At 68.6% G+C, this 40,585-nt stretch carries 39 protein-coding genes, 1 other RNA gene and 1 pseudogene; 15 read left to right on the top strand and 26 right to left on the bottom strand.

The genetic code is table 11. The features are described from left to right. From AC1DFC_RS28075 to AC1DFC_RS28025, 11 genes are all read right to left on the bottom strand, one after another. On the bottom strand, nucleotides 1–296 hold a 296-nt coding region (locus AC1DFC_RS28075; protein WP_478180430.1), incomplete at its 3' end, for an adenine nucleotide alpha hydrolase family protein. Between the two features lie 2 nt (nucleotides 297–298). Then, the gene (locus AC1DFC_RS28070) at nucleotides 299–1,048 is read right to left on the bottom strand and encodes an electron transfer flavoprotein subunit beta/FixA family protein (RefSeq protein WP_478180429.1); all 750 of its coding nucleotides are present in this window, start codon (nucleotides 1,046–1,048) and stop codon (nucleotides 299–301) included. A gap of 31 nt (nucleotides 1,049–1,079) precedes the next feature. Beyond that, a complete protein-coding gene (locus AC1DFC_RS28065; RefSeq protein ID WP_478180428.1) occupies nucleotides 1,080–2,075 on the bottom strand; it encodes a Bug family tripartite tricarboxylate transporter substrate binding protein in 996 nt (331 codons plus the stop codon). A 32-nt stretch (nucleotides 2,076–2,107) separates the two neighbouring features. Then, on the bottom strand, nucleotides 2,108–4,006 hold the full coding sequence (locus tag AC1DFC_RS28060) for an acyl-CoA synthetase (RefSeq protein WP_478180431.1): 1,899 nt from the start codon (nucleotides 4,004–4,006) through the stop codon (nucleotides 2,108–2,110). Between the two features lie 123 nt (nucleotides 4,007–4,129). Beyond that, nucleotides 4,130–5,122: a Bug family tripartite tricarboxylate transporter substrate binding protein gene (locus tag AC1DFC_RS28055; protein WP_478180427.1), complete on the bottom strand. Its 993-nt coding sequence runs from the start codon at nucleotides 5,120–5,122 to the stop codon at nucleotides 4,130–4,132. 40 nt (nucleotides 5,123–5,162) lie between these two features. Further along, nucleotides 5,163–6,371 carry a CaiB/BaiF CoA transferase family protein gene (locus AC1DFC_RS28050; RefSeq protein WP_007837556.1) on the bottom strand — a complete coding sequence of 403 codons (1,209 nt, stop codon included), beginning with the start codon at nucleotides 6,369–6,371 and terminating at the stop codon, nucleotides 5,163–5,165. A gap of 70 nt (nucleotides 6,372–6,441) precedes the next feature. Beyond that, nucleotides 6,442–7,254 (bottom strand): oxepin-CoA hydrolase, alternative type, encoded by an 813-nt coding sequence (locus AC1DFC_RS28045; protein ID WP_478180426.1) that lies wholly within the window; start codon nucleotides 7,252–7,254, stop codon nucleotides 6,442–6,444. Further along, a complete protein-coding gene (locus AC1DFC_RS28040; protein WP_007837544.1) occupies nucleotides 7,251–8,393 on the bottom strand; it encodes an acyl-CoA dehydrogenase family protein in 1,143 nt (380 codons plus the stop codon). The genes AC1DFC_RS28045 and AC1DFC_RS28040 overlap by 4 nt, the downstream gene beginning before the upstream one ends. Nucleotides 8,394–8,406: 13 nt before the next feature. Beyond that, nucleotides 8,407–9,615: an acyl-CoA dehydrogenase family protein gene (locus tag AC1DFC_RS28035; RefSeq protein WP_007837542.1), complete on the bottom strand. Its 1,209-nt coding sequence runs from the start codon at nucleotides 9,613–9,615 to the stop codon at nucleotides 8,407–8,409. A gap of 10 nt (nucleotides 9,616–9,625) precedes the next feature. Beyond that, nucleotides 9,626–10,816 (bottom strand): acetyl-CoA C-acyltransferase, encoded by a 1,191-nt coding sequence (locus tag AC1DFC_RS28030; RefSeq protein ID WP_007837540.1) that lies wholly within the window; start codon nucleotides 10,814–10,816, stop codon nucleotides 9,626–9,628. Between the two features lie 32 nt (nucleotides 10,817–10,848). Continuing rightward, complete coding sequence (locus tag AC1DFC_RS28025) at nucleotides 10,849–12,984, bottom strand: 3-hydroxyacyl-CoA dehydrogenase NAD-binding domain-containing protein (RefSeq protein ID WP_478180425.1); 2,136 nt, start codon at nucleotides 12,982–12,984, stop codon at nucleotides 10,849–10,851. A gap of 142 nt (nucleotides 12,985–13,126) precedes the next feature. Between AC1DFC_RS28025 and AC1DFC_RS28020 the strand changes: the two genes are divergently transcribed. Continuing rightward, nucleotides 13,127–14,041, top strand: a complete 915-nt coding sequence (locus AC1DFC_RS28020) for a LysR family transcriptional regulator (RefSeq protein WP_413335459.1) — start codon at nucleotides 13,127–13,129, stop codon at nucleotides 14,039–14,041. Nucleotides 14,042–14,048: 7 nt separating this feature from the next. Here the strand turns inward: AC1DFC_RS28020 and AC1DFC_RS28015 are convergent, their stop codons facing one another. From AC1DFC_RS28015 to AC1DFC_RS28000, 4 genes are all read right to left on the bottom strand, one after another. Next, nucleotides 14,049–15,548, bottom strand: a complete 1,500-nt coding sequence (locus AC1DFC_RS28015; RefSeq protein ID WP_413335457.1) for a sensor domain-containing diguanylate cyclase — start codon at nucleotides 15,546–15,548, stop codon at nucleotides 14,049–14,051. 75 nt (nucleotides 15,549–15,623) lie between these two features. Next, the gene (locus tag AC1DFC_RS28010) at nucleotides 15,624–16,205 is read right to left on the bottom strand and encodes a YbhB/YbcL family Raf kinase inhibitor-like protein (protein WP_007837532.1); all 582 of its coding nucleotides are present in this window, start codon (nucleotides 16,203–16,205) and stop codon (nucleotides 15,624–15,626) included. 24 nt (nucleotides 16,206–16,229) lie between these two features. Then, the gene (locus AC1DFC_RS28005) at nucleotides 16,230–16,571 is read right to left on the bottom strand and encodes a Rieske (2Fe-2S) protein (RefSeq protein ID WP_413335455.1); all 342 of its coding nucleotides are present in this window, start codon (nucleotides 16,569–16,571) and stop codon (nucleotides 16,230–16,232) included. Nucleotides 16,572–16,714: 143 nt separating this feature from the next. Then, the gene (locus tag AC1DFC_RS28000; RefSeq protein ID WP_007837528.1) at nucleotides 16,715–17,071 is read right to left on the bottom strand and encodes a TfoX/Sxy family protein; all 357 of its coding nucleotides are present in this window, start codon (nucleotides 17,069–17,071) and stop codon (nucleotides 16,715–16,717) included. Between AC1DFC_RS28000 and AC1DFC_RS27995 the strand changes: the two genes are divergently transcribed. The 6 genes from AC1DFC_RS27995 to htpX all read left to right on the top strand — a co-directional run bounded on the left by AC1DFC_RS27995 (nucleotide 17,037) and on the right by htpX (nucleotide 21,803). Beyond that, entirely contained in the window at nucleotides 17,037–17,462 is a 426-nt protein-coding gene (locus AC1DFC_RS27995) for a YgaP family membrane protein (protein ID WP_413335454.1), read from the top strand. The genes AC1DFC_RS28000 and AC1DFC_RS27995 overlap by 35 nt on opposite strands. A gap of 3 nt (nucleotides 17,463–17,465) precedes the next feature. After that, the gene (locus AC1DFC_RS27990) at nucleotides 17,466–18,008 is read left to right on the top strand and encodes an RNA polymerase sigma factor (RefSeq protein ID WP_413335452.1); all 543 of its coding nucleotides are present in this window, start codon (nucleotides 17,466–17,468) and stop codon (nucleotides 18,006–18,008) included. Beyond that, a complete protein-coding gene (gene pyrC / locus AC1DFC_RS27985) occupies nucleotides 18,005–19,036 on the top strand; it encodes a dihydroorotase (RefSeq protein ID WP_007837523.1) in 1,032 nt (343 codons plus the stop codon). The genes AC1DFC_RS27990 and pyrC overlap by 4 nt, the downstream gene beginning before the upstream one ends. Nucleotides 19,037–19,196: 160 nt before the next feature. Next, complete coding sequence (locus AC1DFC_RS27980; RefSeq protein WP_007838182.1) at nucleotides 19,197–20,030, top strand: NYN domain-containing protein; 834 nt, start codon at nucleotides 19,197–19,199, stop codon at nucleotides 20,028–20,030. Continuing rightward, complete coding sequence (locus AC1DFC_RS27975; protein WP_478180424.1) at nucleotides 20,027–20,779, top strand: DUF3025 domain-containing protein; 753 nt, start codon at nucleotides 20,027–20,029, stop codon at nucleotides 20,777–20,779. Before AC1DFC_RS27980 ends, AC1DFC_RS27975 begins: the two co-directional genes overlap by 4 nt. 151 nt (nucleotides 20,780–20,930) lie before the next feature. Next, nucleotides 20,931–21,803 (top strand): protease HtpX, encoded by an 873-nt coding sequence (gene htpX / locus AC1DFC_RS27970; RefSeq protein ID WP_007838192.1) that lies wholly within the window; start codon nucleotides 20,931–20,933, stop codon nucleotides 21,801–21,803. A 71-nt stretch (nucleotides 21,804–21,874) separates the two neighbouring features. On the opposite strand, the gene AC1DFC_RS27965 is transcribed toward htpX, so the two are convergent. From AC1DFC_RS27965 to hmpA, 7 genes are all read right to left on the bottom strand, one after another. Then, the gene (locus tag AC1DFC_RS27965) at nucleotides 21,875–22,417 is read right to left on the bottom strand and encodes a hypothetical protein (RefSeq protein WP_007838199.1); all 543 of its coding nucleotides are present in this window, start codon (nucleotides 22,415–22,417) and stop codon (nucleotides 21,875–21,877) included. Continuing rightward, the gene (locus tag AC1DFC_RS27960; protein ID WP_007838200.1) at nucleotides 22,414–22,857 is read right to left on the bottom strand and encodes a hypothetical protein; all 444 of its coding nucleotides are present in this window, start codon (nucleotides 22,855–22,857) and stop codon (nucleotides 22,414–22,416) included. Before AC1DFC_RS27960 ends, AC1DFC_RS27965 begins: the two co-directional genes overlap by 4 nt. Nucleotides 22,858–23,002: 145 nt before the next feature. Next, entirely contained in the window at nucleotides 23,003–23,956 is a 954-nt protein-coding gene (locus AC1DFC_RS27955; protein ID WP_007838203.1) for a ProQ/FinO family protein, read from the bottom strand. Between the two features lie 50 nt (nucleotides 23,957–24,006). Then, a complete protein-coding gene (locus AC1DFC_RS27950) occupies nucleotides 24,007–24,630 on the bottom strand; it encodes a flavin reductase family protein (RefSeq protein WP_478180423.1) in 624 nt (207 codons plus the stop codon). Between the two features lie 25 nt (nucleotides 24,631–24,655). After that, nucleotides 24,656–26,293: an NAD(P)/FAD-dependent oxidoreductase gene (locus AC1DFC_RS27945; protein WP_007838206.1), complete on the bottom strand. Its 1,638-nt coding sequence runs from the start codon at nucleotides 26,291–26,293 to the stop codon at nucleotides 24,656–24,658. Nucleotides 26,294–26,435: 142 nt separating this feature from the next. Next, nucleotides 26,436–27,356, bottom strand: coding sequence for a cysteine synthase A (gene cysK / locus AC1DFC_RS27940; RefSeq protein WP_007838209.1), 921 nt, complete (start codon nucleotides 27,354–27,356; stop codon nucleotides 26,436–26,438). A gap of 115 nt (nucleotides 27,357–27,471) precedes the next feature. Then, nucleotides 27,472–28,656, bottom strand: a complete 1,185-nt coding sequence (gene hmpA, locus AC1DFC_RS27935; protein ID WP_478180422.1) for an NO-inducible flavohemoprotein — start codon at nucleotides 28,654–28,656, stop codon at nucleotides 27,472–27,474. Nucleotides 28,657–28,791: 135 nt separating this feature from the next. On the opposite strand from hmpA, the gene norR reads away from it, so the two are divergent. The 7 genes from norR (at nucleotide 28,792) to AC1DFC_RS27900 (ending at nucleotide 36,174) form a co-directional block, all read left to right on the top strand. Then, nucleotides 28,792–30,378, top strand: coding sequence for a nitric oxide reductase transcriptional regulator NorR (norR, locus tag AC1DFC_RS27930; protein WP_478180421.1), 1,587 nt, complete (start codon nucleotides 28,792–28,794; stop codon nucleotides 30,376–30,378). Nucleotides 30,379–30,437: 59 nt separating this feature from the next. Next, an RNA gene (gene rnpB, locus AC1DFC_RS27925) (RNase P RNA component class A) lies at nucleotides 30,438–30,806 on the top strand. A gap of 164 nt (nucleotides 30,807–30,970) precedes the next feature. Further along, a complete protein-coding gene (locus AC1DFC_RS27920) occupies nucleotides 30,971–31,432 on the top strand; it encodes a MarR family winged helix-turn-helix transcriptional regulator (protein WP_042674313.1) in 462 nt (153 codons plus the stop codon). A gap of 3 nt (nucleotides 31,433–31,435) precedes the next feature. Further along, nucleotides 31,436–33,547: an FUSC family protein gene (locus AC1DFC_RS27915; protein ID WP_478180420.1), complete on the top strand. Its 2,112-nt coding sequence runs from the start codon at nucleotides 31,436–31,438 to the stop codon at nucleotides 33,545–33,547. Continuing rightward, nucleotides 33,544–33,750, top strand: coding sequence for a DUF1656 domain-containing protein (locus AC1DFC_RS27910; protein ID WP_007838217.1), 207 nt, complete (start codon nucleotides 33,544–33,546; stop codon nucleotides 33,748–33,750). Before AC1DFC_RS27915 ends, AC1DFC_RS27910 begins: the two co-directional genes overlap by 4 nt. 13 nt (nucleotides 33,751–33,763) lie before the next feature. Continuing rightward, entirely contained in the window at nucleotides 33,764–34,702 is a 939-nt protein-coding gene (locus AC1DFC_RS27905) for an efflux RND transporter periplasmic adaptor subunit (RefSeq protein WP_007838218.1), read from the top strand. A gap of 5 nt (nucleotides 34,703–34,707) precedes the next feature. Then, the gene (locus AC1DFC_RS27900) at nucleotides 34,708–36,174 is read left to right on the top strand and encodes an efflux transporter outer membrane subunit (RefSeq protein ID WP_237726173.1); all 1,467 of its coding nucleotides are present in this window, start codon (nucleotides 34,708–34,710) and stop codon (nucleotides 36,172–36,174) included. A 9-nt stretch (nucleotides 36,175–36,183) separates the two neighbouring features. Here AC1DFC_RS27900 and AC1DFC_RS27895 read toward each other — a convergent pair whose 3' ends face one another. The 3 genes from AC1DFC_RS27895 to AC1DFC_RS27885 all read right to left on the bottom strand — a co-directional run bounded on the left by AC1DFC_RS27895 (nucleotide 36,184) and on the right by AC1DFC_RS27885 (nucleotide 39,194). Then, nucleotides 36,184–36,726 carry a hypothetical protein gene (locus AC1DFC_RS27895; RefSeq protein ID WP_007838220.1) on the bottom strand — a complete coding sequence of 181 codons (543 nt, stop codon included), beginning with the start codon at nucleotides 36,724–36,726 and terminating at the stop codon, nucleotides 36,184–36,186. A 78-nt stretch (nucleotides 36,727–36,804) separates the two neighbouring features. After that, a complete protein-coding gene (locus AC1DFC_RS27890; RefSeq protein ID WP_413333831.1) occupies nucleotides 36,805–37,533 on the bottom strand; it encodes an RNA pseudouridine synthase in 729 nt (242 codons plus the stop codon). Then, complete coding sequence (locus AC1DFC_RS27885; RefSeq protein ID WP_478180419.1) at nucleotides 37,530–39,194, bottom strand: MBL fold metallo-hydrolase; 1,665 nt, start codon at nucleotides 39,192–39,194, stop codon at nucleotides 37,530–37,532. Before AC1DFC_RS27885 ends, AC1DFC_RS27890 begins: the two co-directional genes overlap by 4 nt. A gap of 119 nt (nucleotides 39,195–39,313) precedes the next feature. Between AC1DFC_RS27885 and AC1DFC_RS27880 the strand changes: the two genes are divergently transcribed. Then, entirely contained in the window at nucleotides 39,314–40,315 is a 1,002-nt protein-coding gene (locus AC1DFC_RS27880; RefSeq protein WP_413333828.1) for a Bug family tripartite tricarboxylate transporter substrate binding protein, read from the top strand. Between the two features lie 9 nt (nucleotides 40,316–40,324). Here AC1DFC_RS27880 and AC1DFC_RS27875 read toward each other — a convergent pair. Then, nucleotides 40,325–40,585 (bottom strand): annotated as a pseudogene (locus tag AC1DFC_RS27875) (TorF family putative porin); the annotation flags it as partial.

Below are 40,585 nucleotides of genomic sequence, written 5' to 3'. Positions count from 1 at the left end.
GCGACGTTCTTGCCGTTGGCGGTCGAGGGGAACAGGATGTGGCTGTAGTTGCCGGCAATGGTCAGCACCTGGGCGGCGACGTTCTCGGCCAGGTTCTCGGCCAGGCTGGGGCTGTCGGCCACGATGACCTTGGCCACGCCCGCGATCTGCGCGGCGGCCTTGCCGGCTTCGGCAGCGTTGGCGCCGGCCACGAGTACGTGGACGTCGCCGCCGCAGGCCAGCGCCGCGGTCACGGTGTTGAGGGTCGCGGGCTTGACGCTCGCGTGGTCGTGTTCGGCAATAACAAGTGCGGTCATGTTCAGATCACCTTCGCTTCGTTCTTCAGTTTGTCCACCAGCGTTGCAACATCGGGCACCTTGATGCCGGCGCCGCGCTTCGGAGGTTCCGAGACCTTCAGGGTCTTCAGGCGCGGCTTGACATCCACGCCCAGGTCCTCGGGCTTGAAGGTGTCCAGCGGCTTCTTCTTGGCCTTCATGATGTTGGGCAGCGTCACGTAGCGCGGCTCGTTCAGGCGCAGGTCGGTGGTGATGACAGCCGGCAGCGTGAGAGCAACAGTCTCCAGGCCGCCGTCGACTTCGCGCGTCACGGTCGCCTTGTCGCCAGCGACTTCGACCTTGGAGGCGAAGGTGGCTTGGGGAAGATCAGCCAGGGCTGCCAGCATCTGGCCGGTCTGGTTGGCGTCGTCGTCGATGGCCTGCTTGCCGAGGATGATGAGAGACGGTTGTTCCTTGTCGACCAGCGCCTTGAGCAGCTTGGCCACGGCCAGGGGCTGCAGTTCTTCAGTCGTCTCCACCAGGATGCCGCGGTCGGCGCCGATGGCCATGGCGGTGCGCAGGGTTTCCTGGCACTTGGCGTCACCGCAGGAGACGGCGATGACTTCGGTGACCACGCCCTTTTCCTTCAGGCGAACCGCTTCTTCCACCGCGATCTCGTCGAAGGGGTTCATGCTCATCTTGACGTTGGCAATGTCCACTCCGGTGCCGTCGCTCTTCACGCGCACCTTGACGTTGTAATCGACGACCCGTTTGACAGGTACGAGAACCTTCATGGCTGTTCCTCTTGAATGACAAAGAAATGGATTACTCGAGCTTGGCGCCCGACTGCTTGATCAGCCGCTCCCACACCGGGCGTTCCTGCTTCCAGGCTGCGGCGAAGAGCTCGGGCGAGCTGTCCTTGATCTCGAAGCCCATGGCCGCCACGCGCTCGCGCACGTCGGGTTGCTGCGTGGCCTTGCGCACTTCCTGCGCGATGCGTTCGACGATGGGCTTGGGCGTCTTCGCGGGCACTGCGATGGCGAGCCAGCCGGTCACGCGGTAGGCCTCGTCCTTCAGGCCCTGCTCGGCGAGCGTGGGCACGTCGGGCAGGGTGCTCATGCGGCGTTCGCCGCTCACGCCGATGGCGCGGATCTTCCCGGAATCGATGTGCGGCTTGGCCACCAGCGCGCTGGCGTAGGCCATCTGGATCTGGCCGCCGATCAGGTCCTGCATCATCGGCGCCTCGCCCTTGTAGGCGACGTGGCTCATGTCCGACTGCGTCGCCAGGCTCATGTGCGCGCCGGCCAGGTGCGGATAAGCGCCCACGCCGTACGAGCCGTAGGCCACCTTGCCCTTGTTGGCGACGACGTACTTCAGCAGCTCCGGCCCGGTCTTCGCCGGCACGCTGGGGTGCACCACCAGCACCAGCGGCGCCATCGCGATCTGGTAGACCAGCGTGAGGTCGCGCTGCGTGTCGTAGGGCAGCTTCTCGTAGAGGAACTCGTTGGTCATGAGCGAATTGCTCAGGCCCAGCACGATGGTGTAGCCGTCGGGCGCCGACTTGGCGACCGCGTCGGTGCCGATGATGCCGGCCGCGCCGGGCTTGTTGTCGATGATGATGGGCTGGCCCAGGCCGGCCGACATCTTCTGGCCCAGCACGCGCGCCAGCACGTCGGTGGCGCCACCCGCGGCGAAGGGCACGACCATGCGGATCGGCTTGTTCGGGTAGGCGTTTTGCGCCTGTGCCTGCATGCACAGCGCGGCGACGGAAGCAGTGGCGCACAGCAGCAGCGCGCGCTGGGTCGGAAGGCGGAAGGTCATGGCTTGTCTCTGTCTATGGTTTCTGAAAAAGATCATTGCGCCGCGATGCGCGTCTTGAAGGGCAGCGGCTCCAGCGCCTTCTGCAGCCGTTCCTGCAGCGGCGCGGCGAGCGAGCCTGCCGCGGCGCTGTCGATCTGCACGCGTACGAGGCTCTCGCCTTCAGTCTTCACGACGGGCAGCGCGGCCTCTGGCACGCCGAGTTCGGCGCAGGCTTCGGCGACGGCCGCGTTCACCACCTGCAGCGCGGCCATCGCGCGCAATTCGGGCTTGTAGATCTTGCCGACGTTGGTCATCGGCATGGCCCCGATCACCGACACCCACTTGGGCCGCGCCGGCGCCTCGTCGACGCGCGCGGTGGTGAAGGCCAGCAGCTCTTCTTCCGTTGCCGATGCACCCGGCACCAGGGTCGCGAAGATCACGGGCAGTTCGCCCGCATAGGCATCAGGCGCGCCCACCGCGGCGCACAGCTGCACAGCCGGGTGCGCACCCAGCGCGTCTTCGATGGTCTTGGGGTCGATGTTGTGGCCGCTGCGGATGATCAGGTCCTTCGAGCGGCCCGTGAGGTTGAGCCGCTCCTGGCTGTCGATCCAGCCCAGGTCGCCGGTGGCGAGCCAGCCGTCGGTCGTGAAGGCCTTGGCATTGTCGGCCGGGTCCACGAAGCCCGAGAACAGGTTCGGCGACTTGAACAGCACCATGCCGATTTCGCCCGGCGCCACCTCGTGGTCGCTGGCATTGCCGTTCTCGTCGAGCGCCACCACGCGCATCTGCATGTACGGCAGCCGAAAGCCCACGCAGCCCGCGGGCCCGTCCACACCCGGCGGCGTGATGGTCGAGATGCCGGCCATCTCCGTCATGCCCAGGCTCTCGTGCACGTGCAGGCCGAACAGGCGCTCGAAGCGCGCGGCCAGCTCGGGCGCAAGCACTGCGGCGCCGGTGCGGCAGTAGGTGATGGATGAAATGTCCGCGCCGTCCAGCGGCACGTTGGCCAGCGCCGCGAGCACGGTGGGCACGGCCGACAGCGAGGTCGGGCGGTACTTCTCCACCAGCTTCCAGTAGTTGGCCAGCACCTCCTTGTTGCGCAGCAGCGAGGGCGTGGGAATGATCACCTCCACGCCCGCCGACAGCGCCGACAGCGAGGCCGGCAGCACGCCCGCCACATGGAACAGCGGATAGCCGTTGATGGAGATGCCGTTCTCGTTCATGCCCGCGACCTGCACGCTGGCCCAGGCGGTGAACACCTGCGCGCCGTGGCTGTGGCGCGCGAGCTTCGGCGCGCCCGTGGTGCCGCCGGTGTGGAAGTACGCAGCGATGTCGGTGGGTGCGATGTCGCGCCCGCTCACGAGCCGATCAGATGGTTGTGCCGCACGCAGCACATCGAACTCTGCCACGCTCGGCAGCGCGGTCGCGCTGTCCGATCCTGCTCCAGGCAGCGTGCCGGCCGTGCCCGGCACCTCGTCGTGCGGCGCCACGCGCAGCACGGTGGTCAGCGTGGGCACCTGGCCGCGCAGGCGCATGGCCTTCGACCACATGCCCGATTCGGCGTCCGAGCCGTAGGCGATCAGCACCTTGGCGCGGCCGGCGGTCATCAGCGCGACCAGCTTCTCGTCGGTCAGCAGCGGGTTCAGCGGCTGCACGATGCCGGCCGCCTCTCCGCCCCACAGCGCGAGGTGGTACTCAAGGCAACCGGGCAAAAGCACCGCGACCGCGTCGTCGGGCCCGACGCCCAGCGCGTGCAGCATGTTCGCGGTCTGGTGGATGCGCGCGAGCAGTTCGGCGTACGACCAGCGGATCGGCTCGTCGGCCGGGTTGCCGGTGCGCAGGAAGGTCAGCGCGGTCTTGCCGCCGAAGGCAAGGCCCGCGTTGCGGAAGATCTCGTAGGTGCTGCGCACCGTGAGCGCCTGTTCCAGCGGTGTCTCTTCGAGCCGGTGGATGTCCGCCAGGCTGCGGACGGGAAATGCGGGGCGGAACGGCGCGCCGACCGGCGTCTTGTGGTTCTTGTTTTCGTTGTTTGTCATGTCTGTCTCCTTGATGCCGGTCGTCGGCCGCCTGCCGTTTTACTGGGCCGTGATGTGGTTGTCGCGAATGACCTTGCCCCAGCGTTCGAAATCCTCGCGCATGCGCGCGCCGGTCTGCTCGGGCGTGCGGTAGGCCGCGAAGGAGCCGACGCCCTGGAGCCTGTCCTGCACTTCCTTGTCGGCCAGCGCCGCCTTCAGTTCGGCACTCATGCGGTCAACCACGTCCTTGGGCGTGCCGGCGGGCGCCAGCAGGCCGCCCCACGAGGTCGCATCGAAGCCCGGGAAGCCCTGCTCGGCCACCGTCTTCACGTCGGGCAGCAGGCTCACGCGCTGCCCGGAGCCGACCGCGATGGCGCGCAGCTTGCCGGATCGGATGTGCGGCAGCACGCCCACGAGATCCGAGAACATCGCGGGCACCTGGCCGCCGATCAGGTCGGTCACGGCCGGTGCGCTGCCGCGGTAGGGCACGTGCTGCATGTCGAACTTGCCGATGGTCTTGACCTGTTCGGTCGTCAGGTGGCCGAAGCTGCCGGCACCGGCCGTCGTGTAGTTGAGCTTGCCGCCTTCGGCCTTGGCCTTCGCGATCAGGCTCTGCAGGCTGTTCACCTCGGGCAGCGACTTGGGGTTGACCACCAGCACGATCGGCAGGTCGTACACCGAGCCCACGGGCGTGAAGTTCTTGAAGATGTCGTAGCCGGTCGGGCCGTACAGGTGCGCGGCCAGCAGCGTGGGCGTGGCCAGCATCACGAAGGTGTAGCCGTCGGGCGCGGCGCGGGCCGCGGCGGCGGCGCCCACGGTGCCCGAGGCGCCGCTGCGGTTGTCGATCACGATGTTCTGCTTGAGCGCGGCCGACATCTTCTGCGCCACGATGCGCGAGGCCACGTCGGTCGGGCCACCGGGCGGGAAGGGCACGATCAGCGTGATCGGCTTGGCTGGCCAGGCCTGTGCGAAGGCGCTGCCAGCGATGAGCGGCAGGGCGAGTGCGAGAAGGGCGCGGCGAACGGGACTGCGAAGGGAAGAAAGGGATGCCATTGGGTCTTGTCTACTTTGGAAATTCGGACACCTGTCTTCTTCAGACGACGCCACTCGTTTTCAGCGCCGCCAGCTTGTCATCCGACAGGCCGAGCAGCGACTGCAGCACGTCGTGCGTGCCTTCGCCCAGGGTGGGCGGCGCGCTGCGCACGGGCAGGCGCTCGCCGTCGAAACGGTAGGGCGGCGCCAGCACGTTGACCGTGCCGGCCACCGGATGCGGCTGCGTGGTGACGAGGCCGGCGTCGGTGGCGCGCTTCGATTGCAGCGCCTCCAGCAGGCCCAGCACCTCGCCGCATGGAATGCCCGAGGCCGTGAGCCTGGCGAGCAGGTCGGCGCGCTGGCGCTTCGCCAGTTCGGCATGCAACTCGGGCAGCAATACCGCGCGGTTCGCGGAGCGCAGGATGTTGGTCTTGAAGCGCTCGTCGGCCGCGAGGTCGGGCCGCTCGATCACCTCGGTGCAGAAGCGGGCGAACTGCGCGTTGTTGCCCACGGTGATGACGAGCGGGCCGTCGGCTGCATCGAACACGCCGTACGGCACGATCGACGGATGCGAGTTGCCGTAGCGCGGCGGGTCTTCGCCCATCAGCAGCGCTTCGAGGCCGTAGTAGGCGGTGATCATCAGGCCGCAGTCGAACAGCGCCATCTCGACGTGCCGCCCCTTGCCGGTCTTCTCGCGCTGGTAGAGCGCGGCCAGGATGGCCTGCGCCGAGTACATGCCGGTGAACAGGTCGACCGCGGCCACGCCGAACTTCAGCGGCGGTTGGTTCGCTTCGCCATTGAGCGCCATCAGCCCGGCCTCGCCTTGAACGACGAGGTCGTAGCCCGGCCGCGCGGCCTCGGGCCCGGTGCGGTCGTAGCCCGAGATCGAGCAGTAGATGAGACCCGGCTGCTCCTTGCTCAACTGCTCGTAGCCGAGGCCCAGCTTGTCGATGCCGCCGAACTTGAAGTTCTGGATCACCACGTCGCACTGCTTCGCGAGATCGCGCGCGAGCTGCTGGCCTTCGGGCGTCTGCAGGTCGAGCGTGACCGAGCGCTTGTTGCGGTTCACGCTGTTGAAGTAGGCCGTCTCGGTCTTGCCGACGCGCAGGCCCCAGTCGCGCGTGTCGTCGCCGCGGCCCGGGTGCTCGACCTTGATGACCTCGGCGCCCATGTCGGCCAGCACCATGCCGCACCAGGGCCCCGCGAGGATGCGGGACAGATCGAGGACGCGCACGCCGGCCAGCGGCAGCGAGGAATTCAGCGAGGACATGGCAACTCCGGAAAGATTGAAAACCCCTGCACCCGCGCGCGAGGGCCTGGAGGAATGGGCACGGCGCGCGTCAGGACGCGGCCTGCTTGCGGCGGCGCAGCGCGACGAAATCGGCGCTGCGCTTGCCGAGGAACGCACCGATGCCTTCGGCCGATTCGGCATCGCCTTGCGACTCGACCATGAAAACGGCCTCGGCGTCGAGCTGCTCTTCGAGCGTGGCGTGGTGCGCCTGGCGGCACAGCGTCTTGATGCGTGCGCTCGCGCGCTGCGGACCGGTCGCGACCTTGGCCGCGAGCGCGATGGCCTCGGCCAGCGCGGCGCCCTTGTCGGTGAGGCGGTTGACCGCGCCCAGCGCATGCAGGCGCTCGGCCGGCATGCGCTCGCCGGTCAGGCACATCTCGGTCAGCACCTGGCGCGAGACGAACTCGGCCAGGAAGGCCGTGGCCCCACCGTCCGGCGTGAGGCCGACCTTCACGTAGGCGACTGTGTAGAACGCATCGCGCGCCGATACCAGCATGTCGCAGGCCAGCGCCATCGACAGGCCCGCGCCGGCCGCGCCGCCTTCCACGGCCGCGATCACTGGCTTGCTGCAGTCGCGCAGTGCGCGGATCAGGTTGTTGAGGCCTTCGAGAATCTCGCGGCGCTCGGCCGTCGGCAGCTCGCGCCGCTTGGCCAGCAGGTTCAGGTCACCGCCGGAGCAGAAGAAATCGCCCGCGCCGGTGAAGACGATGGCGCCGACCTCGGGGTCGTCCTGCGCATCGGCGAGCGCGGCCGAGAGTTCGGCATACAGCGTCGGCGTGATCGCGTTGCGCGCGGCGGGGTTGCTGTTGGTCAGGATGCGGACGGCGCCTTCCTGCGAGATCAACACGGTCTTGCCGCTCATGCCGCCAGCTCCTTGCCGAGCGCGATGTAGCGCTGCAAGTGGTGATCTTCGTCGCCCAGTTGGTGGTCGATCATCACGAGGCGCTTGGCGTAGTGGGGCAGCGGCAGCTCCCACGTCATGCCGATGCCGCCATGCATCTGGATGCTTTCTTCCGCCACCAGCGCACCGATGCGGCCGATGCTGAACTTGGCGGCCGAGAGCGCGCGCTCGCGCGCCACGCGGTCCGTGCCGTCGATGGCGGCCGCGGCGTTGATCACGGCCGAGCGGGCCTGTTCGATCTCGAGCAGCAGGTCGGCCATGCGGTGCTGCAGCGCCTGGAAGCTGCCGATGAGTGTGCCGAACTGCTTGCGCGTGCGCAGGTATTCCAGCGTGGCGGCCTTGGCGGCTTCCATCGCGCCCAGCGCTTCGGCGCACAGCGCGAGCACGCCGCGGCCGATGGCGCGTTCCAGCGTGGCGTGGCCCTGGCCTTCGGCGCCGAGCAGCGCGTCGGCGCCCAGCTTGACGCCGTCGAACGCGAGCTCGGCGACCCGGCCGCCGTCGATCGAGGGGCAGCCGCGCACCGCGAGGCCCGCGGTCTTGGCGGGCACGAGGAACAGCGAGATGCCGGTTTCGTCGTCCACGTTGCCCGAGGTGCGCGCGGAAACCAGGAACAGGTCGGCCTCCTCGCCCTGCGGCACCACGGCCTTGGCGCCGTGCAGCACCCAGCTATCGCCGCTGCGTTCGGCCCTGGTCTGCACGCGCGTGCGCTCGTAGTGCGTATCGGCTTCGTCGTGCGCGAAGGCCGCGACGGTCACGCCGTTGATGATGTCGCCGAGCTTCTTTTTCTGCGCGTCGCTGCCGGCGGCGCTGATCGCCTCGCCGACCATCACCGCGCCCAGCAGCGGCTCGACCACGAGGCCGCGGCCCAGCGCCTCGAAGACCACCGCGATGTCGAAGCCGCCGCCACCGAAGCCGCCATCGGCCTCGCCGAACAGCGCGCCGATCACGCCGAGCTCGGCGAACTGCTGGAAGATTTCCTTGCTGAACCCGTGCTGCGACTTCGCGATGCGGTCGCGCGCATCGAAGGCGTACTGCTCGGCGATGAAGCGGTTCAGGCTGTCGGCGAGCATGCGCCGGTCTTCGGTGTGTTCGAAGTTCATGTGCGTCTCTCCTTTACAGCCCGAGGATCATCTTGGAGATGATGTTCTTCTGGATTTCATTCGAGCCGCCGAAGATCGACAGCTTGCGGTTGTTGAAGTAGCGCGATGCGGCTGCCTTCGCATAGGCCGGGCCGAAGGTCTCGCCGTCGAAGCCGTCGTGCAGCGCTTCCTCGATGAAGGGCCGGCCGTAGACGCCCATCGCGCGGCGCGCGAGCGACGAGATCTCCTGGCGGATCTCGGTGCCGCGGATCTTGAGCATCGAGCTTTCCGCACCCGGCACACCGCCGCCGGCCACCGCCGCGATCACGCGCAGGTTGGTGGTCTTCATGTTCTCCAGGTCGATCTCGACGCGTGCCATGCGTGCCGCGAACGCAGGGTCTTCGTTCAATGGCTTGCCGTTCTTCGTTTGCGTCGCGGCGATGCCCTTGAGCTGCTCCAGCGCGGCCACCGAGAAGCCCACGCCCGCGATGTTGGTGCGCTCGTACGTCAGCAGGTACTTGGCGCAGGTCCAGCCCTTGTTCTCTTCGCCGACCAGGTTCTCGGCCGGCACGCGCACGTCGGAGAAGAACACCTCGTTCACTTCATGCTCGCCGTCGAGCGTGATGATCGGGCGCATTTCCACGCCGGGCGAAGTCATGTCGATCAGCAGGAAGCTGATGCCTTCCTGCTTCTTCGCCTCGCGGTTCGTGCGCACCAGGCAGAAGATCATGTTGGCGTGCTGGCCCAGCGTGGTCCAGGTCTTCTGGCCGTTCACGATGAAGTGGTCGCCCTGCGCGTCGATGCCGCGCACGGCCGAGGTCTTCACGGCGGCGAGGTCGGAGCCCGCGCCGGGTTCCGAGTAGCCCTGGCACCACCAGTCGTCGCCGTTCAGGATGCGCGGCAGCCAGCGGCGCTTCTGCGCCTCGTTGCCGTACTTGATGAGCACCGGACCCAGCATGTTCACGCCGAAGGGCACGATGCGCGGCGCAAAAGCCAGCGCGCATTCGTGCTCGAAGATGAATTTCTCGACCGCCGTCCAGCCGGGGCCGCCGTACTGCTCGGGCCAGTGGTTGGCGAGCCAGCCGCGCGCGTTGAGGATGGCGTGCCATTCCTCCATGTCGGCCTTCTCGAGGATCTTGCCGCTGCGCACTTTCTCGGACAGCCGCACCGGCAGCTTGGCGGCCAGGAAGGCGTGCACTTCGGTGCGGAAGGCTTCTTCTTCGGAGGTGAAGTTCAGGTCCATCGCGGGCTCCTCAATAAATCTCGAACAGGCCGGCAGCGCCCATGCCACCGGCGATGCACATCGTGACCACGGCGTATTTGGCGCCGCGGCGCTTGCCTTCGATGAGCACATGGCCCGTGAGGCGGGCGCCGGTCATGCCGAAAGGATGGCCGATGGAGATCGCGCCGCCGTTCACGTTCAGGCGCTCCGACGGAATGCCCAGCCTGTCCTGGCAGTAGATCGACTGCGAGGCGAAGGCTTCGTTGAGTTCCCACAGGCCGATGTCCTCGACCTTCAGGCCGTGGCGCGCGAGCAGCTTGGGCACCGCGAAGACCGGGCCGATGCCCATCTCGTCGGGCTCGCAGCCCGCCAGCGCGAGGCCGCGGAAGGCGCCCAGCGGCTTGATGTTGGCGCGCTCCGCGTCCCTGGCCTCCATCAGCACGCAGGCCGATGCGCCGTCGGACAGCTGCGAGGCGTTGCCGGCGGTGATGAACTTGTCCTCGCCCATCACCGGCTTCAGCTTGGCGAGCGCTTCGTAGGTGGTGCCGCGGCGGTTGCAGTTGTCCTCGGTGGCGGTGACTTCGCGATAAGTGACTTCCTTGGTCTCCTTGTCGGTCACGGCCATCGTGGTGGTGCAGGCCACGATCTCGTCCTTGTAGCGGCCGGCCAGTTGCGCCTCTTCGGTCTTGCGCTGGCTCTCGGCGGAGAAGCGGTCCTGCGCTTCGCGGCTGATGTTGTAGCGCTTGGCGACGATGTCGGCCGTGTCGATCATGGCCATGTAGAGATCGGGCTTGTGCTCGACGATCCACGGGTCCAGGCTGAGGTCGCCACCGTCGCCGGGGCTGCGGCCGCGGATCTGCGAGATGCTCTCCACGCCGCCCGCGATCATGGCCGGCGCGCCGTCCACGACGATGCGGCCGGCGGCCATCGCGATGGCCTGAAGGCCCGAGGCGCAGAAGCGGTTCACCGTGGTGCCGGCGATGCTGATGGGCAGGCCCGAGCGGATGATGCTCTGGCGCGCGATGTTGCGGCCGGTGGTGCCCTCGGGATAGCCGCAGCCGAGGATCGCGTCCTCGATCAGCGCCGGGTCCAGGCCCGAGCGCTCGACCGCGGCCTTCACCGCGAAGGAGGCCAGCGTGGCGCCGGGGGTGATGTTGAATTCGCCGCGATGCGCCTTGGTGAGAGGGGTGCGGGCGGTGGAAACGATGACGGCTTCACGCATGGAAATGGCTCCTGTACGGCGGACGGTGTGGATTACTCGGATTGATTGAGGCTCGCGAAATCGGCACCGCGTTCGACCAGCTCCACCAGCAGTGGCGACGGCTTCCAGAAGAGCGGGTCATCCTTCGCGAACTCGCGGATGTCGGCCAGCACCTTCGGCAGGCCCACGGTGTCGGCGTACTTCATCGGGCCGCCGCGATGGCGCGGGAAGCCGTAGCCGTAGAGGAAGGTCACGTCCACGTCGAGCGGGCGCAGCGCGATGCGCTGGAGCACGACGTTGGCGCCTTCGTTGATCATCGCGGCCATGTAGCGGCGCATGATTTCTTCCTCGGTGAACTGGCGCGGCGTGATGCCCGCGCGCACGCGTTCGGCGTCGATGATGGCCAGCACCTCCGGATCGGGCACGCCGGTGCGCGCGCCTTCGGGGTACAGGTAGTAGCCGCGCTGCGTCTTCTGGCCGAACCAGCCGCGCTCGCAGATGCGGTCGGCCACCTGCACGTAGCGCGCCTGCGGGTCGCGCGTGGCGGCCTTGCGCTTGCGCGTGGCCCAGCCAATGTCGCCGCCCGCGAGGTCGGACACCTGGAACGGGCCCATCGGGTAGCCGAAGTTGCGAACGGCCGCGTCGATCTCGTAGGGCGAGGCGCCGTCTTCCATCATGTGGTCGGCGGCCTGGCGGTACACCGCAAGAATGCGGTTGCCGATGAAGCCATCGCACACGCCCGCGCGCACGGGCACTTTCTTCAGCTTCTTCGCAAGCTCGAAACCGGTGGCGACCACGTCGGCGCTCACTTTGGCAGGCACCACGATCTCGAGCAGCTTCATGATGTTGGCGGGCGAGAAGAAGTGCAGGCCCACCACGTCCTGCGGCCGCGAGATGCTGTCGGCGATTTCGTCGATGTCGAGGTACGAGGTGTTGGTGGCGAGTACGGCGCCGCGCTTGCACACGCGGTCGAGCTCGGCGAACACTGCCTTCTTGACGCCCATCTCTTCGAACACGGCCTCGACCACGATGTCGACGTTGGCGAGTGCGTCATAGGAGGTCGAACCGTTGAAGCGCGCCATCACGGCGGCCTTGCTTTCGGGCGTCATGCGGCCCTTGGCGATGAGGCCGTCGTACACCTTCTCCACATGCTGGCGGCCGCGCGCGAGGCTGGGCTCGTCGCGCTCGATCATGGTCACGGGCAGCCCCGCGTCCAGCATCGCTACCGCGATGCCCGCGCCCATGGTGCCCCCGCCGACGATGCCGGCCGACTCCAGCGCGCGCGGCTTGGCGGCCTTGGTCTCGGGCGCCTTCAGCACTTCGCGCTCGGCGAAGAAGGCGTGGATCAGGCCGGCGCGCTGCGGGCTGTCGATGCACTGCAGGAACAGCTTGCGCTCCAGCGCCATGCCTTCGTCGAACGGCAGCGTGAGTGCGCCTTCGACGGCTTCGATGATCTTCATCGGCGAGAACAGGCCGCGGCTCTTCTTGGCGGTGTCGGCGCGCGCGGCTTCGAGGGCGGCGCGGCTGGCTTCGGTGTCGGCGAGGCCGGCGGCTTCGCGCGTGCGGCGCACCGGGGCCTTGGCGGCAACCAGTTCCTGCGCGTAGGCGAGGCCTTCGGCCAGCGCGTCGGCGTCGTTGCCGAGCCGGTCGACGAGGCCGAGCGACAGCGCTTCCTTGGCGCCGGCATGGCGGCCGCTGAGCATCAGCTCGAGCGCGGGCTTCGCGCCGATCAGGCGCGGCGCGCGCTGTGTGCCGCCCGAGCCGGGTAGCAGGCCCAGCGCCACTTCGGGCAGGCCGAGCTTGGCGGTGGGCGAGGCGATGCGGTAGTGCGCCGACAGCGCCACTTCGAGCCCGCCGCCGAGCGCGGCACCGTGGATGGCGGCGACGACCGGTTTCGTGCAGTTCTCGATCTTCAGGCAGGCCTCGGGCAGCGACGGCGGCTGCGGCGTCTTGCCGAATTCGCGGATGTCGGCGCCCGCGATGAAGTTGCGGCCCGCGCCGACGATCAGCACCGCCCTGGCGGCGCTGTCGGCCTCGGCCGCATCGATGGCGGCCACGAGGCCGCGGCGCACATCCACGCCCAGGGCATTGACGGGCGGGTTGTCGATGGTCACCACGAACACGTCGCCTCGACGCTCGAAGGTGACGGGACCGGTGGACGTGGAGGGGCTGGGAGTGCTGGTGGCCATGTGCGTGTCGCTTGTCTCTTGCGTTGCGGGCCGGCGGGCCCGAGGCTCTGGGGTGAACCCCGCATTCTTGGACCGCGCCGCCTCTTTGACAATTGCATAGACGGTTGACAGACTGTCAAAGAATTTTTGACACAATCGCCGCATGGACCTCCAATCGCTCACCCTGCTGGTGGAAATCCTCGACGCCGGCAACCTGAGCGCCGCCGCCCGCCGGCTCAAGATGAGCCGTGCCAACGTCAGCTATCACCTGAACCAGCTGGAGCGCTCGGTGGGTGCGCAACTGGTGCGGCGCACCACGCGGCGTGCCGAGCCGACCGAAATCGGCCTGCGGCTCTACCAGCACGGCATCGCCATCCAGGGCGAGCTGCTGGCCGCGCGCGAATCGGTCACCACGCTGGGCCAGGAGCTGCAGGGCCGCGTGCGGCTGAGCGTGCCCAGCGGCTACGGCCAGCTCGTGATGGCCGGCTGGCTGATCGACTTCAAGCGCCAGTACCCCGGCATCGTGCTCGACGTGGTGTTCGAGAACCGCATCGAGGACCTGCTGCGCGACGAAGTCGACATCGCGATCCGCGTGATTCCCGAGCCGCCGCAGAACCTCGTGGCGCGCGAGATGGGGCCGGTGCGCTACGTGGCCTGTGCCTCGACCGACTATGCGGCGAAGCATCCGCTGCCCGTGCAGCTCGACGCGCTGCAGGGCGCGCCGGTGGTCACGGCTGCCGTCATCGGCCGCCAACTGCGCGTGTCGGCCTACCAGGGCGAGACACGGCGCGAGGTGATCCTGGAGCCGACGCTGATCTCGGAAAACTTCCTGTTCCTGCGCCAGGCCATCCTCGCCGGCCTGGGCATCGGCCTCGTGCCCGACTATGTGGTGCAGGAAGACGTGCGCAAGGGCGACGTCGTGACCACGCTCGACGACTGGCGCCTGAGCATCTTCGGCACGCAGATGTTCATGCTCTACATGCCGAACCGCCAGCACACGCGCGCGATCCGGACCTTCATCGATTTCATTCTGCAGCGGGTGCGGCCGGTGCCCGGTCAGACGCCGGAGGCGCGATAGCCGGCGGCTACGCCTGCCGCCGCTCCACCCCGGCGCCCTCGTAGTGCCGCGCCTTGTCCGCGTACATCGCCCGGTCCGCCCGCTGCAGCGCAGTTTCCAGCGACTCCTCCCCGTGGCAGGTCGCCAGCCCGATGGCCAGGCTCAGCGCATGGCCGCTCTGGCCCGCATGGAACTGGTTGTTCATTTCGAGCAGCGTAAGAATGCGCTCGCGCATCGCCTCGGCGCCGCGCTCGTCGGTCATGGGCAGCAGCACCGCGAACTCGTCGCCGCCGATGCGCGCGGGCCAGGCCGGCGGGTCGACGGCCTTGTCGAGCACTTCGCCCATGCGGCGCAGCAGCGAGTCGCCGGCGGCATGGCCTTCGTGGTCGTTGATCTGCTTCAGCCCGTTGAGGTCGATCGCCACGATCGACACCGGCCAAGGCCCCTTGCGCGACAGGCGGTTGAGCTCCTCGGTGTAGTAGGTGCGGTTGCACAGCTGCGTGAGCACGTCGTGCTTGCCGAGGTATTCGAGGTAGGCCTCGGCCTTCTTGCGCGCGGTGATGTCGACCAGCGACACCAGCACCAGGTCCCAGGTGTCGAGCCGGTCGTCCTGCACCGCGAACTGCATGTGGATGTTCAGCGCCTCGCCCGACAGCGAATAGTTGAGCACCTCGCGCTGCTGCACCGTCTTGCCGTTCCACAGGTCCTGCAGCTGCTCGGCGAAGGACTCGCGCATCTCGTCGCGGAAGACGCGCGAGATATTGCCCAGCAGGGTCTGCAGGTCGGGCGCGCCGAACATGCGCAGCGTTTCGTGGTTCACGTCGATGACGCGGATCTCCTGCATGCAGCGCGTGACGAATTCGGGGTGCACCTTGATGAAGGTGGCGAAGTCGGTGATGCCGCGCGTGCGGATGCTCTCGAGCAGCGAGCGCACCGCGCTGAAGTCTTCCACCCACAGCGACACGGGCGAGCGGTCGAACAGGCTGCGCGCGTGCTTCGCGCTCTCGTCGCGCAGGCGCTGCGCGGCCACGCGCTCGGTCACGTCGTCGAGCGACACCAGCACGCGGCTCCAGGAGTCTTCGTGGCCGGGCAGCACGCGGGCGCGAACGCGCACGTCGAGCCGCCGGCCGTCGAGCGCGTAGTTGACGGTTTCGCTCTCGAAGGTGAGCTGGCCGCGCCACAGCTGGTCGAGCTCGTGCACCACGGTGGCCGACATGTCGCCGCGGAACACGCGGTCCAGCGCGCCCAGCAGGGTCTGCTGGCTGTCGGCGGCAAAGAGCCGCAGCGTGTGCTGGTTGACCCGCAGCACCTTCAGCAGCGCCATGCAGTCGCTCACCCGCTGCGGGTCCGCCGACAGGTGCGCCACCAGGTCGGTGACGCCCTCGGCGCGCCAGCCGTCGAGCTTGCGCTTCAGGTCGCCGTAGTCCTCGATCCAGAGCGAGACGGGCGCCAGGTCGAACATGCCGTCGAGGTCGTCGCTGGTCGACGAAACCGAAGAGGGGGCGAACGCGGCTGCGGGCAGGGCCATCGATGAAGCTTTCGAGGAAGCGGCTGTGGATGTCGGCGAAATGAAGACTTAATTATTACATTTATTAACGTGAGATCAGCGGCTGTAGAGGCCCACCACGCTCTGGCCGCCCAGCGCATGGCCCTTGAGCGCGGCCAGCAGTGCGTCGCGCGCGAGGCCGGCCGGCAGGCTGCCCGGTGCGAGGTCGGTGGCAATCACGGTCAGCACGTAGTGGTGCGGCCGGTCGCCCACCGGCGGGCACACGCCGCGGTAGGCGGGCGCGCCGGCCACGTTCGGGCCCATGGTGAAGTTGAAGTTCGAGCCCGCCTGTCCTTCGCCCGCCTTGAGTTCGCCGCGCTCGGCCGCGATGTTGTAGGCCACCCAATGCGACACGCCGAGGCCGGCCGCGCCGTCTGGATCGAGCACCAGCACGGCGACCGATTTCGTCTTGGCCGGCAGGTTGCTCCACGCCACGGGCAGCGAGACGTTCCTGCCGCCGCAGTCGCCCGCGCCGGCGTGGTCGGACGGAATGACGCCGTTGTCGCCGAAAGCGCTCGACGTGACTCTCATGCCCGTGAAGGCCTTGCCGGTGCCGGGCGACATGCCCGTGCAGCCCGCCACGAGGCCGGTGAACGCGAGGGCCGCGATCGACAGTGCAAGAGGATTGTTGTTGCGCATTTCTTTTCTCCTGGAGGGTTGTCTTCACCCGGCCTGGCCGAGCCACACGCTGCCGTCCGCTCTTTCGTGCACCGCCAGCGGCGTGAGCCGCGCACCGCGGCAGGGACCGCCGACGCACTTGCCGGTGTCGGGCTCGAAGATGGCGCCGTGCCGCGCGCACATCAGAAAGCGGCCTGAACTCTCCAGCACCTGGCCCTCGAAATCAAGCGGGCCGCCCGCGTGAGGGCATTGGTTGAGATAGCCGTGCACGCTGCCTTGCCAGCGCACGGCGAAGGCCTGGGTGCCGCCGGGCGCGGTGAACAGGGCGGCGGGGCCGTTGTCGGCGAGTACCGGGGAGATCAGCTGGGGCTCTGTCGTGCTCATCATTCTTTTGACTGCATTTCGCAAGGAAGCCTGGGCCTGAGCGAAGGAAACAGTATCTCCTGCGAGGTGGGGCGAGGCAAAGCAGTCTGCATGGCCGATCTCGCGTAGGAGCGCATGAACGATGCCGCTCCCGTCGACCCGCAAGGCTAGGTGCCCTTGCCGGCCGGCTTCTTCAGGCTTTGCGCCACCAGGACAGCTTCCCTTGCCAGGGCCGCCAACGCTTCATGGTCTTCGATGATCTCGATGGGGACCTCGAAGTACTTCTTGACTTGCACCCGCCGCGCCTTCGTGTCGTAGGCAAAGCACTTGCTGCCCAGCTTCTCGTACTTCGGCCGGGTGTTCTTGTCCACGACGAAGTACACGGTGCTGCCCATGATCATCGCGAACTGCGTGGCGTCGGCCGACAGCCCCGTGCCGCCGAAGAATCGGGTCTTGGCGATGCGCGGGATTCCGCGGAGACGGTCAACGATGAAGTCGACGAACTGCGACGAGGCTTCCGACATGATGCTGCTGGCGTCTGGCGCGCGATGGAAAGAGCGCAGTGTCGCCGAGTCCGGCCACGCTGCGTCGGCTCCCGGCAGTGGAAAATTTGTGGAATCCCGCGAACCGTTCGGCGGGTTCGACGCCTCCTTGTTTCCGAGGGTCTTCCTCATGCACCCAAGGATCGAAGGAGTCACCATGGTCTACGTCAAGAATGTCCCCGGTTGGGAACGCGCGCTGCGCATCGTCATGGGCCTCGCCGGCCTGCTTTTCGCCGCCATGAGCTGGGGCACGGCCGGCTTCGGGCTCGCCGCGATCGCCGGGCTCACGGGCGCGACGCTCGCGCTGACGGGCCTGTTCGGCTTCTGCCCGATGTGCGCCATGGTCGGGCGCAAACCTGGCAAGGGGCGCTGAGCCATGGGCGTGGGCATCGACCGCACCGGCCTGATCCAGGCCGCGCAGACCGGCGACCCCGCCGCCATTGCGGGCCTGCTCGCGGTCTGCCAGGCCGATGCGCGCCGCTACGCCTGGCGGCACTGCCAGGCCAGCGACATCGACGACGCCGTGCAGGAGTCGCTGTTGGTGATCGCCCGCAAGGTCCGGGCGCTGAAGGCGGCCGCGGCCTTCTCGTCGTGGCTCTTCACCGTCATCCGGCGCGAATGCCTCAGGCTGCAGCGCGCGATGTTCCGGCATGAACCGCTCGGCGACGAGGTGGCCGAGCGGCAACTGGCCAGCCGCAGCGACGGCGCTTTGCGCATCGACCTCACGCACGCGCTGGAGTCGCTTCCCGCGCACTACCTCGAAGTGGTGCTGCTGCGCGACTTCGAGGAGCTGACCATCGCCGAGATCGCCGAACGCCTCGGCGAACCGCCGGGCGCCGTGAAGAGCCGGCTGCACCGCGCGCGGGCGCTGGTGCGCGAGTATTTGCTGGGGGGCGATGCGACAATTGCCGGGCCATGACAGACACCCTCACGATCACCCGCCCCGACGACTGGCACCTGCACGTGCGCGACGGCGCCGCCCTCGAAGCCGTCGTTCCCCACAGCGCGCGCCAGTTCGGCCGCGCGCTGATCATGCCGAACCTGCGTCCCCCCGTGACCACCGCCGCGCAGGCCATGGCCTACCGCGACCGCATCCGCGCCGCCGTGCCCGCAGGCACCGCCTTCGAGCCCGTGATGTCGCTCTACCTCACCGACAAGCTGCCGCCCGAGGAAATCGCGCTGGCCGCGGAGGCCGGCGTGCGCGCGCTCAAGCTCTACCCGGCCGGCGCCACCACCAACAGCGATGCCGGCGTGACCGACATCCGCAAGACCTACAAGACGCTTGAAGCCATGCAGAAGCACGGCCTGCTGCTGCTGGTGCACGGCGAGGTGACCGACCCGGCCATCGACCTGTTCGACCGCGAGGCCGTGTTCGTCGACCGCGTGATGATTCCGCTGCGCCGCGACTTCCCCGAGCTCAAGGTGGTGTTCGAGCACCTCACCACCAAGGAAGGCGCCCATTACGTGCGCGACGCCGGCCGCTTCACGGCCGCCACCATCACGGCGCACCACCTGCTCTACAACCGCAATGCGATCTTCACCGGCGGCATCCGCCCGCACTACTACTGCCTGCCCGTGCTCAAGCGCGAGACGCACCGCGTGGCGCTGGTCGAGGCGGCCACCAGCGGCAGCGACCGCTTCTTCCTGGGCACCGACAGCGCGCCGCACCCGGCGCACCTGAAGGAACATGCGCTGGGCTGTGCCGGCTGCTACACCGCGCTCACCGCCATCGAGTTGTACGCCGAAGCCTTCGACAGCGTGAACGCGCTCGACAAGCTCGAGGGCTTTGCGAGCTTCCACGGCCCCGACTTCTACAGCCTGCCGCGCCACACCGACACCATCACGCTCAAGCGTGAAAGCTGGACCGTGCCGGAGACCGTGCCCTATGGCGATGCCACGCTGAAGCCGCTGCGCGGCGGCGAAACCGTGAACTGGAAGCTCTTGTGAGTACTTCATCACGCGATCAGTCGCTCAAAGCGCGGCATCTGAGGTTGGCAAGATCCCGTCGAGAAACACCACGGAGCCGGCTTTGCCGGGCCGTTGGTGTTGCCCCCGGTGAGGGGGTGGGAGAAGCGACACGAAGTGCGCGCAGCCTGGGGGTGAGCCAATGACTCGCGTGATGCTGCTGATCGACGCCGACAACGTCTCGGCCGACGTGATCGAGCAGGCCGTGCAGCGCACGATGGACGAGTACGGCGCCATCCACGTGCGCCGCGCCTACTGCAATGCCGAGATGGCGGTGAACCGCCAGGCCCTGTTCAAGCGGCTGTCGGTGCGGCCGATGGTGAACCTGTCGACCGGCAAGAACAGTACCGACATCGCGCTGGCCGTCGACGCCATCGACCTCGTGATCGACGAGCGTCCCGACGTGGTGGTGCTGGTCTCGTCCGACTCCGACTTCGCGCCGCTGGTGATCCGCCTTCGCGAGAAGGGCTGCCGCGTCTGCGGCATAGGCCAGCAGGGCAAGACGGGCGAGGAAACGGTCGGCATCTACGACACCTTCATGGACCTCGCGCACCACGGCGCGGGCTACGCGGCGCCAGCGGTGCGCACCGCGCCAGCGAAGAAGACGGCCTCCGCCAAATCGGCCGGCACCAAGACATCGCGGGCGAAGAGCGCCGGCACGACGACCGCAGCCGCACCCGCCCCTGCAGCGAAGAAGGCCGCGGCGAAGAAGACGGCACGCAAGACGGCCGCCAAGGCGCCCACCGCGCCGCAACCGCAACCTCCGTCCGAAGCCGCCGAGTTCATCCTGCAGGCCGCGCCCGCATTGCGCGGCGGCAAGGACGTGCCGCTCAACGACGTGGCGAAAGCCTTGCGCACCGCCGGCCTGCTCGGCAAGCACGGCAGCTCGCTCAAGCTGTTCGACAAGCTCACCGGGGAGTTCGCGGTGATGCAGCACCCCGACCGCATCCGCTGGACGGGCGCGCCCGCGCCTTGATCCTGCCGGCGGTCGACTGGGCGCGGCCCTGGCTTGCGCCCTATCGTTCGAGCGGCGAAGCGGTGGCGCGGGCCGCGCCGCATGGCGGAGTCGCCGCCGCGCTGCAGGGCATCAAGCCCGCGCCGGTGCCCGACTTCGTGCACCAGGACGCACTGCCTCCAGGCCAGGCCTACGAGGCGCACATCTTCCAGACCCGCAGCGTGCCCACGCGCGACAACCTGCACGACTTCTTCAACGGGCTCGTGTGGCTCGCGTTCCCGCACACCAAGCGCCGCCTCAACGAACTGCAGGCGAGCGAGATCGCGCGCAGCGGCGTCGCGGCCGTGCGCGGTCCGCTGCGCGACGCGCTCACACTGTTCGACGAGAACGGTGCGCTGCTCGATGCGCCACCCGCACTGTGGCGTGCGCTGGCCGCGCGCGACTGGCATGCGCTGTTCGTCACGCAACGCGGCCTGTGGAGCGAAGCGCGCCTGCTGCTGTTCGGGCACGCGCTGCTCGAAAAGCTGGTGACGCCGCGCAAGCCGATCACGGCGCACGTGCTGCTGACGCACGGCGCGACCGGCCCGGAGGCCTTCGACGATGCGCACATCGCACGGGGGCTCGACCCCCTGCAGCTCCAGCGCAAGCCCTTCGTGCCCTTGCCGGTGCTCGGCGTGCCTGGCTGGTGCGCGGGCAACGAGACCGCGGCGTTCTATGCCGACGCGCAGGTCTTCAGGCCCTTGCCGGGCCAGGAAATACGGCGAGCCTAGAACTTTTCCTCCTATCATGGTTCTATTGGCTGCCGCCGTCCGGAGCGCCCGACAACGCACAACAACACCCAGGACCTCCATGCCGCGCACGGCTTGAAGAGGGCCGCGAGGCCCTTATCTGGGTGGCAGATTTCCCCACGGAGAATTCAACTTGAAACGTATCCTTCTGTTCGTCCTGACCAATGTGATGGTCGTCGCGGTGCTCGGCGTCGTCGCCAGCCTGCTCGGCGTCAACCGCTTCCTCACGGCCAACGGGCTCAACCTGACCGCGCTGCTCGGCTTCGCGCTGGTGATGGGCTTCGGCGGCGCGATCATCTCGCTGCTCATCAGCAAGCCCATGGCCAAGTGGACCACCGGCCTGCACATGATCGACAACCCCCAGTCGCCCGACGAGGCCTGGATCGTCGGCACAGTGCGCAAGTTCGCCGACAAGGCCGGCATCGGCATGCCCGAGGTCGGCATCTTCGAAGGCGAGCCCAATGCCTTCGCGACCGGCGCGTTCAAGAATTCGTCGCTGGTGGCGGTGTCCACCGGCCTGCTGCAGAACATGACGCGCGAAGAGGTCGAGGCCGTCATCGGCCACGAGGTGGCGCACATCGCCAACGGCGACATGGTCACCATGACGCTCATCCAGGGCGTGATGAATACCTTCGTCGTGTTCCTGTCGCGCGTGATCGGCTATGCGGTCGACAGCTTCCTGCGCCGCGGCGACGACCGTTCGTCGGGCCCCGGCATCGGCTACTACGTGAGCACCATCGTGCTCGACATCGTGCTGGGCTTTGCCGCCGCGATGGTGGTGGCCTGGTTCTCGCGCCACCGCGAGTTCCGCGCTGACGCCGGCTCGGCCGCGCTCATGGGCAACCGCCAGCCGATGATGAACGCGCTCGCGCGACTGGGCGGCCTGCCGGCCGGCGAACTGCCGAAGGCGGTCGAAGCCATGGGCATCACCGGCAGCATCGGCAAGCTGTTCGCCACGCACCCGCCGATCGAGGAGCGCATCGCGGCGCTGCAGAACGCGCGCTGAGCGCAGCGGCACAAGGAAAAAGGGGCTGGTGATTCACCAGCCCCTTTTCCATTCACCGGATGGTTTGTCGGTCAGAGATTGAGCGCCGCGACGGCTTCCAGGCCCTGCTTGATGTTGTTGCGCGCAGCACCTTCCACCGACATGCGCAGGCGGGTCGTGCCGACGAGCGAGTCGAACGCACCACCTGTGTAGGTCGACTTGATGACCTGGCGCATGGCTACCGATTTGTCGGAGATCTTGGTGAGCGACCAACCCGCTTCCATGTCGACCGTGAACGCGGCACCGAACATGGGCTTGGTCAGCTTGACGATCGAGACCGACAACTCGTAGTCCCCGCTCTTGCCCTTGACGACTTCCTTGAACAAGGCCGACTGCGTGACCGATTTCTCGATGGCGGCAGCCAGGTCTTCATTGGAGATGTCCGAACTCCACAGCGGATTCGTTTCGTTGCCGCCGCCGGTTTTCACCGACAGGGAGTAAGGAAGCTTCTTGCTCGAGGCGATGCTGGTCGCAGTCATGGCCTCGCGGTTGGCCGACGAGGCGCAGCCCGCGAGCACGACGACGACGGAGAGAACGGCCAAGGCGCCTGCGCGGCGAAGGGTGGTGCTGATCATTTGGATTTTTCCGATTCTTTGAAGATGTTGCCGACCACTTCGTCGACCATTTCCGGTGGCGAGCGGCGTGTGAGAGAGGTGTGGAGCGAATTGCCCGTTGCCAACGGGTAGTCGGACTTGAGTTCGCGGACCGTGACGGTGAGCTCGGACAGGTACATGGTGATGTCCCACAGCCACTTGTCGACGTACGTGACGACGGCATCGACTTTCTCGGGGGGCTTGGCGTCCTCCGACACCTCGTACCCGCGTTTGCGCAGATTGCTTGCGATCAGTTTCTGAATCGTGCCGTCTTCACCCTCGAGCCTTCTGACCTGCACCACGCGCAGCTTGTCGAGATTCGCCGAGGGATCGACGGTGGCTGTTGCGCGGTTGACGGCGCAGCCACTCGCGAACACGGAAACAGCCACGGCTGCGAGAAGCAGCCTGATGACTCTTTTCAAATTAACTTCTCCTCCGCCCGGAATGGGCCGGAGAAATGTAACTGGAAACGTATGAAAATGTTTCTTGGGCGCGAATCCCTAGTGAAAAATTCGCCGCATCGCTGCCGGATTGCACAGCTGCAGTCTTCCGGGCGCTTCGGGGCGTTCAATTGCCGGTGGTGGCGGGCAGGTCGGGTTGGGCCTTGTCGGGTGCGGTTTCTGCTTCCGGTGCTGCTTCTTTTGCCGCTGCCGCGGCTGCCTCTGCCCGTTTCTTGTCGTCGCGCACCCGCTGCAGCGTGCGCGTCACGTCGCCTAGCTTCATGCCGTACATGTCGGCGAACTCCTGCTCGCTTCGGCCGCTGGCCTCGAAGGCGCGCAGCAGCGCCTCGCGCTTGGCGGCCTGCTCGGCGAGTTCGGCCAGGGCTTCGTCGACCACGGCGTTGGCGTTCGCGTCACGCGAGCGCACGAGCACCGCATAGGCCTCGCGGTCGAGGCCCGAAGCCTCGACGGCCTTGGCGATGCGCTCCACCAGTTGCGGTCGCAGTTCTTCGGCGTTGCCGTTGTTGCGCAGCATGCGGCGGCGGTGCAGCTCGAGGATGGCGTGGTGCACGTGCTCGGGCGCGACCGGGTCCAGCGCGTTGCCGTCGAGGTCGTGGCGCGCCAGGCCGGCGGCCACGGCCTCGAGGTAGCGCGTGGAGCGCGCGTGCTGGCCCATGGCGATCTTCAGGTCTTCGGCCTTGAAGTCCTCGGGGTGGCGCGCAAGCAGTTCCTCATACACGCCGAGCTTCAGCGGCACGAAGCGCGCGCCGAAGAGCTGAGGGTACAGCTCGAACAGGCGCTCCAGCACCGGGTTGACCTTGCGCGGCGTGCGCTGCGGTTGCTGCTGCTGCGCCTGCGCCTTCTGCTGCCGGGGCTGCTGCGCACGCGGGCCGCGGCCGGTGTTCTTCTGCCGCGGCGGGCGGGAGGCCTGCTGGGGTTGCTGTTGCTGCGCCGGCGCATCTGCGCCCGCGTCTGTTCCTGCACCGGCCTGCAGCTGCTTCAGCTGGTCGGCCATGTCCAGTTGCTGGCGCCGGGGCGGGCGGGCGTTCGTCTTGGGGGTGGCGGTGGAAGCGTCGGTCATGCGGGGGCGCTGTGGAAAGGATTGGAAAAAAGAAGGCCGGCGCAGCGCGTTCAGCGCGGCCGGAACATCCTGAAGAGATTGTCGGGGCTGACTTCGAAGTAGTCGCCCGGGCCGCCGCCGCGCAGGATGGGCTGCGCCGCGGCGGTGTCGTAGATGCCGTCCTTCAGCAGGTGGCGCGCAATGTGCACGCCCACCACTTCGCCGAGCACGAGCCAGGTCTGCACGGGCACGCCGTCCGCGCCTTCGAGCTGCAGGATCTGCGTGAGCTTGCACTCGAAGGACACGGGGCTTTCGGCCACGCGCGGCACCGCGATGGTCCGCGAGGCGGCCGTGGCGAGGCCGGCGAGCTCGAACTCGTTCACCTCGGGCGGCACGGCCGCGCAGGAGCGGTTCATCTGCTCGGCCCGCGGCCGGGTTGCCAGGTTCCAGCCGAACTCCCGCGTCTGGCGGATGTTATGCAGGCTGTCCTTGGCGCCGATGCTGGCGAAGCCGACGAGAGGCGGCGTGTAGTTGAAGGCGTTGAAGAAGCTGTAGGGCGCGAGGTTGAGCACGCCGTTCGCGTCCTGCGACGAGATCCAGCCGATGGGGCGCGGCCCGACCATCGCGTTGAATGGGTCGTGCGGCAGGCCGTGGCCCCTGGCGGGTTCGTAGAAATGGAAGTCGGCACTGGCCATGCAGGTCTCGATGTCGGGTGGTGGCTCAGTGGCTCAGGGCCGAGGCTTCGGCCAGCACGCCGTGCGCCACGGCCTCGGCCACCTTGATGCCGTCCACGCCGGCCGACAGGATGCCGCCCGCGTAGCTCGCGCCTTCGCCGGCCGGGTAGAGGCCGCGCACGTTGAGGCTCTGGAAATCGTCGCCGCGCGTGATGCGGATCGGCGACGAGGTGCGCGTTTCGACGCCGGTGAGCACCGCGTCGTACGTGTCGAAGCCCTTGATCTTGCGGCCGAAGGCGGGGAAGGCCTCGCGCATGGCCTCGATGGCGTAGGCCGGCAGCGCCTTGTGCAGGTCGGTCGGCGTTACGCCGGGCTTGTACGACGGAATCACGCTGCCGAGCGCGGTCGAGGGCCGCCCGGCGATGAAGTCGCCCACCAGCTGGCCCGGCGCGCGGTAGTCGCCGCCGCCGAGCACGAAGGCGTTGCTTTCGAGTTCGCGCTGCAAGGCGATGCCCGCGAGCGCGTCGCCGGGGAAGTCTTTCGGGTCGATGCCCACCACGATGCCGGCGTTGGCATTGCGCTCGTTGCGCGAGTACTGGCTCATGCCGTTGGTGACCACGCGGCCCGGCTCGCTGGTGGCCGCCACCACGGTGCCGCCGGGGCACATGCAGAAGCTGTAGACCGAGCGGCCGTTGCTTGCATGGTGCACCAGCTTGTAGTCGGCCGCGCCGAGCAGCGGGTGGCCCGCGTGGCGGCCCCAGCGCGCGCGGTCGATCAGGCCTTGCGGGTGCTCGACGCGAAAGCCGATGGAGAAGGGCTTGGCCTCGATGTGCACGCCGCGCGCATGCAGCATCTCGAAGGTGTCGCGCGAGCTGTGGCCCAGCGCCATCACGACGTGGTCGGCGCGCAGTTCGCTGCTCGTGCCCGTGGTCTGGTCGAGCACGGTGAGGCCGCGAAGGTGGCCGTCTTCGATGTGCACGTCGGTCACGCGCTGCTCGAAGCGGATCTCGCCGCCCAGCGCCACGATCTGCTCGCGGATGTTCTCCACCACCTTCACCAGCTTGAAGGTGCCGATGTGCGGATGCGCGACGTAAAGGATTTCGGGTGGCGCGCCGGCCTTCACGAACTCTTCCATCACCTTGCGGCCGAGGAAGCGCGGGTCCTTGATCTGGCTGTAGAGCTTGCCGTCCGAGAAGGTGCCGGCGCCGCCTTCGCCGAACTGCACGTTCGACTCGGGGTTGAGCACGCTCTTGCGCCACAGGCCCCAGGTGTCGCGGGTGCGCTGGCGTACGGTCCTGCCGCGTTCGAGCACGATCGGTTTGAAGCCCATCTTCGCGAGCATCAGCGCCGCGAAGATGCCGCAGGGCCCGAAGCCGACCACCACCGGCCGCGCCGTGCCTTCGGCCGCATTGGCCGGCGGCGTGTAGCGCATGTCGGGCGCGCTCTGGATGTGCGGATGGCCCGCGTGCTTCGCGAGCAGCGCGGCTTCGAGCTTCGCGTCCTTCAGCTGCACGTCGCAGATGTAGACCGTGAGCAGTTCGATCTTGCGCGCGTCGAAGCTGCGCTTGTAGACGGTGTGGGAGGCGATCGCTTCGAGCGGGACGTCGAGCGTCCTGGCGATCAGTGCGGCCAGCGCGTCGGGCGCGTGGTCGAGCGGGAGTTTGAGTTCGGAGATTCTCAGCATGGCGTGGGGCTTGTGGTTATCAAGCAGGCCAGAGATTTTACTCGCCCCCAGGCTTCGCGCACTTCGTGTCGCTTCGCCTACCCCCTGCCGGGGGCAGCACCAGCGGCCCGGCGAAGCCGGTTCCGCGGTGCTTCCCGAAAAGTCAGGCGGGCAGGAAGCCTTCCACCGACAAGTACCGCTCGCCGGTGTCGTAGTTGAAGCCCAGCACCACCGCATCGGGTGCCAGCGAGGGCAGCTTCTGCGCGATGGCTGCGAGCGTGGCGCCCGACGAGATGCCGACCAGCATGCCTTCCTCGACTGCGCAGCGGCGCGCCATTTCGCGCGCCGGTTCGGCGTCGACCTGCAGCACGCCGTCGAGCAGCGAGGTGTCGAGGTTCTTCGGGATGAAGCCTGCGCCGATGCCTTGAATGGGGTGCGGCGCCGGCGTGCCGCCGGAAATCACGGGCGAGGCCACTGGCTCGACCGCGAACACCTGCAGCTTGGGCCACTTCTTCTTCAGCACCTTCGCCACGCCCGTGATGTGGCCGCCCGTGCCTACGCCGGTGATCAGCACGTCGATGCCGTCGGGAAAGTCCGCCGCGATCTCCTCGGCCGTGGTGCGCACGTGCACGTCGACATTCGCGGGGTTGTTGAACTGCTGCGGCATCCACGCACCGGGCGTGCCGGCCACGATTTCCTCGGCGCGCGCGATGGAGGCTTTCATGCCCCCGGCGCGCGGCGTCAGGTCGAAGGTGGCGCCGTAGGCCAGCATCAGGCGGCGGCGCTCGACCGACATGCTGTCGGGCATCACCAGGATCAGCTTGTAGCCCTTCACGGCCGCGACCATCGCCAGGCCGATGCCGGTGTTGCCCGAGGTCGGCTCGACGATGGTGCCGCCGGGTTTGAGCGCGCCGCTCTTCTCGGCGTCTTCCACCATCGACAGCGCGATGCGGTCCTTGATCGAGCCGCCGGGATTGGCGCGCTCGGATTTGACCCAGACCTGCTGTTTCGCATTGCCGAACAGGCGGTTGATGCGGATGTGCGGCGTGTTGCCGATGGTCTGGAGGATGTTCTGGGCCTTCATGGAATCTCCTTGGGTGCGAGGGGCGGATGGTCAGCGCGCATTGTGGCGCCCCCTGGGCCGGGTTGCACCCGGCCCGCGACCGTTTCAGCACGAGGGGATGGCAGGCCGTTGCGGTTCAGGCCTCCAGGGCTTCCAGCGGCCCGAAGAACTCGTAGCGAAGCTGCTGCTTCGGCACGCCGAGCGCCAGCCCGTTGGCATACACCGACTGCATGAAGGGCTTCGGTCCGAGAAAGTACAGGTCGACATCGCGGTCTTCCGGCAGCAGCCCGGCCAGCAGCTCGCGGGTGACGAAGCCGGTCGCGTGCGGCGTGTCGCTCTCGCGCGGCGCGTCGTAGACATACAGCGGCTTCACGTTCGCATGCCGCTGCGCGAGCGCGTCGACGCGCTCGCGGAAGGCGTGCGCGCCGCCGTGCCGCGCCGCATGGACGAAGTGCACCGGCCGGCCCGTGTGGGCCACCGATTCGAGCATGCTCATCGCGGGCGTGATGCCCACGCCACCCGTCACCAGCACGAGGGGGCGCGCCTGTTCGCCCGCGGGCTGCAGCACGAAGTCGCCGCACGGCGCCTGCACCTGCAGCCGCGTGCCGGTCACGGCGGCCTCGTGCAGCCAGTTCGAGGCGCGGCCGCCTTCTTCCTTCTTCACGCTGATGCGGTACCACGGCTTGCCCGGCGCGTCGGACAGCGAGTAGTTGCGTCGCACCGGCTGGCCGTCGATCTCCAGCACCAGCGTGAGGTACTGCCCCGGCGAGAACGCCAGCAGCGCGCCGCCGTCCATGGGCTCCAGGTAGAACGAGGTGATGACCTCGCTTTCGTCCTCGCGCCGGGCCACGCGGAATTCGCGCATGCCGCGCCATCCGCCGGGTTGCGCCGCGTTGGCGCTGTAGACGGCTTCCTCCGCGGCGATGAGCAGGCCCGCCAGCGATTCGTAGGCTTCGCCCCACGCGGCAATCACCTCGTCGGTCGCGGCATCGCCGAGCACCTCCTTCACGGCGCGCAGCAGGTAGTGGCCGACGATCGGGTAGTGCTCCGGCAGCACGCCCAGCGCGGCGTGCTTCTGGATGATGCGGGGCAGGGCGCCGGCGATCGCTTCGAGCCGGTCGATGTGCGCGCCATAGGCGATGACCGCGCCCGCCAGCGCGCGCGCCTGCGTGCCGGCGGCCTGGTGCGCCTCGTTGAAGAAGGCCTTCACCTGCGGATGGCCCTCGAACATGATCTTGTAGAAGTGGCTGGTGATGGCCTCGCCGTGGGCCTGGAGCGCGGGCACGGTGGACTTGACGATGGCGATGGTTTGCGGGTTCATGGTCTGGCGCTTCCTCTGTTGAGATGCCTTCGTCTTCTCACGATCCGTGCCAGCCAGAAGGTCGCTGCAAGTGCTTGACGCCATTGGGGATTTATCAGGCGTGGTCAAATTCGCAACAACTTCATCGTTGTACTTATGACCACATTGCGTGTCGATTCGACCACCGAAGCCCCGTCGCCCGAGCCCGAAGCCGAGGCCGCCCGCTACCGATCGCTGCTCGCCGCCGCGCGCGGACTGGTCCGCTGCGATGCCGCCGCGCTGCTGCAGCTCGATGTCGACGTGCTGAAGCCCGTCGCGGTCGACGGCCTGAGCGATGAAACCCTCGGGCGCCAGTTTCCCGTCGCCGCCCATCCGCGTTTCGCGCGCCTGCTCGACAGCGAACGGGGCCTGCGTTTCGCCCACGACTGCAACCTGCCCGACCCGTACGACGGCCTCGTCGCCGGCCAGCCGGGCATCCTGCCGGTGCACGACTGCATGGGCGCGCCGCTGCGCCTGCGCGGCGCCGTCTGGGGCCTGCTGACGCTGGACGCCCTGGAGCCGCACGCCTTCGATGCCGTGGGCCCGGCGCAGATGGAGGCACTGATCGCCCTCGTCGAAACCGGCATCGAGGCCGCCCACACGATCCGCGAGATGCAGGCGCGCGCGATGCGCGAGCAGGCCGTTGCGCAGGCGCTGCGTGCGGGGCGTGGCGCGCCGCGCGAGCTGCTGGGCAGCAGCCCGGCGATGAAGCAGCTGTGCGACGAGATCGACACGGTCGCCGTGTCCGACCTCACGGTGCTGCTGCTCGGCGAAACCGGCGTCGGCAAGGACCTGGTCGCGCAGCGCCTGCACGCGCGCTCGCGCCGCAGCGAGCAGCCGCTCGTGCAGGTCAACTGCGCGGCGCTGCCCGAGTCGCTGGCCGACAGCGAACTCTTCGGCCACAAGCGCGGCGCGTTCACCGGCGCCGTGCAGGACCGCGACGGCAAGTTCGAGATCGCCGATGGCGGCACGCTCTTTCTCGACGAGGTCGGCGAACTGCCGCTGAGCGTGCAGGCCAAGCTGCTGCGCGTGCTGCAAAGCGGCGAGGTGCAGCGCCCCGGCAGCGACCGCATGCGCAAGGTCGACGTGCGCGTGATCGCGGCCACCAACCGCGACCTGCCCGCGGCGATCGCGCAGGGGCGCTTTCGCGCCGACCTGTACCACCGGCTGTCGGTCTATCCGCTCGTCGTCGCGCCGCTGCGCGAACGGGGGCGCGACGTGCTCGTTCTGGCGGGCAGCTTTCTCGAGGAGAACCAGCACCGGCTGGGCGCGCGCAACCTGCGGCTCTCGCCGGCGTCGAAGGCCGCCATGCTGGCGCACGGCTGGCCGGGCAACGTGCGCGAGCTCGAGCATGTGATCAGCCGCGCCTCGCTGCGGGCGTTCCGGGAGCAGCCGCGCGGCTCGCGCTGGACGGCCATCGAGCCGCATCACCTGGCGCTGGACAGCGCTGCCGTCGTGGGAAGCGCCACGGCAGCGCCCGTGCAGGCCCCGGCGAACGAACACGCGGGGCCTGTCATGGCTGGCGGCACGCTGCGCGAGGCGACCGAAGCCTTCCAGCGGGCCTGGCTCTCGGAACTGCTCGCCCGCCACGGCGGCCGCGTGGCCAGCGCCGCGCGCGAGGCCGGCATCGACCGCAGCAACTTCCATCGGACGTTGCGCAAGCTGGGCTTGGTGCAGGCCGGCGACGGCGAAACGCCCGGCTGACGACCGGCGCGCGGCATTGTCTGAAGGGTCATTGATGGGGCGGGCGATAATCGCGCGGTGAAGCACGCCAGACCGCCGCTGGTGCAAGCCCGAAAGGGACGACGCTGCGCCTTCGGGCAACAGCATCGGGTCGAAAGACCGCACTGGAGGAACGTCCGGACTGCACAGGACAGCGCAGGAGTTAACGACTCTCCACCGTGAGGTGAGGATCAGAGCAACAGAGACGAGCCGATTGAGTTCGGGTGAAACGGGCAATCTCTGCGCGCAGCAACACCAAGTAGGCCAGTATCGAGGTGGTTCCGCTGAGCTGGCGGGTAGGTGGCATCGAGCCGTTTGGCGACAAACGGCCCAGAGTAATGGCGGTCACGTCGAAGGCTTCGCAAGAGGCCCTCGATGCACAGAATCCGGCTTATCGGCGGGCTTCACACTTTTCTTCCCTTTTCTTTTTTCGCGCCTTCGACCGCTGAAGGCGGGCGCCGCCTTGCCGCCAGCAAGAATTAGTAGTTACCCGTATAATCGATAGCATGCTAATTAATAGGCGGCTATCGTGAGCAAATCGAGCAACTCCTCCCCGAAGCGCGAGAACGCGCTGATGCGGCTCGGCATGTCGCTCTCGGTGCTGCAGCGCGGCTACCGCGCGTCGGCGGACAGGGCGGTGGCGCACGTCGGCGTGTCGCAAACGCTGGCCTGGCCGATCGTGATGCTCGGGCGCATGAACGGCGAAGTGCGCCAGGGCGTGCTTGCCGATGCACTGGGCATCGAGGGCCCGTCGCTGGTGCGCTCGCTCGACCAGTTGGTGGAGGCCGGTTTCGTCGAGCGCCGCGAAGATCCGGCCGACCGCCGTGCCAAGACCTTGCACCTCACGCCCGCAGGCAAGGCCGCCTGCGCGCCCATCGAGGCGGCGCTGAGCCTGATGCGCAGTGAGCTGTTCGAAGGCGTGTCCGACGACGACATCGCCGTCTGCCTGCGGGTGTTCGGCGTGCTCGAGGAGCGCCTGGGGCGCCCGGCCCAGGCGCCGCAGTCGCAGCAATCGCCGCAGGAAGGGCGCAGGTAAGAAATGCCTGCGCTCCGTCTTCCGCGCTTCAGCCGCGCGGAGCTTCTCTTTTCCGGCAAGAGCTTCGCCGCCGCCATGCTGGCGATGTACCTCGCCAGCCGTGCCGGCCTGCCGCGTCCGTTCTGGGCGCTCATGACCACCTACGTCGTCGCCCATCCGCTGGCCGGCGCCGTTCGCTCGAAGGCGCTGTACCGCTTCTGCGGCACGCTCATCGGCTCCACTGCGACCGTGCTGATGGTGCCCGCGCTGTCCAACGCGCCGGAACTGCTGACGCTGGTGCTCGCGCTGTGGGTGGGGCTGTGCCTGTGCATCTCGCTGTTCGACCGCACGCCGCGCTCCTACGTGTTCATGCTCGCGGGCTACACGGCCGCGCTGATCGGCTTTCCGTCGGTGCAGACGCCGCTCGCGCTGTTCGACACCGCCGTGGCGCGCGTGGAAGAAATCGGCCTCGGCATCTTCTGCGCCACGCTGGTCCACAGCCTCGTGCTGCCCGCGGGGCTTGCGCCGACCGTGCTGGGCCTGCTCGATCGCACGCTGCTCGACGCGCGCAAGTGGCTCGGCGACCTGCTGCAGCCCGCCGGCCGCAGCAGTGACGCCGAGCCGAAGCGCCTCGACGACGACCGCCGCCGCCTCGCAGGCGACATCACGCAGCTGCGCCTGCTCTCCACCCACGTGCCCTTCGACACCACGCACCTGCGCTGGACCGCCGGCGCGATCCGCGCGATGCAGGACCGCGTTGCCGCGCTCACGCCCGCGCTCTCGGCCGTCGAAGACCGCCTGCAGGCGCTGGAGCAGGCCGAGGGGCAACTTGCACCCGACGTGGCCGCGGTGCTCGCGCAGGCCGCGCAGTGGCTGCGCGAGGAGGCCGAACCTGCCTCCGCCCACAGTGCCGAGCGCCTGCAAGCCCTGCGCCGTGCCATCGACGCATTGAACGCCGCTCCTGCAGACGCGCAGCAGCCCACTCCATGGGGCCGCGCCCTGCGCATCGGCCTCGCCGGGCGCCTCGAAGAACTCGTCGACGGCTGGACCGCCTGCGCCCGGCTGCGCCTGGACATCGACGAAGGCCTCAAGGGCGCCGCGCCGCTGCACCGCACGGCAGCGCTCGGCAGCCGCGTGCTGCACCGTGACTACGGCATGGCGCTGCTGTCGGCGCTCGCGGCCGTCATCGCCATCTGCCTGTGCGGCGCGTTCTGGATCGTCACCGGCTGGCCCATGGGTTCGGCGGCCACCATGATGGCCGCCGTCTTCTGCTGCTTCTTCGCCACCATGGACGACCCCGTGCCGGCGATCCACGGCTTTCTCAAGTGGACGCTGTGGTCCATCCCGATCTCGGCGCTCTATGTGCTGGTGCTCATGCCCACGGTGCAGGACTTCGGCATGCTGGTCGTCATCTGCGCGCCGCTCTTCTTGCTGCTGGGCTTCTACCTGCCGCGTCCGACGCATTTCATGCCCGCGATGGCGCTGATCTTCGGCGTGGCCGGCACGCTCGCGCTGCACGACACCGCCAGCTCCGACCTCGTGAGCTTCATCAACAGCATGATCGGCCAGATCGTCGGCGTGCTGGTCGCGGCGCGCGTCACGCGGCTCGTGCGTTCGGTCGGTGCCGACTGGAGCGCGCGCCGCATCCAGCGCGCCACCTGGCGCGAGCTCGGCGACATGGCCGCTTCGCCGCAGCCGCAGTACGCGCAGAGCGATGCGTATGCCGTGCGCATGCTCGACCGCATCGGCCTGCTCGCGCCGCGCATCGCGCAGGCGGGCGGCACCGTCGAAGGCGTGGCCGCCAACGACGCGCTGCGCGACCTGCGCATGGGCGCCGACATCGCCGTGCTGCAGCGCGTGCGCGCCCAGCTGCCGCTGGCCAGCTCGGCCGCGCTGCTGGGCGGCATCTCGCGCTTCTTCCGCCAGCGCGCCGAAGGCCGCACGAATCCGCGCCCGCTCGACCTGCTGCCGCAGATCGACGAAGCACTCGGTGCCGTGCTTGCCGCGCGCGGCACCGCTTCTTCCGCCGCATCGCGCTCGGCCGTCACCGCACTGGTCGGCCTGCGCCGCAATCTCTTTCCCGATGCGCCGCCCAGGCTGGCGGGCGCAGCGCTCACCCAAGGAGCTTCCGCATGATCGGTGAAGCCAGTTTCTACGGCCTCTACGTGCCCTGGATCATGGTGCTGGCCCTCGGCGCGCTGCTCGCGTTGTGGGGCGTACGCCGACTGCTCGCGGCCACCGGCGCCTACCGCTGGGTGTGGCACCCCGCGCTGTTCGACATGGCGCTGTACCTGCTGCTGCTCTATGCACTGAGCCGCCTCACTTCCTACCTTCAATGACGACGAGATTCCGATGACAGTCCCCCGTTCCTCCGCAGACAACCCACGGGCCCGGCGCCTCGGGCGCGTTCTTCTCACCGTGGCCGTGGTGGCCGCCGCCGCGTGGGCCGGCCTGCGCCTGTGGGACCACTACGAACTTGCGCCGTGGACGCGCGACGGCCGCGTGCGCGCCAACGTCGTGCAGATCGCACCCGACGTGTCGGGCCTCGTCACGGCAGTACCGATCCGCGACAACCAGCCGGTCGCCGCCGGCACGCTGCTGTTCGAGGTGGACCGCGCCCGCTACGACCTCGCCGTGCGCCAGGCCCAGGCAGCGCTCGCCGCGCAGCGCGCCATGAGCGCCCAGGTGCAGCGCGAGAACGCGCGCAACGCGGGCCTCGACGACCTGGTGTCGAAGGAGTCGCGCGAGCAGACCCGTTCGCGTGTCGAGCAGATGCAGGCCGCCGTCGCGCAGGCCGAGGTGGCGCTCGACTCGGCCCGCCTCAACCTGCAGCGCGCCCAGGTGCGCGCGCCGGCCGACGGCCTCGTCACCAACCTCGACCTGCGCCAGGGCAGCTACGCCGCGGCGGGCCGCCCGGTGCTCGCGCTGGTCGATGCGCAGTCGTTCTACGTCGAAGGCTATTTCGAGGAAACCAAGCTGCCGCGCATCCATCTCGGCGACCGCGTGCGCGTCACCCCGATGGGCGGCGGCGCGGTGCTCGAGGGCGCGGTCGACAGCGTGGCCGCCGGCATTGCCGACCGCGACCGCTCCACCAGCGCCAACCTGCTGCCCAGCGTGAACCCGACCTTCAACTGGGTGCGGCTCGCGCAGCGCATTCCGGTGCGCATCAAGCTCGATCCGCTGCCGCAGGGCGCACGCCTCGTCGCGGGCCAGACGGTCACGGTGCAGGTGCTGGGGAACAAGCCGGCGCACAGCGCCGTGGCACCGGCAGCCGCGCCGCAGAAGGGGTGAACGCCGTGAGCCGCTTCGCATTTCGCCTTGCATCGCTGGCCGTCGCCGCCGGGCTCGCGGCCTGCGCGGCGGTCGGTCCCGACTACCGCCAGCCGCCCGAGGCGCTGGCCAGCCAGGGCGCCGCCGCGCGGCCCTTTGCCGAGGCGTCCGCCAACGCCGCGCCGCTGCCCGCCCACTGGTGGCGCCTGTACCACGACCCGTTGCTCGACAGGCTGGTCGAACAGGCCCTCGCGCACAACACCGACCTGCGCCAGGCCGTCGCCAACCTCGAGCGCGAACGCGCCATCGAAGACGAAGTGGCCGACGCCAGGTACCCGACCATCGGCGTGAACGGCGGCCCTTCGTTCGGCCATGTGTCGGGGCTGTCGCTGCTGCAGAAGGGCTACGAGCCGCCGAGCACCTTCAACTACAGCGCGGGCGCTTCGCTGTCGTACCAGGTCGACCTGTTCGGCCAGATCCGCCGGGGCATCGAGGCTTCGCAGGCCAACACCCAAGCCGCCGAAGCCGCGCTCGACCTCGTGCGCGTGAACGTCGCGGCCGGCACTGCGCGCGCCTACGCCGAGGCCTGCGCTACCGGCCTTCGCCTGCAGATCGCACAGAAGTCTGTCGCCTTGCAGCAGGACGCCGTGAACGTCACGGACCGCCTGCAACGTGCAGGCCGCGCCGGTGCCATCGACGCAGGTCGCGCGCGTGCGCAGCTGCAGCAGCTCAACGCCGCACTGCCGCCGCTGAAGGCCGAACGCCAGGGCGCGCTTTATCGTCTCGCCACCTTGACCGGCGCAGTGCCGCAGGACTTCCCGCGCCAAGTGGCCGACTGCACCATGCCGCCGCGCGTGGCCGGCACACTGCCGGTCGGCGACGGTGCCGCGCTGTTGCGCCGCCGCCCCGACATCCGCCAGGCCGAGCGCGGCCTTGCCGCATCGACCGCGCGCATCGGCGTGGCCACGGCCGAGCTCTATCCCAAAGTCACGCTGGGCCTTTCAGGCTCCTCCGCCGGCCATGCCGACGACTTCGGCCGCAAGGACACCTTCGCCTGGAGCCTCGGCCCGTTGATCTCGTGGACCATTCCCAATACGGGCGTCGCACAGTCCCGCATCGCCCAGGCCGAGGCCGGCACGCGCGCGGCGCTCGCCAAGTTCGACGGCACCGTGCTCACCGCGCTGCGCGAAACCGAGACCGCACTCGGCACCTACGCGCGTGAACTCGATCGCCACGCCGCGCTGCAAGCCTCGCGCGACGAAAGCGCGAAGGTCGCCGCGCAGGCGCGCCAGCTCTACCAGAACGGCCGCACCGGCTACCTCGATTCGCTCGACGCCGAACGCTCGCTGGCTGCCAGCGAAGCCGCCCTCGCGGCCAGCGAGGCGCAGCTGGCCGACGATCAGGTCGTGCTGTTCATGGCACTCGGCGGCGGCTGGGAACCCGACGACGCGCACCTTGCGCAGGGTGCCGCGCCGGCCACCGCGAAGCAGTGACCACGGCCCTCAGCGCGCGAACAGCCAGCCGCCCTTGGGCTGGCGTACCAGCTCGTGGCGCTTGATGGCGCGTTCCTCACCGTCGTCGCCCACGTAGACCACCTCGAAGCGCAGCAGCTTCGGCGTGACCATCTTCCAGTTCTGGATGCGCTTGACCGTCACGCAGGCGGTCTTGTCGTGGTACTGCATCTCCGACATCGGGCCGCCCTGGAAGCCCGTGGTGTCGAACAGGCGGCCGGGCGCGGCGAAGGGGTTGAGCACCGCGCCATTGCGCGCGGTGATGCAGCCTTCGGTCCGCACGAAGGACTCGATGGTCGGCGAGGCGCTGCGCACCACCTTTCCCACAGCCGGGCTGGGGGGCTTGACGCCGATGGCATCGCGGATGCGCTCGACCTGCTCCTCGGTGATGGGCGCGAGGCCGTCCTTCGAGACGACGGCCGGCGGCGGCGCTGGGGGCGCGGACGGCGGTGACGGCGTGAGAAGCGTGCAGCCCGCCACCAGTGCCAGCGGCACGGTGCAGGCCAGGGCGGTGCTCGGTGTTCCGAACTTCATTGGCTCAGTCTCCCTGTCGGCGGCCCATCGGGGCCACGGCTGAAAATTGCGGGCCGTGAACATGCGGTGCATCGTTGTTCAGAAGCGTTCGTGGGGTGCGAGATAGCGCCACTGGCCAGGCTGCAGCCCCGCCAGCGGCACGCGGCCGATGCGGATGCGCCGCATCGCAAGAATGCGCAGGCCCACGCCGTCGCAGATGTTGGCGATCTGCCCCGGCCGCGCGCCCTTGAGCGCGAAGCGCAGGCCCGTTTGCTCGTCGCTCTGGCGGCCGATGCTCACGCGCGCGGGCGAGCGCTCCAGCCGCGCCAGCACCTCCGGGCTCACCGGGCCGGCCACGTCCACCATCACCTCATGCTCGAGGATGCCCGCGTCTTCCTGCAGCTTGCGTTCGATGCGGAATTCCTGCGTGTAAGCGACCAGCCCGCTGGCGCCGGTCTCGAGCGGCGTCATGCAGTGCTGCGCCTTCGCATGCGCCGGCAGAAAACGCAGTCCGGCGCGCTCGGGCTCGTGATGATTCGCAGCCACCAGCAGGCGGTGCGCGGTGTCGGTGACCATGCCCGCAGGCTTGTACAGCAGCAATGTGACGGGCAGCACGGGCTCGGGCTTCGCGCCGGCCTCGATCTCGACCTGCTGGTGCGGCAGCACGCGCGACTGCGGCAGCATCTGCGGCACGCCGTCCACGCGCACCGCGCCGTTCTCTATCAGCAGCTCGGCTTCGCGCCGCGACACACCGGCCAGCGCCGCCACGCGTTTGGCGAGGCGGATGCCCTCGTCCTCACCCGGAGAGTTCCTGTTGCTGTTGTTCATCGAGCCACCGCCAATTGCCGGATGCGAGCCACGTGCGCGGCCAGCGAGCGGGCCGCCACCGGCCACATGCGTTCGGGTACGTCGTCGTAGGCCAGCGGCAGCCATTGCTCGGGGGTGCCTTCGGGCAGCTTCTGCATGGCGGCTGCGATCCTGGCCTCGCGCTTGAGCCGGTGCGCTTTCAGCATGCCGATGGCGGTGCGGGCAAAGCCGATCACGTAGCCGTGCGCGGGCAGGATGAAGCCGATGCCGCCGGCCGCGCAGGCCGCATCGAGCGTGTCGAGCGAATCGAGGTATGCCGTCATGTCGCCATCGGGCGGATCGACCACTGTGGTGCTGCCGTTGAGGATGTGGTCGCCGGAGAACAGCAGCCCGTCTTCTTCCAGCACCAGGCACAGGTGGTTGGCCGCGTGGCCGGGCGTGTGGATCACGCGCAGCGTGTGGGCGATGGGCTCGCCTTCGGCCGTTGTGCCCGACAGCACGAGCCGCTCGCCATCGGCCAGTTCGCGCTCGGGCGTGAAGCGTGCGCTGGCGCGAGCTGTCGGCTTCGAGGCCAGGCCGAGGATCGGCGGCCTGCCGCTCTTGCACAGCGCCTGCAGCGGCGCTGCGCCCGGCGAGTGGTCGGCATGCGAGTGCGTGCAGACGATCATGCGGATGTCGCCCTGCGTGGCGCCCCACAGCCGGCCGATGTGGCCGGCGTCGTCCGGGCCCGGATCGATCACGATGTAGCCCGTGGCCGCGTCGCCCACGATGTAGCTGTTGGTGCCCGGGCCGGTCATCGCGCCCGGGTTGGGCGCGGTGAAGCGCATCACGTTCTTCAGCAGCGGCACCGGGCGTTCGCTCTGCCAGTCGAGCACGTGCACGGCCTGCCCGTCGGGGCACACCAGCGCGAGCTCGCCGAACGGCGATTCGTGCTCCATGTAGCGCGCGTCTTCGCCCTTGAGCAGGCCGGCGCGCGGGCAGCTGGTCCACAGCGGGGTCTCGCCGGCGCAGGCCGTGAGCAGGGCGTCCACGGTGGCATACGCGGCCATGCGCTGCAGCGTGCGCACGGTCGGGAAGATCATGAAGAAGCTGCCTGCCGCATGGCGCGCGAGCGCATCGGCTGGGCGCACCCAGCAGGGCTCGAACTGTTCGCTCTCGTCGGCTGCGGGCTCCTGGCCTTCGGGCATGCGCGCCACCAGGAAGGGCACATCGAAGCGCCTGGGCAGGTCGCGGTCGGTGATCCAGTGCGCGAAGGTGAACACCCGGTCTGCATCGAGCGTCAGCCCGCGTGCCGCGCATTGGTCGGCAAAGGCTGTGCCCGCCGTGTTGCCGCGGTCCATGGCGGCGATGTCCTCGGCGTTAGCGGGACGCCCGTCGGCATGGTGCGCGAGCAGCACGCCCAGTTCCTCGAAAGCCTCGCGGATGGCCGCGATGGCCTGCGTGCGCTGCAGGCCGCTTTGCGTCGACCGCTGCGTGGCGATGCGCTGGGCCGCTTCGTCGGCGGCGTCGATCTGGCCGCCGGGAAATACATAGGCACCGGGCGCGAAACTGGCGGTGGCCGAGCGGCGGGTCATGAGCACTTCGATGCCGGCGGCGCTGTCGCGCAGCAGCAGCACGGTGGCGGCCGCGCGCGGGCGCGCGGGCTCTCGTGGGGTGTGTAGTTGTTGGGTGGAACGGACCATGGGGCGATTATGGAGAGCAGGCACGCGGCGTGCATGCCGCGCATAAGCTCATATGGAATCGGGCATCAGCGGCGCGCCACAATGCGCGCTTGCACCGCTTGCCTCGCAGAAAGACAGTCATGTTTCATTCTCCCTTCTCTCGAATTGCCCGCCGCGCACTGCTGCTGGCCGCTGCCTCGCTCGTTGCGCCCGCCGCCTTCTCCCAGCCGGACTGGCCGCAGCAACCCGTCACGCTGATCATGGGCTTTCCGGCCGGCTCGGGCGTCGACGTGGTGGCCCGCGTCATCCAGGAGCCGCTGTCGAAGCAGCTCGGCAAGCCCGTCGTCATCGACTACAAGTCGGGCGCCGCCGGCAACATCGCCAGCGAGTACGTGGCCCACGCCAGGCCCGATGGCTACACGCTTTCCTTCGGCACCGCAGCCACGCACGGCAGCAATGCCGCGCTCTACAAGAAACTGCCCTTCGACGTGGAGGCCGACTTCGTGCCGGTGGCGCCGGTGCTCGACGTTTCGAACGTGCTCACCATCAATCCCGACGTGATCAACGTGCGGACCTTGAAGGAATTCGTCGAGCTGGTCAAGGCAAATCCCGGCAAGTACAACTATGCGTCTACAGGCAACGGCGCGGGCACACACATGGCCTTTGCCGAATTCAATTCGCGCCTCGGCCTGAACATGGTGCACGTGCCCTACAAGGGCGGTCCCGAGGCGATCACATCGGTGGTGCGCGGCGAGACCTGCTGCATCATGAACCAGGTGCAGACCGTGCTGCCGCACTACAAGGCCGGCAAGGTGCGCCTGCTGGGCGTAACCACCGCCGCCGCGGTGCCGGCCGTGAAAGAAGTGCCCACCATCGCCTCGAGCGGCCTGCCGGGCACCAAGGGCTTCGACAGCTCGATCTGGTTCGGCATCTTCGCGCCCAAGGGCACCGACCCGCAGATCGTCGACAAGCTCAACGCGGCCGTGAAGGCGGTGCTGGAGACCCCCGAGATCCGCGAGCGCTTCGAGAGCCAGGGCAACACCGTGCGCATCGAGTCGCCGGCACAGTTCAAGAAGACCGTGCACGACAACCGCGTGAAGTGGGCGGAGGTTGCGAAGGCCGCGAACATCAGCATCGACTGAGGCTGGCGTTCAGAGCGTCTTCGTCAGCGTCAGGATGAAGCGCGCCTTGTTGGGCGAGTAGGTCGTCTGGCCGAAGGGGCCGAAGCCCAGGTCGATGCCCGGGTTCGCGACCGCGACATACGAGCTCTTCTTGTTGGCGCCTTGCACCGAACCGGTCAGCGACAGGCCGTTGCCGAAGTCGTAGCTCGCGCCCACGTTGTAGTCGACGTAGCTCTTGTAGCCCAGGCTGCGGATGTCGCTGGACATGTTCGTGTAGCCGACGGCCGCCTT

It is taken from the genome of Variovorax sp. 10L421, assembly GCF_056395365.1.
Note: the sequence above shows the minus strand (reverse complement) of the source record. Positions and strands in the feature narration are given on the sequence as shown.

Excerpts from the sequence above, each read along its gene's own strand:
- AC1DFC_RS28050 (WP_007837556.1), bottom strand. The coding sequence starts at position 6,371 with ATGTCCTCGCTGAATTCCTCGCTGCCGCTGGCCGGCGTGCGCGTCCTC.
- AC1DFC_RS27885 (WP_478180419.1), bottom strand. The coding sequence starts at position 39,194 with ATGGTCCGTTCCACCCAACAACTACACACCCCACGAGAGCCCGCGCGC.
- AC1DFC_RS27905 (WP_007838218.1), top strand. The coding sequence starts at position 33,764 with ATGACAGTCCCCCGTTCCTCCGCAGACAACCCACGGGCCCGGCGCCTC.
- AC1DFC_RS28065 (WP_478180428.1), bottom strand. The coding sequence starts at position 2,075 with ATGACCTTCCGCCTTCCGACCCAGCGCGCGCTGCTGCTGTGCGCCACT.
- AC1DFC_RS27910 (WP_007838217.1), top strand. The coding sequence starts at position 33,544 with ATGATCGGTGAAGCCAGTTTCTACGGCCTCTACGTGCCCTGGATCATG.
- AC1DFC_RS27890 (WP_413333831.1), bottom strand. The coding sequence starts at position 37,533 with ATGAACAACAGCAACAGGAACTCTCCGGGTGAGGACGAGGGCATCCGC.
- AC1DFC_RS28020 (WP_413335459.1), top strand. The coding sequence starts at position 13,127 with ATGGACCTCCAATCGCTCACCCTGCTGGTGGAAATCCTCGACGCCGGC.
- AC1DFC_RS28010 (WP_007837532.1), bottom strand. The coding sequence starts at position 16,205 with ATGCGCAACAACAATCCTCTTGCACTGTCGATCGCGGCCCTCGCGTTC.
- AC1DFC_RS27965 (WP_007838199.1), bottom strand. The coding sequence starts at position 22,417 with ATGATCAGCACCACCCTTCGCCGCGCAGGCGCCTTGGCCGTTCTCTCC.
- pyrC (WP_007837523.1), top strand. The coding sequence starts at position 18,005 with ATGACAGACACCCTCACGATCACCCGCCCCGACGACTGGCACCTGCAC.
- AC1DFC_RS28025 (WP_478180425.1), bottom strand. The coding sequence starts at position 12,984 with ATGGCCACCAGCACTCCCAGCCCCTCCACGTCCACCGGTCCCGTCACC.
- AC1DFC_RS28035 (WP_007837542.1), bottom strand. The coding sequence starts at position 9,615 with ATGGACCTGAACTTCACCTCCGAAGAAGAAGCCTTCCGCACCGAAGTG.
- hmpA (WP_478180422.1), bottom strand. The coding sequence starts at position 28,656 with ATGAACCCGCAAACCATCGCCATCGTCAAGTCCACCGTGCCCGCGCTC.
- AC1DFC_RS27995 (WP_413335454.1), top strand. The coding sequence starts at position 17,037 with ATGAAGTCGACGAACTGCGACGAGGCTTCCGACATGATGCTGCTGGCG.
- AC1DFC_RS28015 (WP_413335457.1), bottom strand. The coding sequence starts at position 15,548 with ATGGCCCTGCCCGCAGCCGCGTTCGCCCCCTCTTCGGTTTCGTCGACC.
- AC1DFC_RS28045 (WP_478180426.1), bottom strand. The coding sequence starts at position 7,254 with ATGAGCGGCAAGACCGTGTTGATCTCGCAGGAAGGCGCCGTCCGCATC.
- norR (WP_478180421.1), top strand. The coding sequence starts at position 28,792 with ATGACCACATTGCGTGTCGATTCGACCACCGAAGCCCCGTCGCCCGAG.
- AC1DFC_RS28040 (WP_007837544.1), bottom strand. The coding sequence starts at position 8,393 with ATGAACTTCGAACACACCGAAGACCGGCGCATGCTCGCCGACAGCCTG.
- AC1DFC_RS27915 (WP_478180420.1), top strand. The coding sequence starts at position 31,436 with ATGCCTGCGCTCCGTCTTCCGCGCTTCAGCCGCGCGGAGCTTCTCTTT.
- AC1DFC_RS27980 (WP_007838182.1), top strand. The coding sequence starts at position 19,197 with ATGACTCGCGTGATGCTGCTGATCGACGCCGACAACGTCTCGGCCGAC.
- AC1DFC_RS28000 (WP_007837528.1), bottom strand. The coding sequence starts at position 17,071 with ATGTCGGAAGCCTCGTCGCAGTTCGTCGACTTCATCGTTGACCGTCTC.
- AC1DFC_RS27990 (WP_413335452.1), top strand. The coding sequence starts at position 17,466 with ATGGGCGTGGGCATCGACCGCACCGGCCTGATCCAGGCCGCGCAGACC.
- AC1DFC_RS27920 (WP_042674313.1), top strand. The coding sequence starts at position 30,971 with ATGCGGCTCGGCATGTCGCTCTCGGTGCTGCAGCGCGGCTACCGCGCG.
- AC1DFC_RS28030 (WP_007837540.1), bottom strand. The coding sequence starts at position 10,816 with ATGCGTGAAGCCGTCATCGTTTCCACCGCCCGCACCCCTCTCACCAAG.
- cysK (WP_007838209.1), bottom strand. The coding sequence starts at position 27,356 with ATGAAGGCCCAGAACATCCTCCAGACCATCGGCAACACGCCGCACATC.
- AC1DFC_RS28005 (WP_413335455.1), bottom strand. The coding sequence starts at position 16,571 with ATGATGAGCACGACAGAGCCCCAGCTGATCTCCCCGGTACTCGCCGAC.
- AC1DFC_RS27955 (WP_007838203.1), bottom strand. The coding sequence starts at position 23,956 with ATGACCGACGCTTCCACCGCCACCCCCAAGACGAACGCCCGCCCGCCC.
- AC1DFC_RS27945 (WP_007838206.1), bottom strand. The coding sequence starts at position 26,293 with ATGCTGAGAATCTCCGAACTCAAACTCCCGCTCGACCACGCGCCCGAC.
- AC1DFC_RS28070 (WP_478180429.1), bottom strand. The coding sequence starts at position 1,048 with ATGAAGGTTCTCGTACCTGTCAAACGGGTCGTCGATTACAACGTCAAG.
- AC1DFC_RS27880 (WP_413333828.1), top strand. The coding sequence starts at position 39,314 with ATGTTTCATTCTCCCTTCTCTCGAATTGCCCGCCGCGCACTGCTGCTG.
- AC1DFC_RS27895 (WP_007838220.1), bottom strand. The coding sequence starts at position 36,726 with ATGAAGTTCGGAACACCGAGCACCGCCCTGGCCTGCACCGTGCCGCTG.
- AC1DFC_RS27950 (WP_478180423.1), bottom strand. The coding sequence starts at position 24,630 with ATGGCCAGTGCCGACTTCCATTTCTACGAACCCGCCAGGGGCCACGGC.
- AC1DFC_RS28055 (WP_478180427.1), bottom strand. The coding sequence starts at position 5,122 with ATGGCATCCCTTTCTTCCCTTCGCAGTCCCGTTCGCCGCGCCCTTCTC.